Raw genomic sequence first — 55,805 nt, forward strand, 5'->3', positions numbered from 1 at the left:
CAAACTCATAACCAATATGACCAGTCGGCGCATTTGCATTCCAATAATTTGTGTCGATGACGTTATCGAATGCGTTACGGGCCAGATAACAAGTCTTGCATACTAACGTATTGGTAAATTCATCGCTAAAAAGTATCGTTCCGTTCGGAGATCCTTGCGGCCCCGTCAAATCCTCTGTGTACGAACCTGCCGCCATCGTGAAATTTGCCGGAATCAATACGCCTGCCATCACTGCAGCACTTGCAAAAAGCTTGATCGCTTTCATGTCAGTACCTCCTGATCGATCATTTTTAAAACATAAAATCACAGTGCACTAAACAATAAAACCTAACCACACCTTAATGATAGGTCACACCGAGACTTGAATCAAGAATAAATTCACATTTTATGCCAATTACATAAAAACAGGCACCCGCCCTTGGGTGCCTGTTCCACTTTCGTCCACCTATCCAACTCTGCCGGTCAATTCGATCTTCGTTTCCGCCCGCTCGCCCGTGCCGATGATCCAGCCTTTTAGCGTGACGGGGCCGCGGGGGACCGTGCGGCCGCGGAGGTCGGTCTGCTTCCAGTCCGCCTTGAACACCCGCGAGTCGCCCGGCTGGATCACGAGCGTGGTCAGCACTTGGGCGAACAGGCGGTCATGGCTCCACTGCCAGAGCGTCTGTCCGTCCCGTTCTGCCGTCACGTCAAAGCGCTGCGCCGTGTAAAAACGGTACTCGCGCGCCTCTTTGCCGTCGTTTTGCAAGAGCAGGGTGATCAGCACCGTTTCCTCGGGACGATAGGCCGTTTTATCTGTGCGGATGATGAGCATCAAAAGTTCCTCCGTTTCCAAGAGTCCTTTTTAAATCAATACTCATCACCCTGCATCTTTAGCACGTACATGTGTCAGACATGCGCTTCTTCCGGGTTCCAGTCCCGCACATCGTTGTCTTCCAAGATCCCGATCGTCGCGTCGGCGATGTCCGGATCGGCGGTCAGCTTGTATTGGATGCGCAGCTTCACATCGTCCGCGTCGGCCAGCGACATCCCTTTGCGCAGCTCGACATACGCTTCCACGTGGTAGTAGCGCCCTTCCTGCAAAATGCGCATCTTGTTGATGTCGACCGCTTCCGGGTCGCTCAGGATGATCGCGGCGACTTTGTCCTCGACCACCTTCGGCGCGGCGACGCCGATCAAGCCGACCATGTTGTCGTAGCCGACGCGAAACGCCACCAGCAGCAGCAGGCAGGCGATGGCGATCGCCGCATAGCCTTCCAGCGCGTAAAAGCCGGTCAGCGGCGCCAGCACCACCGCCACCATGGCCAAAAATGCGCCCAAGGTCGCCACGCAGTCCTCATAAAAGACCAGCCGGGTCGGCGGCGCGGCCAGGCGCAGATGTTTCACCGCTTTCATCGGCAGAAGGCCCGGCTCCTGCTCCATCCGCGCTTCATAGACGATCTCTTTCATCGCTTTGATTAAGATGAAGCCGTCGACGATGATCGAGACGACCAGCAGCGATGCGTTCAGCCAGATCTCGCCCGACACTTTCGGGTGATGGATGATCTCCCAGCCTTTTTCGATCGTCTCCACCGCCATGATCGTCACCACGATCACCGCGACCATCACAAATACGTTGATCACCCGGCCGAAACCGGTCGGAAAGCGCTTGGTCGGCTTTTTCTCCGCCAGCACGCTGCCGCCGTAGACGAAGCCTTGGTTGACCGCGTCGGCCACCGAGTGCATCGCCGACGCGTACATCGCGCTGCTTCCGCTGTAAGCGGCCGCCGAGCCTTTGAGCAGCGCCAGCAGCGTATTGCCCGTGGCGGCGATCAGCGAAGAGGTGTTGCCCCGCTTCAAGAGTTCTAACATTCGCGTTCGCTCCCTCTCTGTTGCTTGTCCTTATCATAACTAAAAAGAGAGCCGGCTAATCGGCTCTCTTCTTCGGCTTACTCATGTGTGATTTTAAACTTCCCCCGCTCTACCGCACGGTAGACAATCCGTGTGATCAGACAGCCGATCATCCAGAGGATGCCTGCCGTCAAGCCGCCCATCGTTGAGGACAGCGAGTAATTGCCGATCAGTACCGGCGACAACGGGGCGATGATGATCAGCGAGAATGCGACCAAAAGCCCGAGGATGCGTGCCCACCACGATTTCTGCGTTTGCCAGACGATGTAGGCGAGCGACGTGTACAGGACGATCGCCGCCATCACCTGACCGCTTGGCAGGTTCGGCAGCACCGGCAGCGTATCGGTCACTTCCAGCAGCATGTCGACGGTGGTCTCCACCGAAGTCGGGAAGAAGTAGCGGAACGATACCTGGATCAGCAGCATGCCGATCACAAGCCCGGAGAACAGGCGCATCTTCGTCGATTTGCGCAGATGAAACAAGAGGACGAACGAGACGAACAGGTAGCCGAGAATCACGACCGGCACGGAGAACGCCCAGTCGACCACTTTGGCCGGGAACCCCCAGGTCGGATGGAGCGTCTGCTGCACCCACTGGAGTGTGATGTCGTCAAACTTCTGCAGGAAATCGGACACCACATCGCCGGCAAACGTGGCGACGATCAGCGAAGCGAGAATCCCGAGGGCCAGGAACGTCGCGCCGCGGCGCGACCCGCGCTTGAGCGGGGTCAGAAAGTCTTTGCGAAAAAAGGTGACCAGCCCGGCCAGGCGTTCGCGCAGCCAAGTGCCTTTTTTCGACTTGAGGTAGTACCACAGCACGGCCAGTCCGACGAGGACGAGCAGGCCGATCAAAAACTGCATCTCCAAGCCTTCCGGAATCTTGATCACGCCGATCTGGCGCACGAGCAGCACCAGCCCGAAAAAGCGCACGCCGCGCCCGATCAAGGCGCCGATCATCAGCGGAATCCGCTTCATCTGGAACACGCCGGCGGCGATCGTAAACAGCTTGAACGGCAGCGGGATCAGACCGGCGACGACGATCGCCCAGATGCCCCAGTGCTGGAACATGCGTTGGACTTTCTCCAAGCGCTGCTCCGACATGAACTTCCGCAAGATCGGATAGCCTGCCTTAGAGCCGATAAAATGTCCGAACATAGAACCAAACACAGACCCTGCCACCGCGATCGCGCCATACAGAAAGCCCAGATCGGGAGACGCGCCGGTCAGCGGGATCAAAATCAAGTCAGGTGCGACGGGGAGAAACGAAGCTTCAGCGAGTGAGACGATCAACAAACCGATCCAACCGTAGTTCATCAACATATCCATGATCCAGTGGAACATAGTCATTCCCCCTCCTTCACACAGCCGTATAAAATTATCGAAATTTTGCAACTTCGATGAGATTCGACACGTTTCTTTCTTATTGTATCACCTTTTAAGGGGCCAATACATAGCGATTCTTACCTTTTTTTTGTGTTACAATACCCTTGGGAATTAGCCTTCCCAAAAAGGACTGGAAGGATGAACCGCCATGAGCCGAAAAATTAATAAAGTCGATGTGTGCATCGGCAACCTCGACAAGGGAACCGACTGGGTCATCGAGCAGTTGAAGGCCGAACACCCCGATCTCGAAGGTCAGCGCTGGGGCTGCCTCGGCAACTGCGGCGACTGCTACAAGCGCCCGTTTGTCCTCGCCGACGACCGCTGGCTGTATGAAGCCAAGACCAAAGAAGAACTCCTCGACAAAATCCGTCCTGATATGAATATAGAAGACTCTACCAAATAGTATGACAAAAAACCGCCTGTCGTGAGGGACAGGCGGTTTTTTGTGCGTTTGACGCGTGGGCTAGATCGCGATGTCGGCGATCTCCGTCTCGACGATGCGGGCGGACGACTTGCCGATCAGCCGGCCTTGGGCGAATCCGAAGACGCCTTTTTGCAGGATCAGGTCCATCACGGCGCTGACGTTCGCCGAGGTGATACCCGGCTTCGGTTCCGGGATCGCGATTTTGACTTTCTTGTTCATGTCGGTCAGGAAATACAGTTCGAGTTCGCGTTTCATGAGGGTCACCTCCGGAAGTTTTGAGCAGCTGAGCATCTGTTCGGCCGGCTAGATGCGGACGAGGTCTTCGCGGTCGACGCGCTGGATGAAATGCAGGCGCCAGGCCGACAGCGAGGCCAGCGCTTCGCCGATCTGGTACAGGTCGTCCGGTGTAACGGTCGGCAGCACGCGCGGGTAGGACTTGTCTTTGTACACCCCGTTGCCCGCTTCATCTGTGCCCGCCTGCAGGCGGAGCACCATGCTGGAGAAACCTTGGTTGATGTCGATCATGACTGTTGCCCTCCTCTTGGGTGGTGTTGGTTGGTACACCCTTTCTATGCAACGAAGCAGCAACTTCGGGGACAAGCGTATACGAAAAAGCTCCAGCCAGTTGAAGTCTGGCTGGAGCTTGCATCGAGATGAGCGATTAGCAGCCTGCTGCAGCGCCACCGTAGTAGCCCGGAACGAGCAGGAAGAACAGGACGAAGATGATCAGGAACACTACCGCCCAACGAGTGTATGAGCCGAATGCACCGTACATGGAACAGACCCCCCTTCAGAGCTGGGTTTCAACGTTCCCCCAAGGTGTTCCCTTGAGTTAGTACAGTAGATGCTGTTGTCCCGTTTTTTGTACAGGGCATCTGCCTCACATCCGGCCAAAAAGGGCGTTTGCCCAGATCAGCGCGACAGGTACGTCAGCACCCCGGCCGTCAGCAGCTGTACCCCGAGCGGCAACACGCGCTCGTCGATGTCAAACGCCGGATGGTGCACGTTGTAATCGGCGACCAATGGCTCGGGATGCTTGCAGCCGAGGAAGGTGAAGCACCCGGGCACCTTTTGCAGAAAATAGGCAAAATCTTCACCTGACATCTGCGGCGGCACATCGAGCACGCGACCTTCGCCCAACAGCTCGACGCCCACTTCGCGCATCAGGCTGGCCGCTTCCACATGGTTGATCAGCACCGGATACTTGAACTGGTAATCCAGCTCATACTCAGCGCCAAAACCGGCGGTGATGCCGCCGATGATGCTGTCGATGCGCTTGGGCAGCTCTTCGCGCAGCAAGGGGTCGAACGTGCGCACCGTGCCGGTCAGCTCCACGCTGTCGGCGATGACGTTGCTTTTCGTGCCCCCTTGGATCGTGCCGATCGACAGCACCGCCGTCTGCGCCGGATCGACCGCGCGGGAGACGATCTGCTGCAGGGCGATGACGACTTGCGCCGCGATCGGGATCGCGTCGAGCGCCATGTGCGGGTAAGCGGCATGGCCGCCAATGCCACGGATCGTCACGCGGAACTCATCGGCCGACGCCATCACCGGCCCCGGCGAGACGCCGACGATGCCGACCGGCGCGACCGGTGCCATGTGGATGCCAAACGCCATGTCCACACCGTCCAGCACCCCCGCTTCGATCATCGGCGCCGCGCCTCCCGGACCTTCCTCGGCCGGCTGGAAGATGAACAAGACGTCGCCTGCGAGCTGCTCGCGCAGCTCCGACAGCATCGTCGCCGCCCCCAGCACGATCGTCGTGTGCGCATCATGCCCGCAGGCGTGCATCTTCCCCGGCACCTGGCTTGCGTAGTCGCAAGTCTTGAGATCTTGAATCGGCAGCGCATCCAGATCGGCGCGCAGCGCTACCGTCTTGCCCGGACGCCCGCCGCGCAGCCGCCCGACCACGCCGGTCCGGGCGATCCCGGTCTGGACTTCCAGCCCCAGCTCCGTCAGCCAATCGGCGACGATCCGGCTCGTCCGCACCTCTTCATACCCCAGCTCGGGATGCCTGTGCAGATCCCGTCTCGTCTCCACCAATTTCGGGTACAGCTCCTGCGCTTTCTGTGCGATCCACTCTTTCACCTTCGCCCGACCTCCGTTCACTCTTTTACTTTTTCATAATTCTATTATATGTGATTGCAAGAAAAAAGACCTCCCTCAGGAGGTCTCATTTCGGTATCTTTACTTGCAGGCCGCCACAAACGCTTCGAACAGGCGAAGCACCGTCGCGTCTTTGCGCCACATGTTCTCCGGGTGCCATTGCACGCCGAGCAGGAACGGGCCGTGCGGACGCTCGATTGCTTCGATCACCCCGTCGTCGGCGACACCCGACACGATCAGCCCCGGCGCTGCGTCACGCACCGCCTGATGGTGGTAGGTGTTGGTGCGGATGCGGGTCGCGCCAAAGATCTCATGAAGCTTGGTGCCTTCCTTCACGTTGACGTGATGCGCGCCGAACCAACGCGGCGCCTTCTGGCTGTGCTGGAACAGCGCGCCTTCCTTTTGCGACGGGAGATCCTGGTAGATCGTGCCGCCGAGCAGGATGTTGATCACCTGCACACCGCGGCAGATGCCGAGCACCGGCTTGCCCTGCTTTTGCATCTCGTCAAACAGGATCGCTTCCAGCCAGTCGCGCTCCGGGCACATTTCCCCGTTGCCCGGCACCGGCTGTTCCCCGAACAGAGTCGGGTCCATGTCGACCCCGCCGCCGAGCAGCAGGCCGTCTACCTTCTGCGCCAGAGCGCGGACTTGCTCTTCCTTCTCCAAAAACGGAACGGCGAGCGGAACCGCACCGGCTTCAGCCAGGGCATTGGTGTAGCCTTCCCCGACGAAAACACCCGCCACTTCCCGCGAATAAGGGTGCAAATACCCGGTCACCCCGATCAATGGTTGCATGGTTGTTGCTCCTCTCCCTGTTCGACCAGCCTTGTTGGTTGGGATTCGACTCCCGCTTACTCCGCCCAGGAGTCGAGGTATCGCTCCTGCTCTTCGGACAGCTTGTCGATGCCCACGCCCCACGTTTGCAGGCGCAGGTTGGCGACGTATTTGTCCATCTCTTCCGGCACGGAGTAGACGTGCGGGTCGAGGTTCTTGCCTTCTTCGACGATCCAGCGCAGGCCCATCGCCTGCAGCGCAAACGTCATATCCATCACTTCAGCCGGGTGGCCGTCGCCGGCTGCCAGGTTGACGAGGCGGCCTTCTGCCAGCAGGAACACGCGGCGGCCGTCCTTAAAGGTGAACTCTTCGATGTTCTTGCGCACTTCACGCACGCCCGTCGACAGCGCGTGCAGATCCGGTTTGGAGATCTCCACGTCGAAGTGACCGGCGTTGCAGAGGATCGCGCCGTCTTTCATCACTTCGAAAGCGTCTTTCGTAATGCAGTCTTTGTTGCCGGTCACGGTGACGAAGAAGTCGCCGTGCTTCGCCGCTTCGACGATCGGCATCACTTCGTGGCCGTCCATGATCGCTTCCACCGCTTTGATCGGGTCGATCTCGGTGACGATGACGCGGGCGCCGAGGCCTTTCGCGCGCATCGCCACGCCTTTGCCGCACCAGCCGTAGCCGACGACGACTGCCGTTTTGCCTGCCACGACAAGGTTGGTCGTGCGCATGATGCCGTCCCAGACAGACTGGCCGGTGCCGTAGCGGTTGTCGAACAGGTATTTGCAGAACGCATCGTTGACGGCGACCATCGGGAACTGCAGCGCGCCTTCTTTATCGAGCGCTTTCAGGCGCAGGATGCCGGTCGTGGTCTCTTCGCAGCCGCCGATGATGTTTTTCATCAGATCAGCGCGGTTCGGATCGCTGTGCAGGGTGGAGACGAGGTCACCGCCGTCGTCGATGATCGCGTCCGGACCGAAGTCGAGCGCTTTGTTGATGTGATCCATGTACTCTTCATGCGAGCAGCCGTGGATCGCATAGCAGGTGATGCCGCGCTCGACGAGCGCCGCCACCACATCGTCCTGGGTGGAGAGCACGTTCGATGCGCACATCGCCACATCGGCGCCGCCCGCTTTTACCAGCAGGCCGAGGTAAGCGGTCTTCGCTTCCAAGTGCAGGCAGATGACGATCTTTTTGCCTTTGAACGGCAGATCTTTTTCGAACTGTTCCTTCAAAGTATTCAAAAGCGGCATGTGCTGCGCTACCCAGTCGATTTTCAAATGACCGGACGGAGCGAGGTTGATGTCTTTGATGATCGAGTTCTGAAGCGCTGTGGACATGGAAAAATCACCTCTATGTAAATGATTTGTTTTCACAATACACCAATCTTATTGTACTACAAAAAGCCGATTTCTCCCAAACGGGAAAAATCGACCCTGCACTCACCCGGCGCTGACCGTGCGGTTGCGCCCTCGTTGTTTCGCCTGATACAGACGTTCATCCGCTTTCGTCTTCATCCTGTCACCGCGCGACTCCTCGTGCGTCGCCACCCCGATCGAGACGGTGACCCGCACGTGATACCCTTGCGAAGTGACGATCTCCTCCTCTTCGATCGCGATACGCACGCGCTCGGCGATCTCGCTCGCCGCCTGCTTGCCGAGATGCGGGAAGACGATCATAAATTCTTCGCCGCCATAGCGGCCGACCCGGTCGTACGAGCGCACGTTGTTTTGAATCAGTTGGGCGACCTGCTGCAAGACCTCATCGCCCGCTTCGTGCCCGTAGCTGTCGTTGACCTGCTTGAAATGGTCGATGTCGATCAGCGCCACCGACAGCTCGCCGTCGGAGCGCGCCGCGATCGTCAGCTGCTCTTCCATCGTGCGGTCGAGCATGCGCCGGTTCTGCAGGCCGGTCAGGAAATCGGTCTCCGCCGTCTCCCGCAGCTCGGTGTGCACGCGCATCTCGCGGAAGATCACGCGATAGGTGAAGACCATCGCGATCATGGTCACGATGTGCACGATGAACACGGTCGCCGCAAACTGCTGCATGAAGTCGATCATCGGCATCGCGCCGACGAGACCGGCCATGATGATGTTGATCACGCTGCCGACGATGGTGATCGTCCAAGCCCGCGTGCGGAACGGCTGGTCCTTCAGCCACAGCGAGTTGAGGAAGCCGATCACCACCGCGATCGCGAGCAAGTTCAACAGCGAGGCAAACGCGCCGGCGTTGACGGAGATGCCGAAGCGGAGCGCCACGATCAGCGCGGCCGTCGCAAACGGTGCCCACGGCAGGTAGCGCTTGCTCCAGATGAACATCAGCAACAGCGGCACGATCCGCGTGTCGACGATCGCGCCGTTTTCCAATTTATAAGCAAAGAGCATCGATAACAGTCCGGCTAAGCCATGAACGATGATCCCATACACCGTGCGATACCGCTCTGATTTACCTTCGACATACATGATATAGATGTAATGCTGCAAAAAGACGAAAGCAATCATCACGGAAGCATTGGTGACCATAGCTCCAAGAAAAGTACCCGTCAACAAACAAAGTGCCTCCTCACTTCTACAATCCCAATTCCCCTCTTGCAACTCCCCCGCCGCATTTCTTCAACAGCCGTTGCCGACGGTAGCTGAGCTCGTGCAGCTCGTGATCAAGCCGCACGGAACGCAGCGCGGCACGCCTGCTTTGCACGACTTCGAGCGTCTCATTCGTAAGTTGAAGCGCCCGCGCATAATCCCGCGCCTTGTGCTCGTAGTATTTCGCCAGCTCGATGCGCGGCGCGGTCTGCCACATGCCGCTGCCATCCAACAGGTCGTGCCACAGCAAAACGGCCTTGTCATACTGCCCCCGCCTTTTGTAAAACAGCGACAGTTTCCAAAGCGCTTCCGAAGCGTAATCCTGCTCTTCCATCCGGGACACCTTGACCAGACAGGCGACGCTGGAGTCGCTTTTTTCCCATTCGTCATACCAGCGGGAGAGGCCAAACAGCTCCTCCGGATGCGATGCCATCTGCAAAGGCTGTTCCACTAAAAGTCCAATATGCGCAGATAGAGTTGCCAGCGTCAAGATATCATGTACATTGTGCGTAAAGATCCCGGTCAGCGGCCGGGCATCCCCGTCCGTCTGATAGGCAAAATACAATTCCGGCGCCATCTTGCCCGGCGTGTCATCTTCGCGGGCAAACCCGAGCACTTCCTGTTCCAGCGTGATCAGTTTGCAGTTCTTGAGCACCTTTTTCCACAACCGCCGCGCCGGCGGGAGCAGGTCGAGGTGCAGCACCGGTGCCAGCTGCAGCCGGGCCAAGGTAAAGCGGGTCTCCAGCAGCTTCCAGTCGAACCCCTTGCCGTTAAACGACACCATCACTTCGAAGCGCTGCAGCAGTTCGGACAGGGCGTGGAGCACCGCCCGCTCTTCCGCATAATTGCGCAAGAAATACTGACGCACGATCAATTCATCGTCTTCGTAAAAGCCGATCCCGAACAAAAAGATAAAGTTTCCGGCCCCCGAACCGAGCCCGGTCGTCTCCGTGTCAAAAAAGCAGACTTTCCCCCAGTCGGCGGGACCGTCTTTGATCTTGCAGACTCCATATAGCACCGAAAGCGGAAGGTGGCGGGTACGGGCGAGCGGATAATGGCCGTGCAGCGACAGGACATCAAAGCGCACATCGCGGTAGTAGCACATTCCATACGGCGTCGCTTGTTCCACGCCCGGCAGCGCCCGTTCCACCGCCGTCTCCGGCAGTTCATCGGTCAGCGCCTCCGCTTCCTGCACCATCTGTTCCAGCTTGACTTCCGCATCCCCAAGCGCCAGATCCTTCTTGTAGCTCTTCAGCCGGTCTCGCAAACTCCGCATCCCAACCCTCCTTCCGATTCTAAACGCAATTTGACAAACTACAATTCGACACAAATATCAAACGTCCTTTTATTAAATAATTTCCACAATTCCCAGAGATAAATAGTTAATTCCATATTGCGGGTACGTGCCCGGCGTGATGTAGGCGTCTGCGGGCAGTTGGTGCAGTTGCGCGGTAAATTCGCTGCGCAGCCGCTGCATGTCGATGCCTTGGTAGACGTCCGGCAGCCGTTCCAAGACGGGGAAGCAGAAGCCGTACAGTTTGCGAAAGCCGTTCATGTAGCCTTGGTTCAGCTTGAACTGGGCGGTGGCGACCTGCACCAGCGCTTTGTAATACGACTTCAGCGGCTCTTCCGATTCGGCTTTCCACGCTTCCTCGAAGACCTCGTGGCACTCGTAAAAATCGCGTTCTTCATTAAAGAGCCGCACAAACTCGCGGGTGATCTCGTTCATGAGTTGCCCTCCCTTTGACCATACTGAGATGGTAACGATTCCTAAGTAAAGGTGGATTCCAGATGCCCATCACCGTTGTCCATGAATTCCTGCGCGAAAACGAAAACGGCATGGTCCTGACCCTGTACCTCTCCCGCGCCGACCAAGACGTCGAGTTCGCCGCCGAGCTCGGCCGCATGGAAAACCCGGTCGACGACCGCTACCTCTATTCGTATATCAAACGCAACCACCCCAACACCCCGATCAACCACGTCCAGATCGTCAACTGGGATGCCCAAGTGACCACACTTTCGTATATGAGCATCATGGCCGGTGTACGGCCGTAACCCCACAAAACCTGATTATACCAAAAACAAAGACGACCCGCTTCACACGAGCCGCCCTTTTTTCCATAGAATTCTAGATCTTAAACGAACTTTTCAGAGAGACGATCAAATTGAACACTTTATGATCGGCCGTGCTGTGCTTCGGATCGACATTGAAATAGCCATGACGGAAGAATTGGAACTTGTCCTGCGGCTGTGCATCTTTCAGGCCGCTCTCGACATAACCGTTCACCACTTCCAGCGAGTTCGGGTTGATGCGCTCCAGCAAATCGGTGTCGCCGTCTTTCTCGTCGGTCAGCAGCGAATCGTAGAGGCGGAACTCCGCCGGAACTGCGCTTTGTGCATCGACCCAGTGGATCGTGCCTTTGACTTTGCGGCCGGTGAAGCCGCTGCCGCTTTTCGTCTCCGGGTCGTAGGTGCAGTGCAGTTCGACCACGTTGCCGTTGTCATCTTTGATCACGTCGTTGCACTTGATGAAGTAGGCGTTCTTCAAGCGGACTTCATTGCCCGGGTACAGGCGGTGATACTTCGCCGGCGGCACTTCCATAAAGTCGTCCTGCTCGATGTAGATCTCGCGCGAGAACGGAATCTGCTTCGTGCCCATCTCCGGCACTTCCGCGTTCACTTCCGCTTCCAGCATTTCCACGCTGTCTTCCGGGTAGTTGGTGATCACCACTTTCAGCGGGCGGATCACGCCCATCGTGCGCGGTGCCTTCAGCTTGAGGTCTTCGCGGATGTAGTGTTCAAGCATTTTGTAATCGACTTCGCCGCTGCCAACCCCAACGCCCAGATCGCGGACAAAGGTGCGGATCGCTTCCGGCGTGAACCCGCGGCGGCGCACCCCGGAGATCGTCGGCATGCGCGGGTCATCCCAGCCGTCGACCACGCCTTCATCGACCAGGCGCTTCAAGAAGCGTTTGCTCATGATCGTCTGAGACAGGTTCAGGCGGCCGAATTCGTACTGGCGCGAGATGTGCGGCATCTCACATTCGCGGATCACCCAGTCGTACAGCGGGCGCTGGTCCCGGAACTCCAGCGAGCAGAGCGAGTGCGACACGCCTTCGATCGAATCTTCCAGCGGATGGGCGAAGGCGTACATCGGGTAGATGCACCATTTGTCGCCCGTGTTGTGGTGCGTGACGTGCGAGATGCGGTAGATGACCGGGTCGCGCAGGTTGATGTTCGGCGACGCCATGTCGATCTTCGCGCGCAGAACGCGGGAGCCGTCCGGGAATTCGCCTTGGCGCATGCGGTCGAACAGATCGAGGTTCTCTTCGACGGAGCGGTCGCGGAACGGCGAGTTTTGGCCCGGCTCGGTCAGCGTGCCGCGCGTTTGGCGGATCTCGTCGGCCGATTGGTCGTCGACGTAGGCGAGACCTTTTTTGATGAGCAGCACGGCGCGGTTGTACATTTCGTCAAAGTAATCGGACGCGAAAAACAGCCCGTCCCATTGGAAGCCGAGCCAGGCCACGTCTTCCTTGATCGCGTTGACGTACTCGACATCTTCCTTCAGCGGATTCGTGTCGTCAAAGCGCAGGTTGGTCTTGCCTTTGTAGTCCTTGGCGATCTCAAAATTGATGCAGATCGCCTTGGCATGTCCGATATGCAGATAGCCGTTCGGTTCCGGCGGAAAGCGGGTGACGATCGTCTCGACATTGCCCGTCTCCAAGTCTTCCGCGATAATCTCCCTGATAAAGTCGGAAGAGTTCGATGTAGTTTCCATGGTATCACCTTTCCGTATGCACTGAAGTCACCAATAGTTTGCTTCTATCATACAAAAAAAGCGGGGTCAAGGGAAAGTTGTATTTTTTAAACGCTCTATTCAGACAATTCCCTGATGAAATCGGCCCTTGCCAGTGGCTGTTCCGTCTGCAGATAATGGTCTTCAGCCGCCCAGTAGCGTCTTTTGTAGAGATCGATGCGCGCCGGATCGTGCAGGTCCTGCCCGCCGCGCTTCGTGACGCGTGCAAAGCGGACCTCGCGCGGGCAGTCGATGTACACCATGTAGTCGAAGAAGCCCCGCCATTCCTTCCGCTGCAGGTAGACCCCTTCGACGATCAAAATGCCATCCTGCGGCACGGTGAATGTCTGTGGATGCACCGCGTCCCCGGCGGAGTCATACACGTCCAGCTCCAGCTGCCGATCTCCGCGCACCCACGCCCGGAACACGTTTTCCGCGATGCTTTCGGCGTCCCATTGCAAGGTGTAGTGCTCGTACCATTCCGGCTGTCCCGTGTGATAGCGTCGCTCGCGCACCGTGATCAAGTCATCCACATGCAGCACCGCCGTCTCGATGCCGCGCCGTTCCAACTCCGCCGCCAGCCCCTGCACCAGCGTCGTTTTCCCCGCCCCGCTCAAGCCGTCAATGCCCAGCAGGAGGCGCAGGTCGGGGTGTTTTTTGCTGAGGATTTCGTCTATGAAAGTCATTCTTCCCACCGCCTGATTGATAAAATAGTAACTTCCGCCTAAAGAACACCTGTTCCGAATTTGTTTCCGCTGTGATAGAATACAACCAACACAATTGAATATGGCTCCTCAAGGGTGATCGGCTCATCCCCTCAGAAAGGGGGTGAGAGAATGTCGGCACATGAAGTGATTTCGCTCATGCTCCAGTTTGGGTTGTTCCTCGTAGCAGCGCTTTCGCTGGTCGTGACCATCATGAAACACATGTCTGACAGTCAAAATAAAAAGAAATAGATCGCCTCTTGAGTGTTCGGAGCTCTGGCGATCTATTTCGCGTTCCAACTATGAGCCGACACCCTTCGAGGGTATCAGTTGTGTCAATCGACCGTAGGTGTTACAGCACCTATGGTCTTTTCTTATCTTACGCTTGCAGGGTTATTTTAACACAAAGCCATTTTCTTCTTCAACTCTCTCCGCTACATACCTCAGCACTTCTCCTAGATAGCTCTCCAACGCCTGTGACGTATCCACCACCAGGCACTTCACATCTGCCGGTTTCTTGCTTCCTGCAAACGCTTTGCGAAACGCTGCTTCCGACGGGACGCGGTCGTTCTGGCTGATCATGCGCTCCCGGGTCTGCAGGCGGTGGTCCACTTCCCGGATGTCATCGAGGACGCACTCGACATATCGATAGGTAGCGCGGTGCTTCTGTGCGAGCGCCGTGCCCCGTTCGACCATCACGTCATACAAACACGGGCTGTCGAGGATCACGCTCTGCCCCTGGGCGAGGTGAAAATCGATCAGCGCCCACTCGATCTCATAGGACATCTTCCCGGCCAGCCCCGCGTCGAGGTCGGCCGGTCCGGACTGGAGCAGAGCCGATTTGACGAGATCGTGGTCGATCACCACCGCCCCGGCCGCTTGGCCGACCGCCCGGGCCAGCGTTGATTTGCCGGAGCCGGGGACGCCCGACATCTGCAGAAAAAACATGCGCTCAACTCCCTTGTGATGAATCCTTTTATTGTATCAGAAATAAAATAGCAGAGAGCCTCTATAGATCCGTCCGACTAAAAAATGACAACTTTTTCGAATTCCTACTAAAAAGGGGGTTTCTGAATGAGCATACCGGACCTGACTCCAGGAGCTTGGCAGACACTCTCCATTCTCTTGATCGTACTCCTGCTGCTCGTCACCAACAAAGTCCGCATCGACGTGATCGGGATCTTCATCCTCCTCGCGCTCGGCCTCGGCGGACTCGTACAGGAAAAAGACCTCTGGGCCGGCTTCGGCAGCGAAGCGGTGATCGTGATCGCCGCCATGCTGGCGATCGGCGAAGCGCTGGTGCGCACCGGCATCGCCGACCGTTTGGCGGTCTGGATGACGCGCATCGGCGGGCGCAGCGAACGGCGTCTGATGCCGGTGATGATGATCCTCGTCGGCCTGCTCTCGGCCTTCATCTCCGACCTCGCCATCGTCGCCGTCTTCCTGCCGGTCGTGCTCGGCTTCGAACAGCGCTACAAGATCCCGGCCTCGCGCATGCTGCTGCCGCTGGCGCTGTCCTCGACGCTGGGCCTGTTCACCATCGTCGGCTCCTCCTCGATCATCGTCGCCAACCACGCCTTGGTCGAAGCGGGCCAGCCCTCACTGTCCCTGTTTTCGGTCGCGCCGCTCGGGTTCGCCTTGCTGACGCTTGGCACCTTGTATGTCGTGCTCTGCAGACGCTGGGTGCTGCCCACTGTCACCGGGGAAACGGAGCAGTCACGCCCCTCGATCGGCGTCCCTGAATATCTGACCGAACTGCTGGTCACCGAAACGTCCGGCTGGCACGGGCAAAAGCTGAAAGACATCTCGTTCCTCAAAGAAAATGGCCTGAACATCATCCGCATCCTGCGCGAAGACTCGGTCTACCGCGTCCGCGCCGCCACCGTGCTGCACCGCGGCGACATCCTGCTCGTCACCGCCTCCCGCGATGACCTGCTGAAACTGCGCTCCACGCCGGACGTCTCCGTGCAAAAGGAAGTCCAGCGCTCGCTGGAAGAGCAGGACATCCATCTGGCCGGAGAGGTGATCGTCCGCAGCGGGTCCGATTTTGTCGGGCGCACCTTGCAGGAATTGCGCTTCCGGGAAAAATTCGACGTGACAGTCGTCGCCATCTACCGCGACGGGCATGCCATCTCCCGGTCGCTCGCGTCCACCCGGCTGCGCATCGGTGATATGCTGCTCCTGCAAGGGGCGCGGGACAGCATGCACGAGCTGAGCGAAGACACCGGCCTGATCATGATCTCCCAGACCTCGCACAATCCGCAGACGCGGAAAAAAGGGCCCTTCGCGCTGCTCGTCCTCGCGCTGATGCTCCTGCTCTCAGCGACCGAAACCTTGCCGATCTCCATCGCGGCCGTGCTGGCCGTCGGGCTGCTCGTGCTGTTCCAGATCATGAGCATGAACTCGGTGTACCGCTCCATCGAATGGCACATCCTCGTCTTCGTGGCGGCGATGATCCCACTGTCGACGGCGATGAAAGAGACCGGGCTGATCGACTTAATGAGCCAGAGCATCGTCAGCGGCTTCGGCAGCCTCAGCCCGTACGCGCTGCTCGCCGCCACCTTCTGGCTTGGCGCGCTGATCACGCAGGTGCTGTCCAACACCGCGACCGCCCTGCTCCTCGCCCCCGTGGTGATCTCCGCCGCCACGGCGATGGGCATCAGCCCCGTCCCGCTGATCCTCAGCCTGATCACCGGCGTCAACGCCTCCCCGCTCACCTACATCGCGCACAAAGTCTACCTCGTCGTGATGGCGCCGGGTGGCTACCGGTTCCGCGACTATGTGAAATTTGGCGTCCCGATGACCCTGATCACCTTCGCCGTCACCATGCTGCTCGTGCCGCTGGTCTGGCCTTTCTAAATGCATACAAAAAGGCGGCTCGCAACGCTCTGCGAGCCGCCTTTGCTGCTGATTAATGCCCGGCTTCCACCCGATCGACATGTTCAACATGCTTGATGTTCAACGCGATAAACACGACCGAAGCCAGCACAAACGCCCCGCCGACGAGGAATGGCACGTGCGGATTGTACCACTCGGCCAGTTTGCCCGCCAAAAACGGCGCGATCGCCCCGCCGATGAAACGCAAGAAGCTGTACGCCGCCGACGCGGTGGAACGCTCGACCGGCGCGGCGTTCATCACCGCCGTGGTGATCAGGGTGTTGTTGTTGCCGAGCAAAGCCCCGGCAAACACCACACAGGCGATGGTCACCCATTGCAGGTCCGTCCAGATCCCCATCACGACGAGCACGAGGGCAAACAGCGTCAGCATCGCGCCCATCGACTTGACCGTGCCGAAGCGCCGCTGCAGCTTCGGCGCCATGAACACCGAAGTGACGGCCAGCAAGATGCCCCAACCGAGGAACACGAAGCCCAGGCCATGCTCATCCAGCCCGAGCACAAACGGCGCGTAGGCCAGCAGCGTAAAGAAGCCGAAATTGTACAAACAAGCGGTCAGACCAAACACAAAAAGCGAGCGATGCTTCATCGCCCGGAACGGTTCAAGCAGCGAAGTCTTCTTTTGGGACGCCTGGCCCGCCTGTTTAGGCATCATCACCAGCAAAAACACAAACGCGGCCGCCATCAGCACCGCCACGCCCAGAAACGGCCCGCGCCACGACATCGCGCCCAGCCAGCCGCCGAGCAGCGGTCCGACGGAGATGCCAAGCCCAATCGCCGCCTCATATAAAATGATCGCTTGCGCCGTCCCGCTGTTCGACAGCGTCACGATCGCCGTCAGCGCCGTCGCCACAAACAGCGCGTTGCCTAAACCCCAGCCGCCGCGCAGCGCCACCAGCGTCCCGATGTCATTGGAAAAGCCGCCGAGCGCCGAAAACAGGGCGATGGTGATCACCCCTGCCAGCAGCGTGCCTTTGATGCCCCATCGCGACGAGACCACCCCGGTGATCAGCATCGCGACGGCCATCACCGCATTATAACTGGTAAACAATAAGGTCACTTGACTTTGCGAAGCATGCAGCTTGCTCGCAATGGCGGGCAAAATCGGGTCGACCAGCCCAATCCCCATAAACGCGATGATCCCGGCGAAAAACACCGCCCACACCGCTTTTGGCTGTTTCAACAGGCTGTCCTGTGCCATGATGTTACCCTCCTGAAATTTAGTTGTATAATACAAATAGTCTGTTTGCATCATACATCCCTATGCTATAAGATGTCAACAGGAGGTGTGTAGATGAACAAGCAATATCTGGAAATCCTAGAATTGGAACTGGCAAAGCTCGTGCGCAACATCACGTCGCTCGCGACCAACAAGAAAAAATTCGGCAATCTCGACCGATCTGCCTATCTCTTGCTGCACTACATCTCCGACCACGGAGCCGTCGGGGTCAAAACACTCGCCGAAGGCCTCCGCCTCGACATCTCCACCGCCTCCCGCCAAGCGACCGCATTGGAACAAAAAGGCTACGTCACCCGCACCCCTGACCCGCTGGACGGCCGCGCCTTCACTTTCAGCCTGACCGCGTCGGGGGAAGCCGAATACGCCCGCACCAAGCAGGAGCGCATGGAGCGGATCTCCGTTCGTTTGCATGACTGGTCGGATGATGAGCGGGAACAATTCGGTCAGCTCTTGGGCAAGTTCAACGATTCGTTCAAATAAAAACGGCCTCCTCAGGAGGCCGTCAACACTCGCACCGCTTCATGCCGGTACACAAACGCTTTGCCGCCGATCCAGAGCATTTCCAGACCGGATGTATGAAAGAGATCCCGAAGCGCGCGGTAGCTCATCCCGAATTCCTTCGCCAGATCCACAATGCGAGTCACCCCGTCGCTTGCCACACCTTTGAGTCTTGCGTAGAACGATTTCAACACTTCTTCATGAGCCATCTTCGATCCCTCCAGACCAATTTTTGCTGTTGGTATAGAGTATGCCCGGCTCTACTATTTTTATTCCTCCATTTTGCTAGATACATAAGAGAAAAAATTCTGAACACGTGTACAAGTGCCATCTCCCCGTCTTTTTGAATATAGATAAGGCAGGGGGAGGGGTTGTTTTGCCGCAATCATCGGGGAGTTATCTGGTGTATCTGCTGCTCTACACCGTGTTCTGGAATGCGCTGGCCGCCATCGCCTATCGGTTTTTGGTGATCGACGGAGCGCTGGCGGTGCAGGAGGCGCTGTTTTTCTTCATGGCCGGGCTGCTGCTGATCGTCAGCGGCGCGATCCGGTCGTTGTCGCCGCTGATCAAGAGCCGTAACGGCCGCTGCCCGATCGTCGGCTCCTTCTATCTGAGCGGCCTGTTGCTGATCGTGTACGCCAATCTCGCGTAACAAAAAAACTCTCCCCATCACGCCCCGTGACAGGAAGAGTTTTTTTATTTGACCGCCTGCAGGAAACGGCGCGTCGTCGCTTTGCCTTTGTCGCCGACGATCTCAACTGGCCCGACGCAGGACGGGCAGCCGTGCTCGCAGGAGCAGCCTTCCAGCATGTCGAGCGCCGTGGTGATCACGTCGCGGCGCACTTGATAAAACTTGTCGGACAGCCCGATGCCGCCCGGATAGGAGTCATACAAGAACACGGTCGGCGCTTTCGTGTGCATCGCCCGCACCTGCGGCTGCACATGCAGGTCGCCCGGCGCACACATCAGGTAGAGCGGCGCCACCCCTTTTAACAGGTTGGCCGTGCCGACGAGACCGCCTTCGATCTCTTCCTTCGACAGGTCTCGGGTCAGCGGTTCATCAAAGGCCAGCCAATAGGACATCGTGTGCAGCTCCGCCTCCGGGAGGTGGATCTTGCCCCAGCCGAGGTTCTCATGCGTGTCGAACTTGATCTTCTTGTAGATCGTCGGCATCGCATTGACCATCACTTCGCCGTAGCCGTGACGCACCGACTCCTCCGGCTGCTCGCGAAACTCGTCGAGCACCCGCAGGTTCACCGCCAGCTCCGCGTCGGTGTAATAGTCGGAGTCGACCTTGCGCACAAACGCCTTGCCGTATTCCAAGTCCAATTTTTCCACTTGGAACTGCACGCCTTCATGAATGTAGATCGCCTTTTCATGCAGCGTGGTCAAGGCGGAGAACCGATCGGTCTCGCCGATGACGCGGTTCTGCTCGGTCATGTCGATGATCAGCACGTTTTCCTGCGCCGCCGAGCGCAAGGAGATGTCATGGCTTGGCATCGCGTCGTTCATCCAGTAGTAGCGCTCGTCCTGCGCTTTGTTCAGCACGCGCTCTTCGACCAGGTAATCGAGAATCTCCGGCGTCGTCGCCACGCCAAACTGCTCGTCCGGCTCAAACGGCAGCTCAAACGCCGCGCATTTCAAATGGTCGACGAGGATGATCAGATTCTCCGGATGCACCCAGGCATGTTCCGGCGACCCTTCGAAAAAGTATTCCGGGTGCTGGACGATATACTGGTCGAGCGGCGCGGAGGAGGCGACCATCACCGTCACCGACTTGCCGTGGCGGCGCCCCGCCCGGCCGGCCTGCTGCCAGACCGAAGCGATCGTGCCCGGGTAGCCGGTGATGACGCACGCTTCCAAGGAGCCGATGTCGATGCCAAGCTCCAGCGCATTGGTCGACACCACGCCCCGCACGTCGCCGTTTCTCAGCCCGCGCTCGATCTCGCGCCGCTCGTTCGGCAGATAGCCGCCGCGATAGCCGCGCACCGCCTTGCTCGGCACGACGCCGGCGGTCGCTTCCTTCAAATAAGTGAGCATCACTTCGACCTGCGTCCGCGCTTTGGTGAAGACGATCGTCTGCACTTCGCGCTTGAGCAGTTGCGCCGCGACTTTGCGCGCTTCGAGCAGGGAGCTGCGGCGGATGCCGAGCTGCTGATTGACGACCGGCGGGTTGTAGAAGATGAAATGCTTCTCGCCGCGCGGCGCTCCGGACTGATCGATCAGCTGAAACTCTTCGCCGAACAGTTCGACGGCGAGCTCCCGCGGGTTGGCGATCGTCGCCGAGCAGCAAATAAACTGCGGGTTCGACCCGTAGAATTTACAGATCCGCTTCAAGCGGCGGATGACGTTGGCCACGTGCGAGCCGAACACGCCGCGGTACATATGAATCTCGTCGATGACGACATACTTGAGATTTTCAAACAGCTTGACCCACTTTGTATGGTGCGGCAAGATCCCCGAGTGCAGCATGTCCGGATTGGTCACCACGATGTGACCGGCCTGGCGGATCGCCTGCCGGGCCGTGACCGGGGTGTCGCCGTCGTACGTAAACGTTTTGATCTCCTGCTCGAGATGTTCGACCATTTCGTGCAGTTCTTTCATCTGATCCTGGGACAGCGCCTTGGTCGGAAACAGGTACAGCGCCCGCGCCTCCGGGTCCTGCAGCAGGTGGTCCAGCACCGGGAGATTGTAGCACAGCGTCTTGCCCGAAGCGGTCGGGGTGACGACCACGATGTTCCGGCCCGCCTTGACCTGCGTAAAAGCTTCCGCCTGGTGCGAATACAGCTGACGGATGCCCTTTTTCACCAGCCCCTCGCCGATTCGCACATCCATCGCCGCCGGGAAATCGGCATAGACCGCTTCCTGACCCGGGTAGACGCGCCAATGGGTGACATTTTGAATAAAAGAGGGGGTGCGCTTCCACTCATCAAGAAGCATCTCGATCGACAAACTTCATCATCCCTTCAAGAGAACAGATGTTCCATAACAGGTATTTGATTCGGCAAAGCAGCCTGAAATTCCTCTTGGAAACTACTGAATTCGGCGTAAATGGAGGATTTGGCAATTGTACCAAAGAACTCATAATGAGTCGTTCTTGACTAATAGAATTAATACATAGCTCATAAACTGTTTCAAATAAATCCGGCTGGAACAACAACACATAAAATGAGGGAACTTGATGAACCGTAAAGTACTTTACATCTGGAAATACCTGCTGCCCGCCATGGTGATCCTGCTGACCACTTGGTTTCTCGTTCAGGTTGCCATCGATTCCGTTCATGAGGAGAACCGCAACAAACTCGGGCTGATCGCGCAGATCCTGGAGAACGAGATCCGCAACAGTGAAGAGGCGAAAGCGGCGTTTCGCGCCAAGGACAGCGCCAAGCTGGAAGCGTTGCTGCAGCCGCTGCTCGACGCGAAGATCCTCGTACAGGACGGCATCCTCGGCGCTTCGGTCTATCTCCCCGACCAGCAGCGGAACGTCGCCTTCTCCCCGCGGTCGGCGATGTCGGGCAACCTGCAGAATAAGATCTCGATCTCCAAAGAAGCGGTCCAGGCCTATCAGTCTGGCCAGCCCGGCTATTATTCGATACAGAATGAGACCCGCATTCAGCCGATCTATAACTATATCAACGTCTTGGAAGTAGACGGGCAAAAAGTCGCTTTGATCTCTGTCAACCAGACGGTCGCCTCGATGGAAGGCGAGACGCGCACGATCTGGCTATACGGCATCATCATCAGCGTCCTGTCCCTGCTCGTGCTGATCGCCGCCGCCGTCAGCGAGTACCGCCGCGAGCGCACTTTGATGCGCGAACTGGCCAACGTGACACAGTGGCTGAAGGGGCTGACTTGGAGCTACGTGTCGGCCAGCGATGTCGACCGGCAGTTGACCCTGCTCAAGAAACTGCCCACCGAGTTCCAGAAGGCGATCCGCTTCGTCGATTACGCGCGGCTGCAGAAACGCCACGTGCTGGAACACCTGCCGCTTGGGATCATGATTCTCGATACAAACGCGAAGATCACCTACGCCAACCCCTCGCTCCGCCGCCTGCTCGGGCGCACGCATGAGGAACTGCACGCCATGTCGGCCGAGGAATGGCGCTGCTGCTACCAGCTCTCAGACGGCTCTTACGTGTCCGACCTGCTCGAGCGGGGAGAACCGGTCGAAAACTGCCTTGGCGTCATCCGACACAGCACCGGCAAGGAGATCCCGTTTACGTTGACGATGCGCAGCCTCCCTGACGATGACGGCAAAGCGATGGGCTATTTCCTGTACGTGCGCGACCTGTCGGAAGAGATCGCGCTCGACCGGCAGGAGCAGAAGATCCACTACCTGTTTAATGCGATCCCGATGTGCGTGCTCCTGATCAACGAGCAGAAGCAGATCGAATACATCAACCCGTCCGTCTCCCGCCTCTTCTCCTGCACGGAGCACGACCTGCTCGGCAAAGCGCTGTTCGAGGCGCTGCCTTGGCAGTTGGAGGAGTCTGCACGGCTCTTCTACGAACCGCTGCACAAGGCGCTGTCGACCGGTATGCGCATGCACAGCTCGGACATCCAGGCGCTGATCCACGGCCGGGAATACGATCTGGACTGCGACTTCTTCCCGATCTTAAACGCCTACTCGTCGACGGCGGACGGCTGCATGATCCTGATCAAAGACAAGACTTTGTACCGCGAATGGGAAGACCTCTCGCAGCGCGTCGCCCAGCATACCAACTATGTGCAGATGGCGGCGACGATCGCCCATGAAGTGCGCAACCCGATGACGTCGGTGCGCGGCTTCCTGCAGCTGCTCTCCTCGCAGATCAACGGCGACACGCACCGCAAGTACCTCGATGTGATGACGACGGAGATCGACCGGATGAACACGATCCTGAGCGAATACTTGAGCATGGCGCGCACACCGCAGCCAGAGTGGGAGCCGATCCATCTGACCGAGCTCGTCAACGACACCTTCCTGCTCTTGGAAGGCGAAGCGAACTACCGCGGGGTCAACCTGTCGCTGGAACTCGCAGCAGATTGCCGCATCCACGGCATCGCCCGCGAGCTGAAACAGGTGCTGATCAACCTCGTGCGCAACGCCTTTGATGCGCTGGAAGACGGCGAAGGGCTGATCGAGCTGCGTCTGCAAGCCGCCGAGCCGAACGACTACCTCGTCACAGTCACCGACAACGGCGTCGGCATCGCGCCGGAGCAGTTGGCCCGCATCTTCGAGCCCTTTTTCACCACCAAAGCGATGGGCACCGGCCTCGGCCTCCCCGTCTGCAAAAAAATCATCGAATCACACGGCGGCTCGCTTCGCGTCCAAAGCGAACCTGGCGCCGGCACGACCTTTACCATTCAACTGCCCAAATCATTCGACTAAACGAACAAACGAAAGGCATCGGATCAGCTCCGATGCCTTTTGTTGACTACATATAAGACGACCAGCACCCCGACGCCGATCCAGGAGACGACTCCGAGCAGCCAGTAGGTGGTGAAGATGTCATAGCGGTCGGCCAGCACACCGCCGACCATCGTCCAGGTCATCGCGCCGAGGCCATGTCCGACCGCCGAGTAGATGCCGAGCGCCGTGACTTGCATCTCCGGCGGCGACACTTCGCGCACCAGTTGGGCTGCGGCGGGCAGGTAGAGCCCGACCGAGATGCCCTGCATGAACAACAGCCACATCACCAGCACCGCCGACGGTTCCGTGCCGTAAAAGATCCAGCGCATCGACGACACGGTGGCGGCGAGGATCAGCACCGGGATCATGCCGTAGCGCCGGATCAGCTTCCCGGCGAAGCGCATCACCGGCGCTTCCGAGCCGGCTGCGATCAGGAAGGACAGGCCGACCCCGGCGATCGTTCCGCCGATCGCCATATAGAAGAACCCGTACAGCGCGTTGTTCGCTTGGATCACGCCAAACACGAGGAATGTCGACAGCATCAGGAGCAGATAGCGCGGGATGAAAAACAGCCGCTTCACGCCATGCAGCATGCTGCCCGTAAGCGGCGTCTTCTCCTGCGGCAGCCCCCGCGTCATCAACACACAGATAATCATCGCAGATGCATAAATATAAAAAATCGCCGACAGATCGGTCGCCTCGGCGATCACGCCGGCCCCCCATGACGCCACCGCGAAGCCGATCGCGCCCCACAGCCGCAGCGAGCCGTAGTCGCCGCCGTGTTTTTGCGTGTAGGACAGCGAGATCGAGTCGAGGACCGGAACGCCGGACGAATGAAACAGCGCCATCCCGGCAAACAGGATCAGATAGAGCAGATAGGTGTCACCAAACGAGTAGATCAGACCGATCGTCGCAGCGGCGAGCAGCGTGCCGACCAAGACTTTGCGCTGGGCGTTGTAGCGGTCGCAGATCATCCCCCAGATCGGCTGGAAGAGCACGGTGACGACCGGCCCGACCGCCATGATCGAAGACGCCTGCTGCTTGCTCAGCCCCTTGCCTTCCAAGAAGAGCGGCAGCATGGTGTAAAGTGCGCCAAACGCGATAAAAAAGAAGAAATAATAGCTCCCGAGCAGTCGTAGCTTGCCCGGTGCGGCACCGGCCGCACGCAGCTGTTGTTCCACCGGAATCTAACACCCTTTCTGTTGTGCTATAATAGAGTGATGTTGGGAAAGGAGTGTCTCTGCCATGTCGGAAAAAGACCATCCGCAGGCTCACGATCATCGCCACGACCACAGTCAGCAGGCTGCCAAAGAGAAATTTTTGGAGCGTTTGAAAGAGCAAGGCTTCAAGCTGACCGGCAAACGCCAGATGATCGTTGACATCCTGCTGGGAGAAGACCGCTACATCTCGGCCAAAGAACTTTTGGAGCGGATGCAGGAAGTATTCCCGCGCCTCTCTTTCGATACGGTATACCGCAACCTCCGGCTCTTGCAAGAAGAAGGCATCATCGAAGAGTCGACGTTTGGCGATGGCGGCAGCAAATACCGCATCACCTGCGGCACGCACGACCATCACCACCACCATTACATCTGCACGGTCTGCGGCAAGACGGAGCTCGTCGAAGGCTGCCCGATGGATCTGCTCGGCATCACAGCGCCGCGCGGCTTCCAGATCGAGTCGCACCGCTTTGAGATCTTCGGCCAATGCGAAGACTGCCACTAGCGCAGCCTGCGCTCCGCTCTGGCGGCAGCGTCGAGCATGGCATCGACCAGCTCCGGCGCGCCGCCGAGCGGTTTTGCTTCCTGCACGTCAACCTGAGTTCCCCGCAGCGCTTCCCGCACCTGGCGAAGCGCTTTTTTGCATAAATATCCATCAGTTAGAAAATACGGCACAACCAAAAGGTCTGTCAACCCCCGGGCTAGACAGACCTTGACCGCGTCTTGGATGGACGGCGTGGTGTAGTCAAGGTAGCCGATTTCCACAGAGAGCACCCCGGTCGCTTTTTTCAAAAATGCGGCCAACTGCTCCACATCTCCTTCTGCGCCCGGCAGGATGCTGCCGTGTGCGACGAGCAATATTCCTCTCGCGTTCATCTGCCCCGCCTCCTTCTGCCCATCCCTTCCGTCCATCTTACTCTTTTTTCGCTTCCGCTTCCAGCAACCCGTTTTTCAGGGCGTAGATCGCCGCCTGCGTGCGGTCTTCCACGCCGAGTTTGGCGAGGATGTTGCTGACATGCGTCTTCACCGTCTTGATCCCGATGTACAGCGTTTCGCCGATCGCCTGATTGGTCAACCCCTGTGCGAGCAGGCGCAGCACATCCTGCTCGCGCTCGGTCAGCGCGTCGAGCTTCGCGCTCTCCTGCCCTTTCGGCTTCTGCAGCGCGGCCAGCATCTTCGCGGCGACGGCCGGTTCGAGCACCGTCTCGCCGGCGCAGACTTTGCGAATCCCCTGCACCAGTTCGTCGCCGAGCACCGTCTTCAGCAGATACCCGGACGCGCCCGCTTCCAGAGCGGGCAGGACTTTGTCATCCTCCACAAAGGACGTCAACACCAGCACTTTCGTCTCCGGGCGCACGCGCAGCACGTCGCGGGTCGCCGCGACGCCGTCCATGCCGGGCATCACGAGGTCCATCAGCACCAGATCCGGCTCCAGCTCCTGCACCAGCGCGGCTGCCTCACTGCCGGAACTGCCTTCGCCGACCACTTCGATATCCGCTTCGGTCAGCAGGTAGGTCCGAATGCCCTGCCGCACCATGTCGTGGTCATCAACCAATACCAGGCGGATGTGAGTTCCCACCGTTCGATCCCTCCTATCGATTCAAGAGCTGCACGCTGACCCGCACTTCCGTCCCGAGACCTGGCGACGAGCGCACTTCGCAGCGCCCGCCGATCTCCAGCGCCCGCTCGCGGATGCCGTGCAGCCCGAACGAACCGTCTTTTGCCGCCCGTGTGTCAAACCCCGCCCCGTCATCGCGCACGGTCAGCGCAACCACATCGTCTTCCCGCACCAACCGCACCTGCAGCGTGTTCGCTGCGGCATGGCGGATCACGTTCGACACCGCCTCCTGCACGACGCGGAACAGTTGCGATTCCAAGCCTTCGGGCAGCCTCGACTCCTGCTCCACGTCGAGATCGTAGCGAATCCCGTGCCGCGGGCAGACGTCATGCAAAAAGCGCTCCAGCGCCTCCCGCAGCGACCGGCCTTCCAGCTCGACCGGGCGCAGCTGCAGCAGCAAGGCGCGCATCTCCGCCTGCGCCTTGGCGGCCATCTCTTCGGTCTGCGCCACCAGCGGGCGGGCCCGCTCCACGTCCAGCGCCAGCAGCTTGTTGGCCGCCCCCGCCGTCATACCCAGCGCGAACAGCTGCTGCGACACCGAATCGTGCAGATCCCGCGACAGGCGCGCCCGCTCTTCCAGCGCCGCCAGTCCGGCCGCCTGCTGGTAGAGCTGCTCGTTGGTTTCGACGAGGCGCTCCAAGGCGCTTTTTTGCTCTTCCAAGCGCTCCGCCATCCGGTTCAGCGCCCCTGCCAGATCCTCCATCTCATCGTCCGCTTCCTGCACGGCGACGCGATGCCCGAGCCGACCGTTCGCCCAGAGCAGGATCGCTTCGTGAAAGATGATCATCTTGCGCCGGAACGAGCGCGCTTCTACGTATCCGGTCACGCCGCCGATCAGCACGATCGAAAGCAGGGCGGCGATGACGACCACCGTGAACAGGCCGCCCGTCCAGATCGCGTCGGGCAGCAGCGGCCGGTCTGCGAACAGTTCCCACAGCATCGCGCCGAGCATGACCAGCCCGGAGAAAACAGCAAGAGCCGCCGCCGATGCCCGCACATAGGCGAGCAGCATCGACCAGCGGACGCTGCGGAATCTCAACTCACGCTCGTTTGACATTGAGATCACCAATCTTCACTTCGGCGCGAATGCGAACTTTGCGCTCCGCTTCTTCGTAGCCGGGGCTTTGGAAATGGAGCTTGCCGCCGCCGTTGTTCATCTGCTGGAACAGGCTGATCGAGCCGACGCGGCAGATCGCCTGCACCGACACGGCCATTCCTTCCGGCACCAGCACATAGACGTCGCCCATCTTGCATTCCACTTCCAGCACCGTCTCCCCGAGCGGAATGACCGTCTCGGTGAGGTCGACGCGGACCGAGCCGATTTTTTGCTCGATCACCGAATCTTTCAGCTCCCAGTCCGGACCCCCGATGTAGACTTCACCCATCTTGCCGCGAATCTCGGAAATCTCGCCGTCCAGCCCTTCCGTCACCTCGCCCCCGTAGGACTCGGTCTGCCCCCTGCGGATGATCCTGACGCTGCCTTTCGGACGGCGTCCAAACAGCAGCATCACACCAAACAGGATCAGCAGTCCGGGCAGCACCCACGATGTAAAATCCATCACCTGCAGGCGGTCGAGCACCAGCATCGAGCCCAGCACGATCACCGCCAGCGGAATCCACCCCGCCCGACGGCGGCGGCGAAAACTGCCGGCCACGCTGGACAGCGCCCAGACGATCAGATACAGGGGCCAGAATGCCCCAAACGACTGGCTGAGCGTCCGTACCCCCCACCAGTCAAAGTTCGGTACGACAAAAATAAAGCCCGTCACCAGCAGAATGATTCCAAGCATTCGATTCATCACAGACTCACCTCACTCAAACTTTAAGAAAAGTATAAGCCACGCGGGCTGTCCTTTCCATCCGTCTGCAGGCTGAGATGAAGACGGAGAAAAAGGGATTGTATTTTTTATTTTCGGGTGATAAGATTACTGACAACATCGCAAAATACGAAAAAGCAACGAAGGAATTGTCAGTTTCGTTCGTGTTTCAGAGAGCCGGTGGGAGCTGTGAACCGGTACACGGGAAACCAGACGAGCATTCCGGAGCATTTTTTCCGAACACCGCTCGACCTGTATGCAGGCGGGCAGGCTTAGTAGGGGGAAACGGACGGCCCCGTTATCGGCTTGTTTTAGATCGCAATGGTTGCGGGGGATGCCCTGCGTTGCGACCTGCTGAGGCAGCCGTGCGCGAGCCGGCTGCGAAGAAGGGTGGAACCGCGAAGGAGTTTTTCAATCCTCTCGTCCCTTTCTGCACATCATAGACACCCGTGTGTGTATGTGCAGAAAGGGATGAGAGGATTTTTTGCGTTTTTAGGCGTGAGTGAAGAGAAGGAGGAGATGAAGATGTTTCAAGAACAAGTGTTGCTGCGCATTCCCGGACCGACCCCGCTGCCCCCGCAGGTGGAGCGCGCGATGAACCGCCCGATCACCGGGCACCGCAGCGGAGAGTTTTCCCGACTGTTCGCCGAGACGGCCGAACGGCTGAAACTGGTGTTCCAAACGCAGCAAGACGTGCTGATCCTCGCCGGCTCCGGCACGGCCGGGCTGGAAGCGGCAGTATGCAATGTCGTCTCGCCGGGCGACAAAGTGCTGGTGCTGTGCGGAGGCAATTTCGGCGAGCGCTTTGTGAAGATCTGCAAGGCATACGGAGCGAACGTGTTGGAGGTGGAAGCGAGCTGGGGCGACCCGATCGATCCGGAGCTCGTCGCCGCCACCCTCGCCGAGCACCCCGATGTCAAAGCGGTCTTCGCCACCCACTGTGAGACCTCGACCGGCGTGCTGCACCCGATCCGCGAGATCGCCCGCCGCGTGCAGGCGACCGCTGCGCTGCTGATCGTCGATGCCGTCTCCTCGCTTGGCGCCGTCGACCTGCCGATGGACGACTGGGGCTTGGACATCGTCGTGACAGGATCGCAAAAAGCGCTGATGCTGCCGCCGGGCTTGACTTTCCTCGCCTTGAGCGAACGGGCGTGGGACGTCGTGGCGAACAACCGGACGCCGCGTTTTTACTTCGACCTGCGCGCCTACAAGAAGCAGTTGCAGGCCCGCACGACGCCGTACACCCCGGCCGTCTCCTTGCTCTACGGGCTGGACGAAGTGCTGAAGCTGATCGAAGCGGAAGGACTGCCGCGCATCTTCGACCGCCACCTGCTCTTGCAAAAGATGACCCGCCGCGCGGTGCAGGCGCTGGAGCTGCCGTTGTTCACGACAGACGAAGCGGCCTCGCCGACCGTGACGTCGGTCGGCGTGTGCGACTTCGATGTTGAAAAGCTGCGCCAAGCGCTGCGCACCGCGTTCAACTTGTCGGTCGCAGGCGGCCAGCAGCACCTGAAAGGCCAGATCTTCCGCATCGGCCACATGGGGTACTGCTCGCCGGCCGATGTGCTGCAAACGATCGCACTGCTGGAGGTCGGGCTGTTCCAGGCTGGCGCACCCGTCGCGCTCGGCAGGGGCGTGCGGGCAGCGCAGGAAGTGTATCTGACACACAAGGAGGCGGTTACTCATGGTTAAGCATCGCGTATTGGTCAGCGACCCGATCTCGGAGCAAGGTCTGGCCGCCTTGCTGGAAGCGCCGGAAGTGGAGGTGGACATTCGCACCGACCTGACGCCCGAGGGGCTGCTCGAAGTGATCGGCGGCTATGACGCGCTGCTCGTCCGCTCGCAAACGCAAGTGACGGCCGAAGTGCTGCAGGCCGGAGTCAACCTCCGAGCCATCGGGCGGGCCGGGGTCGGCGTCGACAACATCGACGTGGCCGCCGCGACCCGGCAAGGCGTGATCGTGATCAACGCACCGGACGGGAACACGATCTCCACCTGCGAGCACACTTTCGCCATGCTGCTCGCCATGGCGCGCAAGATCCCGCAGGCGCACGGCAAGCTGAAAGGCGGTGCGTGGGACCGCAAATCATTTGTCGGCGTGGAGCTTAGCGGCAAGACGCTCGGCATCTTGGGCTTTGGCCGCATCGGGACGGAAGTGGCCAAGCGGGCCTTGGCGTTCAACATGCGGGTGCTGGCGTTCGACCCGTTTTTAACCCGCGAGCGCGCGGAGAAAGTCGGCGTGGTGATGGCGTCGGTGGACGAGGTCGTCGCAGCGGCAGATTTCATCACCGTGCATACGCCCTTGATCAAAGAGACGAAACACCTGCTCTCCCGCGACCAGTTCGCCCGGATGAAGCCGGGCGTGCGCATCCTCAACTGCGCCCGCGGCGGCATCATCGACGAAGCGGCGCTGATCGAAGCGTTACAGCGCGGCAAGGTGGCAGGCGCCGCCCTGGACGTTTTTGAAACGGAGCCGGCGACTTTGGAGAACCCGCTGCTCTCGTTTGAGAACGTCGTGGTCGCGCCGCATCTGGGCGCTTCGACCGAAGAGGCGCAGATCAACGTGGCGATCGACGTCGGGCGGGAACTGCTCCAGTTGCTCCGGGACCGTCCGTTCAAAAATGCGGTCAACCTGCCGTCCTTGTCGGACGAAGCGATGCGCACGATCTCGCCGTATCTTGAGCTGGCGGAGAAAGCGGGCCGTCTGGCGGCGGCGCTGGCGGAAGGGCCGGTGCAGAAGATCGAGATGACCTACGCGGGCAAGCTGGCCGACAAGCAGACCGACCCGCTGACCCGTTCGATTCTGAAAGGGCTGCTCGGGTACCACCACGGAGAGGAAGTCAACTACGTCAACGCGCCGTATCTGGCCGAGCAGCACCGCATTCGGCTGACCGAGACCAAGACGACGCGCCATGATCTCTACGCCGACCTGCTGCAGGTGACGGTGCAGACCGACCAAGGCGACGTGACGATCGCAGGCACTTTGATCGCCGACCTCGGCCCGCGCATCGTGCAGATCAACGATTTCAAAGTCGACCTCGCCCCGGAAGGCACGCTCCTGATGACCGAGCACCTCGACCAGCCCGGCATGATCGGCAAAGTCGGCACCCTGCTCGGCCGCGCCGACATCAACATCGCTGCCATGCAAGTCGCCCGCCGCTCACAGGGTGGAATGGCGCTGATGATTCTGGCGGTGGATAAGATGTTAGATGCGGAGACGTTTGAGGCGATCCAGTATGTCAACGGGATTCGGAGAGTACGGGAAGTGACGGTGTGAGCTGATTTTCCGTTTTGGTAAGAAAGAACCCCGCCTCTCGGCGGGGTTTCGTATTTCGACTCTCCATTATTTCGCTCGCCAGTCTGCCTTCTTAATAATCAGCACCGTAAACACCAGCGCATACCCTGACAAGATCAGCAGTTGCCAGCCCACCGTCGCATCGTACCCGGTCAAGAGCAGAGTGCGGGCGGCTTCCGCGATGTACGTGGTCGGAAAGACATACGCGATGTTTTGCAGCGCACCCGGCAGTTGCTCCATCGTCACCATGACCGGGGAGAGGAAGGAGAGGAACATCATCAGCACTTGGCTGATCATGTTGGTCAGCTGCTGGTTCTTGCTCCAGAATCCGATCACCGTGCCGAATGCGGAACAGACATACGTCGCCAGGAAAAACAGCGGCAAGAGCCACCAGCTGTACTGGAAGTCTACCTGAAATGCCAGCTTGCCGATCAGCGTCATCACGACCAGTGACGGCACGGTGTTCAACAGTCCGCGGAATAAGACGGCGGTGACAAAAGACAATTTGTGCAATGGAAGTGAGAGATAGTAGGTAAAATGCCCCTGCTCCTTCTGCCAGGAGATGCTTTGCGACATCATGTTCACGCCCGACACGATCACCCCGAAGATCATGTTGCCCGCGATCGTCTGCACGATGTAGGCCGGGGTGGGATTGGGATTCAAGAATTTCATAAACAGCAGGGTCGTCATCGGGAACATGCTGGCCAGCAGCACCACCCAGACCCAGTTTTCACGGAGTTGGAGCAGTTGCATCCAGCAGAGCGTCGCCAGTTCGCTGACTTTGCGCTTCCAGAGCGGGATGCCTTCGCTCTTGAGAATCGATTGCGGCATCGGGGCCGCTCCCATAGCTGTTGCTTTCATCTTAGATCGAACCTTCCTTTCCACCCAGCTTGAAATACACGTCTTCGAGGCTCGGCGGCACCACGCGGTACTCTTCACAGCCTGCGCCCGCCTGACTGACGACCGTTTGCAGCGCTTCGCCAGCCTGCCCTTCTTCCATAAAGAGGCGGATCTTGTTCGCAGCCGGGCGCTGCAAGGTGCCGAAGCTTTGCAGCAGCCGTTCCAGCCGCTCCCCTTCTTCTGGCAACACGGTCAGCTCCAGCCGCAGCCGGCTGTCCACCTGCTGCTTCAGCTTGCCGACCGAGTCGTAGGCGAGCAGCCGGCCGTGGTCGATCACCGCGACTTTGTCGACGACTTGCTCCGCTTCCAGCACGTTGTGCGTGACGAGCAGGATCGTCGTGCCCGCTTGGCGGTTGCGCTCCGCCAAGGTGTCCCAGAGCTGGCGGCGGCGCTCCGGGTCGAGCTCGTTGGTCGGCTCGTCGAGGATCAGCACCGGCAGCTCGCCGATCAGCACGGTGGCGAACCCGACCATGCGCTGCTGCCCGCCCGACATTTTGCGAATCTCGCGCTTGCGGACTTCGCCGAGGTTCAGCAGCTCGATCAGGCGGTCGCTCGCCTGCTTCGCCGCCGCCCGCGACATGCCGCGCAGACGGCCCGTGCAGTAGATCGCTTCATACCCGGTCAAAGCGTCAAGCGCCGCCGGACGCTGGTCGTAATACCCGACATACTGCGGGATCAGGTCGGAGCGCTTGATCACGTCCGCCCCGAACAGCCGGATCTCCCCCGACGTCGGCTTCACATGGCCGACCATCTGCTTGATCAGCGTCGATTTGCCGGCCCCGTTTGGCCCCAGCACGCCGACCACTTCGCCTTGTCGGATCGTGAGCGAGATGTTGTCATTTGCCTTTTTCTGATTCTCATAGATTTTGGTCAGTCCGTTCACTTCGTACACCGTGTTCATGCGCTGTCTCCCTCCACAACTTGTTGATTTCATTGTAGGGAAAATCATCCAAACACGCGCCGCCCCATAGTCGGGATGCCGCTCCGTCCCGAGACGGAGCGGCAGCTAAGACCCTCCTCAGAAAACGGAGCATGTGCTATAGTAGGAAGACTTTGAAGGATCTGCAAAAGGAGATGCGACATGAGGATCTCATTGCGAGGACATCATCTGCTCTGTCTGCTCGGCTACCGGGGGATGGGGTATTCGGACGACTATGTGGACAACATGACCCGGGTCTATCGGCAACTGCTCGACGACCCCAAGACGCCGTGCCAGATCATCAGCGGCAAGGACATGCTCTGCGCCTGCTTTCCGGCGGACGGAGAGTACCACTGCGAGGATCAAAATGTGGCCGAGCGCGACGCGCTGATCCTGCAGCGGCTCGGGCTGAAGGCCGGGGACGTGGTGACGTGGGAGGAGATCTTGTCGCGGGTGGCCCGTTCGCTGCAGCCGGACGATCTGCTGGAGATCTGCTCGACCTGCCCGTGGCTGCCCTACGGAGTCTGTCAGGAAGGCATCGGCAACATTGTCGCCGGCGAACCGCTGCCCGACGTGCGCCCCCGCGTGTACGGGGTGGAGGTCGATGCACAGACGCGGTGCAGGCATTACCGCTCCGAGGTGGACATCATCGCGCTGAAGTTCGGATGCTGCGAGCGCTATTATCCCTGCTATGAGTGCCATCAGGAGGTGGCGGATCATCCGCCACAGCCTTGGCCCCGCGCGCGGTTCGACGAACCGGCCGTGCTGTGCGGCGCCTGCGGAACGGAGCTGACGGTGCAGGCGTACCAAGACTGCGCTTCCCAATGCCCGGCTTGCGGCGCGTCGTTCAATCCGGGCTGTCAGTTGCACCACCATCTGTATTTTGAGACATGAGAAAAAGGCCATCCTGCGCCGAGGATGGCCTTTTTCGATTCCGGTTATTTGAGCAGCGCCAGATCGAATTCCGGTACCAGACCCTCTTGCGCCGCACGGGACAGCAGGACGGTGACCGCTTCATAGCCTTTGTCGCCAAGATCGCGGGTGAACTCGTTGACGTAGAGGCCGATGTGCTGTCGGGCCACGTCGGGCGACATCTCCTGCGCGTGGCACATCACGTAGTCTCGGGACGCTTCCGGGTGTGCCCAGGCGTATTCGACCGACGCGCGCGCCCAGCCGGCGATCGCTTCCAGATCGAGCGAGCGCTTGGCGATGATCGCGCCGAGCGGGATCGGCAGGCCGGTGTCGCCTTCCCACCAGTTGCCCATGTCGGCGAGCAGGGTCAGACCATAATTTTGATAGGTAAACCGCGCTTCGTGAATGACGAGGCCGGCGTCGATTTGGCCGTCTCGTACTGCCGGCATGATCTCATGGAACGGCATGACGACGATCTCGCCAACGCCGCCCGGCACGTTTTGCGCCGCCCAGAGGCGGAACAGCAGGTAGGCGGTGGAGCGCTCGCTCGGCACCGCCACTTTTTTGCCGGTCAAAGCGGCCGGGTTGCCTGCCGCCGCTGCGTTCGCCGTCAGCACGAGCGGGCCGCAACCGCGGCCCAACGCGCCGCCGCAAGGGAGCAAAGCGTAGTCTTGCAGCACCCATGGCAGGGCTGCGTAGGAAATCTTCAGCACTTCCGGCCCTTCGCCACTGGCAGCGAGACCGTTGGTGATGTCGATGTCGGCGTACATCACGTCCAGCTCAGGGGCTCCTTCGATTAATCCATGCGCCCAGGCGTGGAATACAAACGTGTCGTTCGGACACGGAGAGTAAGCGATTTTCATTTACAGCACCTCCACCAAAACTGCGCCTGCCGCTTGCAGGGCATCAAAAGCATCTTTCATCCGCCATGCCGCCCGGTCGCGCGGACCGACAGCGTTGGAGATCGCACGAATTTCCAAAACGGGCAGCCCCGCATCCTGTGCGGCAAACGCCACCCCGTAGCCTTCCATCGCTTCTGCCGCCGCGCCCGGCACGCGTGCGGCCAGTCTCTGCGCGGTCTCGGCCGTCCCGGTCACCGTTGCCAAAGTTAACACCGGCCCGGAGGTCGCGGTCAGCCCGGCCGCTTGCAGTGCTGCCGTGACTTGGGCAGCCCGTTTTGCGTCAGCCTCCACGCGAGAAGCGCCAAAGCCCAGCTCGTCCACGCTGGCGAACCCTTCTCCCGTCTCCGCGCCCAGATCGGCGGCGAGGATCTCTGTCGCCACGACGAGCGACCCGACCGGCGCCCGCTCCACAAAGCCGCCGCCGATCCCTGCGCTGATCACCAGCCCGTAGTCCCCGGCAGCAATCGCCTTCGCGGTCCTGACCCCGGCCGCCACCGGCCCGACGCCGCCAACCTGCACGTCAAACCGTTCCGAGCTGCCAATCCCCCGCAAGATCGCGTCCCGTTCCGCTTCGACCGCGGTGATGACCAGCACGCGTTTTGTCTGATCTTGATTCATTTCTTCACCTTCATCCCGTATGTATCCCTTTTATTGTAGCGAACCAGTCGCTGTTTCTCAATTTGCTTCCTCGCGTTGCAGGCAAAATGACGGACATAAAAATAGACCTGCCATTCTACTAGTCCCCGTAAAAACTCCACTTCGCTTTTGTTTATACTAATATTGCTAATAGAGCGTTGTTGCATAAGGTGGTCCCCGTTAAGTACCCTGCTGTTAAACAACACTTTGATTGCCTTCCGTAACACAGTACGCCATCCTTTTTAACATTTGCCTCTTTTCTTCTTATTTTATAACAAAAGACTCACACACCGCGTTCTTCTATGATAGAATACAACCAACACAATTGAATAATCTCCTCAAGGGCGGTCGGCTCATCCCCTGTGGAAAGGGGGTGAGAAGAGTATGACGGAATTCCAGACGCTCACTGTGATGATTGCATTCGGTTCGTTGATTGTCGCGATCATTTTCGGTTTGCTTTCTGTGACCATCAGCATACTAAACCTGATAAAAAAGAAATAGACCTCCCTTGAGCTTGACGGCATGGAGGTCTATTTCTCAACATAAGAGCCGACACCCGTTTGGGGTATCAGTTGTGTAACGACCGTAGGTGTGTCCAGCACCTATGGTCTTTTTTAGTTTATGCAAGTTCTATAGGACAATTCTAACATATACAGGAGCGCAACTTCAACTTTTAGAACATGAGCTGTTCGAGAGAGTTATTCGATACGCCGCTGCCACCTAGATCTACTCCCACACTGTCCCTGCCTAGATATGCAGACACAACAAAAAGGTACTGTCCGCCTCATTCGCGGTCAGCACCGATTCGTTCCATGACGTACAAGAGATCATGGCGCTGAAGCCCGCGCTGATCTTGCACCAGCGAAATTTTGGCCAGGCCCAGCTTTTCAAAAAAAATACCGGTTTCCTCCGGTGCAAAAAGAAACAAGCGGCGCAGTTCCGCATCTCGCTCCCGGTAATACGCTTCCATATCTTCCACGACCGCTTGAAACAACAGTTTCCCGAGCCCACAGCGGCGACGCGTCGTGATGATGCGCAAGCCGGTGATTTGCGCGAGTCCGGTGCGGATGCCGTCGCGGGCGCCCCAGGTGGCAAGGCCGAGGATGAAGCCCTGTTCCTCCAAGAGCAGCGCGCGGTCGACCTGCAGGTGCTGTCTGGCATACCGCTCCGCTTCCCCCATGTGCGGGCTGAAGTGCTGCAAATATTCACGGATCAAAAACGGCTGGTCCTGCTCTTGTGCCAATCGTATCACCATTAAGGATTCCTCCTGTTGCCACAGCTGCGATTCTTCAAACAGAGAATACCTTACCGAGTATAGCTTATTTTACATTCGTGAAATAGCACGGAGCATTTGTTACCGAGTATAACTTATTCTACAGGTGTACAATAGAAGGAAATGAAAATAGAGTAAGATTGATAAAATAAGACAATATCATTAACGAACAACAACCTCCCATTTCATAAAAAAAGCCCCGTCTCATAGCAGACGGGGCTTTCCATCGTTCAGTTCAAAGCCATTGTTACAGCATGCTTGCAAGGATCGCGGAAGCCTGATCCAGCGCTTCCTGCAGCTTGGAGACGTCCTTGCCGCCCGCTTGCGCCAGCTCCGGACGACCGCCGCCGCCGCCGCCGGTGATGGCTGCGACTTCTTTGACGATCTTGCCCGCCTGGATGCCGCGGCCGTTCAGGTCTTTCGTCACGGCGACGACGAAGGAGACTTTGTCTTCGCCTTGCGCCGCGCCGAGGACGATGACGCCCGACTCGATGCGGTTCTTCATGTCGTCAGCGATGCCCCGCAGGCCGTCCATGTCCACGCCGTCCAGCTTCGCCGCGAGGAACGGCACGCCGGACACATCGGTCATCTTGCCGAGCAGGTTGCCGACTTCGCCGGCCGCCAGCTTGCCTTTCAGGCCATCGATCTCTTTGCTGAGGTCTTTGATGTTCGCCTGCAGATGGTCGATGCGGTTCGGCAGGTCGTTGACGTTAGCGCGCAGCTTGCCGGCCGCCTCTTGGAGCAGGCGCTCCTGGCTGACCACAAACTCATATGCGCCTTTGCCGGTCACCGCTTCCAAGCGGCGGACGCCTGCGCCGATCGAAGACTCGGAGAGGAGCTTGAACAGGCCGATCTCGCCCGTGGAGCGGACATGGCAGCCGCCGCAGAGCTCGGTGGAGTAGTCGCCCGCTTTGACCACGCGCACAACATCGCCGTATTTTTCGCCGAACAGCGCCATCGCGCCGAGCTTCTTCGCGTCGTCGATGTTCATCTCGCGGATCTCGACCCCTTCGTTCGCCCAGATCTGCTCGTTGACTTTGCGCTCGACGGTCGCCATCTCTTCCGGCGTCATGCCGGCCAGATGCGAGAAGTCAAAGCGCAGGCGGTCCGGACCGACCAGCGAGCCTGCTTGCGCCACATGGTCGCCGAGCACTTCGCGCAGCGCTTTGTGCAGCAAGTGTGTCGCGGTGTGGTTGCGGGTGATCGAAACGCGGCGCTCATGGTCGATCGACGCTTCGACAGTCGCCAGCGCCGCCACGGTGCCGGAGAGAACTTTTGCTCGGTGCAGGTTGTGGCCGTTCGGCGCTTTTTGCACGTCGGTGACTTGGACGATCGCCGATTCGCCGACGGTGATCAGGCCGATGTCGGCCACCTGGCCGCCCGACTCCGCGTAGAACGGGGTGCGGTCGAGGAACAGTTCGATCTCGTCGCCTTCGTGCGCTTCGGTGACGATCTCACCGTCTTTGATCAAGGCGAGCACAGTTGCCGGTGCGGCCATTTCGTCATAGCCGACGAAGTCGGAGTTGATGTTGATCTCATCGTACAGGTTGGTCTGCACCGCCATCGACGCCACGTCCTTGCGGGCTGCGCGCGCGCGTTCGCGCTGTTCGTTCAGCGCCCGCTCAAATCCTTCGCGGTCGATCGCGATGCCTTGCTCCGCGCAGATGTCTTCCGTCAGGTCGATCGGGAAGCCGTAGGTGTCATAGAGGCGGAACGCCTGATCGCCCGGCAATACATGGTTGCCTTCACCTTTGACGCGCTCCAGCACTTCGGCGAGCAAGTTTTCGCCGTCCGCCAGCGTCACGTGGAAGCGCTCTTCCTCCGCTTTGACGACGCGCTCGATGAACTCGCGCTTTTGCACCAGTTCCGGGTAGTGCTCGCCCATGATCTCGCCGACGACGCTGACCAGCGTGTACATGAACGGCTTCTCGATGCCGAGCACCTTGCCGCAGCGCACGGCGCGGCGCAGCAGGCGGCGGATGACGTAGCCGCGGCCTTCATTGGACGGCAGCGCGCCGTCCCCGATCGAGAAAGCGACGGTGCGGATGTGGTCGGCGATGACTTTGAACGCCACGTCCCACTCCGCTTTTTCATGGTAGGCTTTGCCGGCGAGGCGGGCCGTCTCCTGGATGATCGGCTGGAACAGGTCGGTGTCGAAGTTGGTTTCCACGCCTTGCAGGATCAGGCAGAGGCGTTCGAGACCGGAACCGGTATCGATGTTTTTCTTCGGCAGCTCGTTGTAGGAGCCGTCCGCGTTGTGGTTGAACTGCGTGAAGACGAGGTTCCAGAACTCGAGGTAGCGGTTGCCGTCATGGTTGTCCGGGTGGAACACGTCGTCTTTGCCCATTTCCGGCTTCAGGTCGTAGAACAGCTCGGAACAGGGGCCGCACGGGCCTTCGCCGATATCCCAGAAGTTGTCTTCTTCGGTGCGGGCGATGCGCTCTGCCGGCAGACCGATGTCGTTCGTCCAGTAGCCAAACGCTTCCTCGTCTTCGGTGTGGATCGTCACGTAGATGCGCTCTTTGTCAAAGCCGAGCTCTGCGGTCGCAAATTCCCACGCCCAGTGGATCGCTTCTTTTTTGAAATAATCGCCGATCGAGAAGTTGCCGAGCATCTCAAACATGGTCTGGTGACGCGCCGTCTTGCCGACGTTTTCGATGTCGTTGGTGCGGATGCACTTCTGCGAGTTGGTCATGCGTGGGTTGCGCGGAATCTCGCTGCCGTCAAAGAATTTTTTCAGCGGGGCCATCCCGGCGTTGATCCAGAGCAGCGACGGGTCGTTGTACGGCACGAGAGACGCGCTCGGCACGATCTCATGCCCTTTCGATTCGAAAAATTTCAGCCAGCGGTTGCGAATTTCGGATGACTTCATCAAAATACCCTCCTAATTGAATCTTGCAATGATCCTGCAAATGGAAACCTGCAAAAAACAGGCAAATAAAAAAGCCCTTCATCCCCAAAAACAGGGACGAAAGGCGTTGTGCACACTCTCGCGGTACCACCCTGATTACCGCGCCGAAAGACAGGCGGGTCACCTCAGATGTGCGGTAACGGGCACGAGCCGGCAGGTTTTGCCTGCACTCGGAAAGCAGCGTTCGGGCACTCCTGACTGAAGAATCCTCACAGCCTCGGGATTCTCTCTCTGACAGCGGAATTTGCCGTACTATTCTTTCGTCATGGCGTTTAAAGGTTTTCTAAGCTTTGGGTTCTATTATAGAAGCAGGGAACGAATTCGTAAAGAGTCCCGCCCTATCGATTTTGCTCTGGATATTTTATCCTCAAACTGTAACTTTTATAACCCTATATACGTCTATAAGAGTAGTGGTGTTTTACATAAGACGTTCCTGAAAGGGCGACTGTAGAACTTTCAAATCACTATATCTTTATAGTAATTGCAGTATTTAGACTTCTTTAAAGTAGTCGCGGTTCTCCTTTACCGAAACACCTTGTCAGTCCTACTATCCTATGCTATATTTTTGTTGATGACTCTATTATTTTTGCTATTTCAATTCGTTGAAGTAGTTAAAAATTCTACGTCTCTTGTCCCACTGAGGACAACAAGGAGGAGTTCATACATGAAGAAAACACTCGCAATCCTCAGCTTCGCAATCGCTGCAGTAGCAGTGGTTGGCTTCCAAAACGTCATCATCCGCGGCGACGTTGAACAGGAAGCAGTCATCATCCGCGGCGACTCCCTGGATTCGGTTGATCAGCTTGCGGTCATCATCCGCGGCGATTCCCCGCGCTCTTTAAACAACGATCACGTTCCGAACGAGCACAGCGCGATCGTACGCGGCAAAGTTCTCCCGAGCGGCAACTCCGTGATCATCCGCGGCGGCTTCACTGCTTAATGCAGATTGAAGTTTGAAGATTCACACACAAAAACCACCTGACTTCGGTCAGGTGGTTTTTTTCCAACACCCTTTTCCCAAACAAAAAGAGCCGTCTCTGCTGCACATCTGTTTGCTCGCAGGATCAGCTCTTTTACTTAGAACTCGATGAGCCCCAAGGAGATCATCAGAGATTCGTTTACCCTCGCCATCAGCTCATCATCGAGATGAGTGATCTTATCGGTTAACCGCTGTTTATCGATCGTGCGGACCTGTTCCAACAGAATGACGGAATCACGATCCAAACCGTACGTTTTTGCGTCTATTTCCACATGGGTCGGCAGTTTCGCCTTCTGAATCTGCGCGGTAATCGCCGCGACAATCACCGTTGGACTAAATCGATTGCCGATGTCGTTCTGTATGATGAGGACCGGTCGAAACCCGCCCTGCTCGGACCCTACGACGGGCGATAAATCGGCAAAATAGATGTCGCCGCGCTTTACATTCACCGACTACACCCCGCTAACTAAACGGTCTAGAGTTGTCTCCGCCTCTTCCTCCGCCAAAAACGCTTCTGATGCGATGTTAAGGTTAATCTTCGCCATTTCCAGATAGCCTTTTTGCAGCGACTCCCGGATATAGCGCTTCTTTCTCTCTTGCAGATACAGGTTCATCGCCTCACGGATGAACTCGCTGCGGTTCAGGTTTTCCTTCTCCACAATGCCGTCCACTTCCTGCAAAAGATGATTCGGTACACTAACCATAATGCGTTTGGTATTGGACAAAACGCGGCACCTCCAAGCAACAATACAATCCCTTTTCACTAGACATCCAACGAGTATTATACCCATCATAGCCTAAGTATGTCAAAGCATCTGAGGTTTCATACCAGTTTCGACCAGAAACGCAGGCTGGCTACATCGTTTGAATCTGGATGGTTTTGCCCATCTGCAGATATTTTCGCGGGACGCGTCGCCCCAAGACACAGCAGACTTCATAGGTGATCGTGCCGATCTTCTCCGCCACTTCTTCCAGCCGGATGCGGTCATCGCCCTGCTGGCCGTACAGCACCACTTCGTCGCCGTTTTCGACGCCGGGCACTGCGCTTACATCGAGCATCAACTGGTCCATGCAGACCCGTCCGACCACCGGCACGCGCACGCCGCGCACCAGCGCTTCGCCTTTGCTGGACAAGAGCCGCGAATAGCCGTCCGCGTAGCCGACAGGGATCGTCGCGATCTTGGCCGACGCCGTTGTTTCATAGGTCGCACCGTAGGAGATCTTCGTGCCGGCGGGCACTTCTTTCAAGTGCACGATGTGCGACACAAACCGCATGGCCGGCCGCAATTCGAGCCTTTGCGGCACTTCGTCTGACGGGTAATAGCCGTACATGGAGATGCCGAGCCGGACCATGTTGCCGGGGCATTCTGTGTATTGGAGGATGCCCGCACTATTGGATATATGCTGGAGCGGGATATTCAGACCTGCATCTTGCAAGCGCTGCCTGAGCGCTCCCCAGCGGCGCATCTGCTCTTGTGCATACGGTGAATCGTGCTCGTCCGACGTGGCAAAATGGGTAAAGATGCCTTCGACCACAATGCCTTCCAGCGCCTGCGCTTCTTTGGCAAATTCGACCGCCTCCTCGAGGCCGGTGAAGCCGAGCCGGCCCATGCCGGTGTCGACTTTGATATGGATGGCAGCCGGACGGTTCGCGGCGACCGCCGCTTCGTGCAACGCATAGAGCAGTTCGCGGCTGTAGACGGTCTGGGCCAGACCATGGCTGACGATCAGATCGACACAGTCGGTCGGAGTATGGCCGAGGATGAGGATCGGCGCGGTGATGCCCCCCTCGCGCAGGTCGATGCCTTCGTCAGCTGCTGCCACGCCGAGGCAGCTCGCTCCGTTTTGCAGCGCGGTCTCCGCGATCTGCAGGGCGCCGTGTCCGTACCCGTTCGCCTTGACGACCGCCATGATGCCGGTGCCCGGCGGCAGGATCTTGCTGACTTCACGCACGTTGTGCGCGATGCTGTCGAGGTTGATTTCCGCCCATGTCGGGCGTATAAACTTCCCTTCCACTTCCTTCACCTTCCGATCCGTGATTCGTAATCCGTTATTTTGATCTGTAAGAGTTCGACAGGAGGATGAATTGTCCTGCTGCAAAAAGGAGTGCCTGAATATCAGCACTCCCAACCTGTTCGTACGCGTTGTCTATTTTCCTACCGTCCCGATCATCGATTGGGCCACCTTGATCATCTCCTCGACCGGAAGTTTGCCGGTCAGCGAGAACTCGACGTTGTTGTGGAACCAATGCATGGAGCGGGTCTGGCCGCCGTCGACCTGCGCGAGCACGGCGGTGGTGCCCCAGAGATCGACGATCTCACCGCTCTTCATCGCTGAGCTGACCGCCGCCGGACGCTGTTCGATGATCGTGAACGGATCACTGCCGTTAAAGCGCAGCATAACGCTGGACTGGGTTTCCTGCGGCGCGAGTTTGGTCACGCCTTCCGGAAGGTAGCGCGGTTCGATGATGCCAAAATCTTTCGCCCCGGCCATGACCGGCTGCGCTTCGGTCGGCGCCAGCGCCATCGCCGCTTCCGGCGAGAAGCTTTCTTTTTTGTAGTCGACACCGGTCTTAAAGGAGGTGAAATCGACGGAGACGATCGATTTGGCGTCTTTGTCGAGCAGAGCGACTTGCACCGGATGCAGGTTGGTTTCGTTCAGCACGATGCGCTGCTCGGCGACGAGCGGGTTTTCCGGCTCCATCTTCAGCGTGAAGCTGAGCTTGCCTTCCGCTACGCCATATTTCAAGTCTTTGCTTTTCAGGATGCGGTCAACCGCCGCATGGTACAGATAGACGTGGCCTTGGTTCTCCGCCCAGTCGCCTTTGAAGCGGAACGATTTCTTCAGCTGTGGCGATACGACGAAGATGCCGGAGTCGTTTTTGACGATCACTTGTGTGATGTCTTTGGCATCATTGCCCAAAGCGATGCGATAGTAGTTTGGCGCCAAGTACCAGGTTTCGATGTAATACTTCTGCTGACTGTTATGAGCCGTAACGGTCATCGTCGCCTTGGATTCGTAGCTTTTCAGCCCCTGCTTGAAGCTCGTCAGGTCTTTCATCACCGTCTCTTGATTCTTGCTCCCGCAGCCCACCATCGCGAGACTGAGCACCAGCACAGTGATGAGAACGAGGTAAATGGATCTTTTGTTGCGCACGTTCGCTCTCCCCCTTACCTTATTCGACAGGAATTGTGTGCCCCTGTCGCAATTACCCGGGAAATATCACACGAGGGACGTTGTCCCTGCACTGGTACATGTCTATTCTCGTCCGAAGTCGATTATGTACGCGCTGCGGTGCAAGTTTTTTCGAGGATGACGTGGGCGACGGCGTAGTGGTCGGAGTGCGAAAGGGTCAGGTGAATCCTGTCCACTCCTTTTTGGGCGGCGAGCTCGGCAGCATGTCCCTGCAAGGTGAGCACCGGGGCGCCCAGCTCGTCGTTGTCGATGATCAGATCGTGCAACCCGACCTTGCCGAGGCCGGTGCCAAGCGCTTTCGATGCAGCTTCTTTGGCGGCAAACCGGCCGGCGAGGTATTGGAGGCGGCGCTTTTCGTTGCTGATCGGGCGGCGCTCGGCAGGGGCGAGGATGCGCTCCCAGACTTTGTCGCCGAGGCGCCGGCAGAGCCGCTCGAGGCGGGCGATTTCGGTGATGTCAATTCCGCTGCCGATGATCATGCCTCTTTTTGCGGCACGACTGCGACGGTGCAGCGGGAGACGCAGATCAGTCTGTCTCCTTCGTCGGTGATATTGATGTCCCAGACCATCGTGGTGCGGCCTTTGTGCAGCGGCGTCGCCGTGGCGGTGACGATGCCGTCGCGCTTGGCGCGGATGTGGTTGGCGTTGATTTCGAGGCCGAAGCAGGCTTGGGTCGTCTGGTCGATCAGGTTCCAGGTGCCGACGCTGGCCACCGTCTCGGCGAGGGCGACCGAGGCGCCCCCGTGGAGATAGCCGAACGGCTGGTGCGTCGGCGGATGCACAGGCATGGTGGCGATGACTTTTTCAGGTGTGAGCTCGATCAGTTGGATGCCGAGCGCTTCGGCGAGCGTGTTTTGGTTCGGTGCGATATTGATCGACATGGTGTGTGCCTCCTATTTCTTATAAAATACGCGCGAGATGGCGAGCCCGATCAAGCCGAGGCCGATGAAGAGCAGGGCCCGGATCAGGACCGAGACGGTCGGCAGGTCGAAAACGAGCAGCTTGAGCAGCGTGATGAACAAGAGCACCATGCCGGCGATGCGGGCCAAAGCGGAGCGGCGGACGGTGCCAAGCAGAATCACGGCGACGGCATACAAGGCCCAGACGGCGGAGACGGCAAAATGCTGGATGTCGTTGGACAAGCTGTCGGTCAGCAGGCCGGTGATCCGGGTGAGGAAGACGAGCAGCAGCATGGCATTGGCGACCCATAATGCTCGGACGACCGACCACTCGAAGCCGATCTCTTCCCCGTCCGCTTCCCGGCTGCGCAGGACTTTGGCGGTGAACGTCAGCACGGCGGCGAGCGACAGGATCATCACGATCCACGCCAACGTCTGGCCGGATGCGACCTGCGGGATGCGGTCAAAGATCGTGACGGACGCCCCCAAAGTAAAGATGGCGACCGACATGATGCTCTGCACGCGCGCCCGCAGATGAAGCGCCAAAGCGAACAGACAGGCGCCTTCGAGCAGGAGTGCGATCGCTTCGTTCGGACCGGCCAAGATGCGCAGCAGGTAGAACATCAGCGCGAAAGACGAGATCGTCAGCGACACGGCGAAGCGGGCGCTGCCCTGCTGTCTGCGGTAGTAGTAGGCCAGCGCCGCATAGAGCACCGTCAACAAGAGCAAAAGCCAGGTGTACAGAGCTCCTTTGACCGGATCGTGCGCGAACAGGACGTACCACCAGCCCATCGTGAACGCCGCCGACGTGAACAAGGTCAGGAAGCGGCTGTCCTGCGCTTTCCGCACGATCATCCCCGCCAGCAGGGCGAGATGGTGGATCAGCACGCCATAGCCGATCGTCTGGGTGGCCTCAGAGCCGGTCGCGATGCCGAAAAAGAGCAGCGCCGCGTGGAAGAAGAGGAAATTGAACACATACAGCGCCCGAAAATTGTGGCGCAGCGCGAGCCCCAGATAAATCAGGGAGGAGAAGACCTCGAAGCTGACGAACAACAGCGTGTTCGGCGTTTCGCTTTTCAACAGGAATGGCACAAGCATACCGGCCAAAGCTGTCAGGATGCCCAGCGTCTGCGAGCGGTACCGCTCGGTGCAGGCGATGCCTGCGAGGACGATCAGCACGTTCAGGCTGAACGCGGCGCCGGAGCTGAGCAAGCCGTAGAGCATGTGTGCGGCGAAGACGGTGAGCAGCCAGACTGCCAGCGCCCCGCCGAGCAGAACGTTGCCGAGCGCCGTGCGCTGCGCCCGCGCCTGGCGGTCGCCCAGCCACAGGAACAACCCTCCGGCCAGCGCGCCGAGGAGGCACCGCACAGGCTCGGTCAACACCCCCGCCGCCACCGCGGTTTGGAAGCCCCAGATCACGCCGAGCAGCAGCACCAGCACGAAAATGCGCGGCAGCCAGACCCGACCGAGCAGATGCTCCCAGTCGGTCGGCGGCGGATGCTCTTGCACCTGTTGCGGCTGCGCACCGGGAGTCTTCGATTCTTGCCCGACCGGGCCGGCAGCAGGTGCCGTTGCACCAGCCAGGTCAGCCGCTGCTTGCGTGCCAATCGGCAGCAGGTCCGGCTCGGCGGCCGACCCCGGCGCGGACGCGTGCGGACCGGGGTGACCTGCGCCCGCTTGCAGATCCTCAATTCGCCCGCTCAAGAGATGAATCTGCTTCTGCAGAGACTGGATTTCCTGTTTTTGGAGCTGGAGTTCGGCCTCCAGCCGTTTGAGTTTATCATCTTGGCTCAACGGAATTCCTCCTTTTGTAAGGATGGAACTTTTTGTTATTCAGTACGTATGATTCATTGTAAGCGATTGAAATCATCTTGCAAATACCACCTGCTCAGGAGGGAACGACATGGAAATCATTTTTTTCATCGTGATCATCGGCGTCGTGGTGTTGCTGGCCACTTTACGGGGCGGCGGAAAATATGCGCACAAGAAGAGCGGCAGTCACAATCTCCATTCATCAGACAGCTCCTCCTCTTCCTCCGATGGCGGCTGGTTTGATTATGGCGGTGGCGGCGACTCCGGCGGAAGCGGAGACGGCGGCGGAGGGGGCGGCGATTGATGAACTGGACCGCAGCCTATCTGCAGCATCTCGGCCTGCCTGCCGAAGCGCCGGGGTTCGCGGCGCTGGAACGCCTGTGCACGGCGCATTTGACCCGCAACGCGTTTGAGAACATCACCAAACTGTATTACTTTAAGCGATATGAACAAACGGGCTGGTTCATCCCCCCGATCGATGTATTTGTAGAAAAGATGCAGTCCCTCGACGCCGGCGGCACCTGTTTCACGCACAACACATCGTTCCACCGGCTGCTCACCGCCCTCGGCTACGACGCGTGGCTGGTCGGCTTCAACGAAAACCATATGGGCATCGCCGTCGATCTGCCCGAAGGTCTGCACTACGTCGATGTCGGCGTCGGCGCGCCGGTCTTCTCCCCGATCCCCCTCCCCGCCGGCGGCGAGCGAGTTTCCTGCGGGGTCGGCGTGCGCATTCAGGATGGCAAATTCCAGCACCTCGCAAAAGGCAACGTCACCTTGGAATGGGAGATGTACCCTGAAAAAAAGCTGAGCTTCGCAGATTTTGCCGACATCATTGAAAAGCAAAACACGCCCGGCCAGACTTTTTTCATGAAAACGCTGCGCTGCCAGCTCTGGCAGCCGGAACAAGGCCGCTCGATCTCGCTGGTCAACAACACGTTGACCCTGCGCTTCGAGGACGGCTCCGACCGGCAGGAAAAATTAGCTTCGTTACAAGAGATCAAACAGGTGCTGGCCGAAGAGTTCCGGCTGCCTTTACTTCCCGTCGAAGAGGCGGCGGAAGTGCTGGCACGCCTTGGCATCGACATCTTCGCCCCGCCGGAAACGTAAAAAGACCAACGGACAGCAATCCGTTGGTCTTTTCTTATGCTGCGACGTCGCGCTTCGTAAACAGCGTCCACGCCAAGACATGCATGATCACAAAGTAGATCGCCAGCATCAGCACCGAGAAGCCTAAGGTCATGCCTTCGACGAGCGGCATGCCCATGAAGTACATCGAAAGGTCGAGGTTGGCGAACAGGATGTATTTGATCCACTCATAGCGCGAGAGGATCTGCACGACGATCGAGCCTGCGAACATCACGAAAATCGACAGGGAGATCGACAGGGACGACGAGCGGAACGCCGCCGAGATCATGAAGGCGATCGTCACGATCATCAGCAAGGTCACCGCTTCCAAGCCAAACGACAGCAGCACTTTGCTCGCCATGTTCATCTGATGCAAAACGCCATCCCCATCGACATAGATGAACGGCTGATCGACTCCGCTGAAGCCGAAGACCAGTCCGCCGAGGACAAACGAGATGACGAGCAGCACGACCGCCATCAACAGTGCGTACAGCAATGTCGAGATGTATTTGGAATACAAGATCTTCGTCCGACTCACCGGACGGATCAACAGCAATTTGATCGTGCCCCAGGTAAACTCGGTCGCCACGATGTCACCGGCGACGATGACGGTGAACAACGTGACCAGGAAGATCATGCCCGACGCCGACTCGGCAAATTTCCAAGCGGTATATTCATAAGGCGCGATATTGTGCTCAATCGCATACTCGTTCATTTTAATCTGCGCTTCCAACTGTTTGCGCGACGCTTCCGGCATCATATTGTTCGTATCGTGCAGCGCCTGGCGCATGCCATCGGTCTGCTGCGTGATCTCCTGCTTCCAGTCGACGCCTTCGGGCGGCTTGGCGAGGAAGCGGTCGGTGATCACCAGTTGGACGATGATCGCCAGAATCAGCACGGCAAACATCGCCCAAGTGCGCGGGCGTCCGTAGATTTTCATGTTTTCATTGCGGATCAGGTTAAACAATTTGTCCACCGCCTGTCATTTCAAGGAATCGGTCTTCCAGCGACTTGTTCTGCGTGCGGATGCCGTACACGTTTACACCCGCCTGCACGAGGTGGCGGTTGACGTCGGCGATCTGCTCGCGGGTCAAAGCCAGCTCCAGCCCGTCCGCCTGCACGGTGATCGCCGCCTCGCTGACGACCAGCTCCAGCGTTTTCGCCGCCTCTTCCGGACGGTCGACCTCGAAGCGGACGAGCGTCTGCTCCGCGGCGCCGACCATCTCGCGCACCGGCTTCACGTCGATCAGCTTGCCGTTCTGAATGACGGCGATGCGGTCGCACATCAGCTCCATCTCCGCCAGCAGGTGCGAGGAGACGATGACCGACAATCCTTCCTGCTTGGCGAGCATCCGCAGATGGTCGCGCAGCTCGCGGATGCCGGCCGGGTCGAGCCCGTTGGTCGGCTCGTCGAGGATCAGCACGGTCGGCTTGTGCAGCAGCGCCTGTGCCAGCCCGAGGCGTTGGCGCATCCCCAGCGAATAGGTCTTCACTTTGTCGTTGATGCGGTTTTCAAGGCCGACGAGCTTGATCACTTCGTCGATCCGCCCTGGCGCCACATTTTTGTTCATCCGCGCAAAATGCACGAGGTTGTCATAGCCGGAGAGAAACTTGTACATCTCCGGGTTCTCGACGATCGCGCCGACTTCGGTCATCGCCGCTTCGAACTCTTTTTCCACGTCCTTGCCGTTGATCAGCACTTGGCCTTCGGTGATTTTCATCAGACCGACGATCATCCGGATCGTCGTCGTTTTGCCGGCCCCGTTCGGTCCGAGGAATCCGAACACTTCGCCGCGCGGAATGTCAAACGTCAGCCCTTCGACGAGCGTTTTCTTGCCGATCTTCTTCGTTAAGTTGCGAATCTGCACAACTGGTGTCTGTGACATAACGGCCCTCCGATTCTTAAAACTAGCATCTTGCTACTATTTTAGTCAAAAATAAGACCCATCCATACAGCATAGACGAGTCTTTTGACAAGATTACTTCACGCAGGTAACAATTTCCTCACTTTTACATCCGAACGCTCATCATGTTGCCGGAACCGTACCGTCTCAGCCCCCGGTAAAAGAACCATGTGCCGCCCACCGTCAGCAGGATCGCCACGCCTAGCGCCGTCAAGGTGAACGTCCAGTTCAGATCGCGCAGGAACCCGACCGGCAGATAGGAGATGAACCCGGCCGGAATCACCGTGAACAGCACCATCCGCCCGAGGCCCCGGAAGATGTCGGTCGGGTAGGTGGCAAACGTGATGAAGGTGATGAAGAACTGGTTCGCCAAGCCTTCCGCATTGCCGATGTAAAAGGCCAGCGACTGTGCGATCACCATAAAAAAGGTGAAGATCAGCATCGCGACGAGCAGCGCCACTGCAAATTTCACGAGGCCTACGAAACTCAGCTCCCCAAACAGCCCATACAAGATCAGCCCGAACAAAATGTCCCCGATCGCCGCGATCTGCATCCGCGAGATCAACACGTGCAGGAGCACCGGCTTCGGCTGGGCCAGATAGGTGTCGAGCTGCCCGGTGGCGATGATGTTGGCCAGGCGGTACACGTTGCCGAACAGCGTCGCCGACAGCCCGTATCCGGCCGCCGAGACGGCCCACATCATCATCACGTCCTGGAAGCTCCAGCCGTTCATGATCGGGAAGGAGGTGAAATAAACGCCCCAGAAGAAGATCCAGACCGTGTTGTTGATCATCATCATCCCGACCTGCATCAGAAAGGACGTGCGAAACTCCATCGCCCCCGCCAGGTTCAGCTTCCAGCAGGTGAGCATAAAACGCCAATACTTAGCCGCCGTTGACATTGAGCTTTTTCACTCCTTTCGCATACATTACCGTCAGGATCAGGGCGATCAGCAGCGCCCACAGCGCCTGAATGCCGATCATGTTCAGCATCGCCCACGCGTCAAACTGCACCGCCGTCTTCGCCGCAAAATAGACGATCGCCTGAAAGGGCAGGAACTCGCAGACTCTCTGCAGCGTGTCGGGCATCATCTCCAGCGGTATCATCATCCCGCCGATCGTAAACAGCAGCTTGTTGTAGACAAAATCGATGCCGCGCACCTCTTCCACCCACAGCGCGCAGAGCCCGACCAGCATCGTGATCAGGTAATGCAGCGTGTACGAGCCGATCATCATGATCAAAAAGCCCAGCCAGCCCAATCCAAAATCGGGCCAGCCGAACAGCAGGAGCCCGAGCAGCCCGCCGATGACGAGGTTGATCGCCACCCGCACCAGCGCTTCACCCATGTAAGAGGCATAATGGAACAGCAGGTAGTTCATCGGCCGGGTCAGCTGGTAGCCGATGTCGCCTTTCAATACTTCTTCTTCGACTTTCAAGGACACTTTCGGCGCGGCGAGCACAAACGCTTCGGCGAAGATCAGGTACCAGATGATCTGTTCAAACGTGTACCCGGCGATGCGTGTGGTGCCAACGCTGTCATAGGTGACGCTCCAGAGCTGGATAAACACATATAAGATGACGATCAGAAACAGCGAGCGAATCATAAAATCGTAGATGTACGCCAGATTGTTGCGAATGGTGATCGAGCCGACCGCCGTGTACTTGGCCAGCTTCAAGGCCAGAGAGGACACGCGGGGCTCACGCGTGAGATGATGCTGCATCGCTCCTCGCCTCCTCTTGGCCCGTGCGGGCATAGATATGGGTGATGATCTCTTCCATCGGCGGGTCTTCGATCGTCACGTCGACCAGGCGGTGGTTGTTGACGATGTAGGCGAGCACCGCTTCGATCGTCGTCTGCGCCGTATCGACCGACAGACGCAACCCGCTGCCCTTTTGCTTGACGATCTCCACGCCTTGCACGTGGAACTGCTCCGGCGCTTCGGCCAGCTTCAGCTTGATCGTTTTATAAGTTAAGAAGTCCCGTTTCATGTTCGAGACGGTGTCGTCGAGAATGATCTGGCCGTGGTTGATCACGATCGCCCGCTTGCAGAGCTGCTCGATGTCGCCGGCGTCATGCGAGGTGAGGAACAAGGTGGTGCCTTCCTCTTTGTTCATCTCGCGGATCAGTTCGCGGATCTTGTGTTTGACGACGACGTCGAGCCCGATCGTCGGCTCGTCGAGAAAAACGATCTGCGGGCGGTGCAGGAGCGCGGCGGCGATCTCGCAGCGCATGCGCTCGCCAAGCGACAGTTTGCGCACGGCGGTGTGCAGGTACGGCCCGAGCTCGAAGCACTCGATCAGGTCGTCGCGGCGCTTTTTGAAATCGTGTAGCCCGACTTCGTAGATCCGCCCCATCAGCTCAAACGTGTCGAGCGGCGGCAGGTGATACCAGAGCTGCGATTTTTGCCCGAAGACGGAGCCGATGTGAAACGCCAGCTTGTGCCGCTCCGTCCACGGACAGAAGCCGAGCACCGCCGCCTCGCCGGCGGACGGATGCAAGATGCCGGTCAGCATTTTGATCGTCGTCGATTTGCCGGCTCCGTTCGGCCCGAGAAAAGCCAGCACTTCGCCTTGCTCCACCGTAAAGTCGATCGGTTTGACCGCCACCTTTTCACTGACGGTCGGGTTGAACAACCCTTTGACACTGCCCATAAATCCTGCCTGCTTGTGTTTCATCGTGAATGATTTCGTCAATCCTTGTACACGTATCGCGGACATCTGCACGTTCCCCCTTTACAGTCAATCTTCGGAATCCCGCTCGGAAAAACAGAAAAGACCCGCAGCAAGTTCCCGTGTTGCTGGAACTTGCCGCAGGTCTTTTATCCCCACGGTGTAACGCATCTCCGATGCGCTCGGCCCCGCTTGGTTCGATCCGGTCTCCCGTCGGCTCCCTAGAGGCCCTTCCACTTGTTCCCTGTATCTTAGCATGTGGACATGTCCTTTGACAAGAGACATTTTCACAAAATTTGGGTGAGATCGTATTGTTTGCATCTTTTCTCCTTTATAATGGAAAGAAAGTGAATCGGGAGGGATGGCATGAAACCGGAATTGCAGAGCGCGACCGGAAATGGCACGTTGTGGCTGCGCGCCGCACTGTTTGCGATCGCCTTTGAGGCGGTTGGCATGTTGATCAGCTGGTGGATTTTTGGCGGTCCGCTGTCGATGGAGCCGATCACCTCGCTGAAGGTGACGGCCAACGTCGGGCTGCCCGGGCTGCAGTCACTGCTGGAGGCAGCCCACCAGCCGGGCTATCAGGTGACGCTGAGTCAGGGCAACAGCGCCCTGACACTCGTGCTGATGATCGGCTCCATGTTCTTCTACTGTCTGGGTCAGGCGCTGTATCTCGCGCTGCTGATCCGCAGCCAGCGCGATCTGCCGGGCACGACGGGGCAGGATGTGCGCCGCTCGTACGGCAAACTGCTGCTCTGGATGTTTACACAGGCCTTGTTTATGGGCATCATGGTGCCGATCATCGGTATTTTTGGTGTGATCGGCGGCCTGCTGGCCATCGCGCTGATGCTGTGGTTCCGCTATCATTTTCTCTTCTTTGAATTCACGGTGGTCGTGGAGCGGACGAGATTTTGGGAGACGTTCCGGCGCTCTGTGGAATTGCGGAACCGGGTGCAGGGGCGGGCTTTGTCAATGTTTCTCGTCATCGCCGGCGTGAACACGGTGCTGGCCTTTCTGATCAACGCCTTTTTCTCGGTGGGGATGATCGTGCTGATGCTGCCGCTCAATGCGATCCTGCTGACGGCGATCCAGAACGGGCTGTTGGAAGTCTTTTTTGACGCGCGCGACCAAGAATCGCTATACTAAAAGGGATTCTCTGTGGAATTCCATCAATTTGAACTGAGGTGCTTTCCTTTGACAACGACGATCGAAATGAACTCGCTCGCGGCGAAGAAAATCCGCGAAGCTTTGGCGCAAGAGAACAACCCGGAACTGAAATGCCGCGTCTACGTCGACCATGTGCACGGCGACCATGCCCATTACGGCCTGGCGTTTGACACGCAAAAGCCGGAAGACGAAGTGGTGACCGTGCAAGACATGGAACTGCTCGTCGGCCCGGATAACAAAGACTTCCTCAACGGCCTGTCGATCAAATACCTGCTCTACCCGAGCGAAGGCTTCAAGATCACCAACCCGAGCAAAAACAACCACGGCGACCACTAATCGTCATGAGCACGCAGGTGCTGAGCGTTGAGGTCGACGGCGGGACTTTATATGTAGAACAGCGCGGAGCAGGCGAGCCGGTGTTATTGGTGCACGGGCTGTTTGCCTCGTCCTATTGCTGGCGTCTGGTGGCGGAACGGCTCGCGAAGCGCTATGCCGTCTATGCGGTCGATCTGCTCGGCTTTGGCAAAAGCGACATGCCGGACGACGGCGATTATTCGCAATCTGCACAGGCCCGGCGCGTGCTGGAAGTGATCCGGCGCTTGGAGCTCTCCGAGGTGCGGCTCGTCGGTCATTCGATGGGCGGCGAGATCTCCGCGCTCGCCGCCTCCTTCGATCCGACGCCGTTCCGGCAACTGGTGCTGGTCTCCGCCGACGGGTTCCGCCCGGCGTTTAAGCGGTGGCAGCGGCGCTTGCTGTCCGGATCGTGGATGGGCTGGTTCGTCAAACGCAGGTTCGATGTCAAAGGCTTTCGGCGCTCGATCTCCTACATCGTCGCCGATCCGGCGGTGTATGGGTCGGACGTGATCGCCGAGTATGTCGCGCCCTATCGGCGGGAAGAGTTCCCGCTGGCGATGCGGCAGTTGGCCCGCGACCGCGAGGCGGGCATCGGGCCGGAGCTCTGCCGCACGATTCAGATCCCGACGCTGCTGCTCTGGGGCGATCAGGACCGCATCGTACCGCCGCGCATCGGCGACCGCTACCGGGATGTGCTGCCCAATGTCGTCCGCTATCGGCGGCTCGACAACTGCGGCCACATGCCGATGGAAGAGCATCCGGAGTGGCTGACCCGGGAGTTGCTCACCTTTTTTACCGCAGCATCTGCAGCTAAATAAAAACACCGCAGAGTTCACTGCGGTGTTTTTTTGCTGGATCGCCCCTGTTTCAGCTCGTAGAGCGGCACAGGGCCCCGCTCCTGTCTCGTGACGCGCAGCTCGATCAACTTTCGGATCAAGGCGCGTTCGCGCTCTCGCAGATGACCGGCGGGAACACGGGTGAGAGCGTTTTGACACATCGCGCTCCCCTCCTTTTCCTGCTCTATCCTATGCGGGCGTGTACAGGGCGGTGCGCCCAACTCTTAGGCTTCCGCTTCCAACTGCGGCTTGTGGCGGGAGGTCCACCATTTGCCGAAGCCGACGACGAGCAAGGTCGTGAACGCCGGGATCAGGTAGTGCAGGAAATCGGCCGTGAAGATCGGTGCGAGCAGCTTGTCATCGATCAGCATGTTGCCGGCCGTCCAGCCCAGCACCCCGGCCCCGAGGTAGATCAGGATCGGGAAGCGGTTGATCAGCTTGAGGATGACGGTCGAGCCCCAGACGATGATCGGGATCGAGATCGCCAGGCCGATCAGGACGAGCGAGATATGTTCTTTCCCCGCAGCTGCCACAGCGAAGATGTTGTCGAGCGACAGCACGAGGTCCGCCATGATGATCGTGCGGATCGCCGCGCCAAAGGTGTTGCCTTCTTTGATGTTGGCCTCTTCATCGGTGTTGTCGATGAGCAGCTTGATCGCCACCCAGAGCAGGAACACGCCGCCGATCGCTTGCAAGAGCGGCACTTTCAAGAGATACACCGCCACGACGGTCAGCGACACGCGCAGCCCGACCGCACCGAAGGTGCCCCAGAAGAT

General features: G+C 58.7%; 60 protein-coding genes (1 of these 60 only partly in view). 18 read left to right on the plus strand and 42 right to left on the minus strand.

Annotated features, from left to right (window positions below; translation table 11 throughout):
* Positions 1–445: 445 nt before the first annotated feature.
* The 3 genes from EV586_RS11255 to EV586_RS11265 form a co-directional block, all read right to left on the minus strand.
* Positions 446–811, minus strand: a complete 366-nt coding sequence (locus EV586_RS11255) for a BsuPI-related putative proteinase inhibitor (RefSeq protein ID WP_132945187.1) — start codon at positions 809–811, stop codon at positions 446–448.
* 74 nt (positions 812–885) lie between these two features.
* Entirely contained in the window at positions 886–1,848 is a 963-nt protein-coding gene (locus EV586_RS11260) for a cation diffusion facilitator family transporter (RefSeq protein ID WP_132945188.1), read from the minus strand.
* A gap of 77 nt (positions 1,849–1,925) precedes the next feature.
* Positions 1,926–3,227 carry a YqaA family protein gene (locus tag EV586_RS11265; protein WP_165898542.1) on the minus strand — a complete coding sequence of 434 codons (1,302 nt, stop codon included), beginning with the start codon at positions 3,225–3,227 and terminating at the stop codon, positions 1,926–1,928.
* A gap of 190 nt (positions 3,228–3,417) precedes the next feature.
* Between EV586_RS11265 and EV586_RS11270 the strand changes: the two genes are divergently transcribed.
* On the plus strand, positions 3,418–3,672 hold the full coding sequence (locus tag EV586_RS11270) for a YuzB family protein (RefSeq protein WP_132945190.1): 255 nt from the start codon (positions 3,418–3,420) through the stop codon (positions 3,670–3,672).
* A gap of 60 nt (positions 3,673–3,732) precedes the next feature.
* On the opposite strand, the gene EV586_RS11275 is transcribed toward EV586_RS11270, so the two are convergent.
* From EV586_RS11275 to EV586_RS11310, 8 genes are all read right to left on the minus strand, one after another.
* Positions 3,733–3,948, minus strand: a complete 216-nt coding sequence (locus tag EV586_RS11275; RefSeq protein WP_165898543.1) for a DUF2922 domain-containing protein — start codon at positions 3,946–3,948, stop codon at positions 3,733–3,735.
* 48 nt (positions 3,949–3,996) lie between these two features.
* Complete coding sequence (locus tag EV586_RS11280) at positions 3,997–4,218, minus strand: DUF1659 domain-containing protein (RefSeq protein ID WP_243653014.1); 222 nt, start codon at positions 4,216–4,218, stop codon at positions 3,997–3,999.
* A 387-nt stretch (positions 4,219–4,605) separates the two neighbouring features.
* Positions 4,606–5,781, minus strand: a complete 1,176-nt coding sequence (locus EV586_RS11285) for a M20 metallopeptidase family protein (RefSeq protein ID WP_132945192.1) — start codon at positions 5,779–5,781, stop codon at positions 4,606–4,608.
* 99 nt (positions 5,782–5,880) lie between these two features.
* The gene (locus EV586_RS11290) at positions 5,881–6,594 is read right to left on the minus strand and encodes a gamma-glutamyl-gamma-aminobutyrate hydrolase family protein (RefSeq protein ID WP_132945193.1); all 714 of its coding nucleotides are present in this window, start codon (positions 6,592–6,594) and stop codon (positions 5,881–5,883) included.
* 56 nt (positions 6,595–6,650) lie between these two features.
* The gene (locus tag EV586_RS11295; protein WP_132945194.1) at positions 6,651–7,919 is read right to left on the minus strand and encodes an adenosylhomocysteinase; all 1,269 of its coding nucleotides are present in this window, start codon (positions 7,917–7,919) and stop codon (positions 6,651–6,653) included.
* 102 nt (positions 7,920–8,021) lie between these two features.
* Complete coding sequence (locus EV586_RS11300; RefSeq protein ID WP_132945195.1) at positions 8,022–9,125, minus strand: GGDEF domain-containing protein; 1,104 nt, start codon at positions 9,123–9,125, stop codon at positions 8,022–8,024.
* A gap of 22 nt (positions 9,126–9,147) precedes the next feature.
* Positions 9,148–10,437: a ribonuclease H-like domain-containing protein gene (locus EV586_RS11305; protein WP_132945196.1), complete on the minus strand. Its 1,290-nt coding sequence runs from the start codon at positions 10,435–10,437 to the stop codon at positions 9,148–9,150.
* Between the two features lie 72 nt (positions 10,438–10,509).
* On the minus strand, positions 10,510–10,890 hold the full coding sequence (locus EV586_RS11310; RefSeq protein ID WP_132945197.1) for a DUF309 domain-containing protein: 381 nt from the start codon (positions 10,888–10,890) through the stop codon (positions 10,510–10,512).
* A gap of 62 nt (positions 10,891–10,952) precedes the next feature.
* Between EV586_RS11310 and EV586_RS11315 the strand changes: the two genes are divergently transcribed.
* The gene (locus tag EV586_RS11315) at positions 10,953–11,216 is read left to right on the plus strand and encodes a hypothetical protein (RefSeq protein ID WP_132945198.1); all 264 of its coding nucleotides are present in this window, start codon (positions 10,953–10,955) and stop codon (positions 11,214–11,216) included.
* 73 nt (positions 11,217–11,289) lie between these two features.
* Here the strand turns inward: EV586_RS11315 and EV586_RS11320 are convergent, their stop codons facing one another.
* Together EV586_RS11320 and EV586_RS11325 are read right to left on the minus strand one after the other, a co-directional pair.
* Complete coding sequence (locus tag EV586_RS11320; RefSeq protein WP_132945199.1) at positions 11,290–12,939, minus strand: glutamine--tRNA ligase/YqeY domain fusion protein; 1,650 nt, start codon at positions 12,937–12,939, stop codon at positions 11,290–11,292.
* Positions 12,940–13,034: 95 nt separating this feature from the next.
* Positions 13,035–13,643, minus strand: a complete 609-nt coding sequence (locus EV586_RS11325) for a kinase (RefSeq protein ID WP_132945200.1) — start codon at positions 13,641–13,643, stop codon at positions 13,035–13,037.
* Between the two features lie 150 nt (positions 13,644–13,793).
* Between EV586_RS11325 and EV586_RS11330 the strand changes: the two genes are divergently transcribed.
* Positions 13,794–13,913, plus strand: a complete 120-nt coding sequence (locus EV586_RS11330; RefSeq protein WP_132945201.1) for a putative holin-like toxin — start codon at positions 13,794–13,796, stop codon at positions 13,911–13,913.
* Positions 13,914–14,054: 141 nt separating this feature from the next.
* Here the strand turns inward: EV586_RS11330 and EV586_RS11335 are convergent, their stop codons facing one another.
* Positions 14,055–14,609 (minus strand): P-loop nucleotide/nucleoside kinase family protein, encoded by a 555-nt coding sequence (locus tag EV586_RS11335; RefSeq protein WP_132945202.1) that lies wholly within the window; start codon positions 14,607–14,609, stop codon positions 14,055–14,057.
* 126 nt (positions 14,610–14,735) lie between these two features.
* Between EV586_RS11335 and EV586_RS11340 the strand changes: the two genes are divergently transcribed.
* Positions 14,736–16,520 carry an SLC13 family permease gene (locus EV586_RS11340; RefSeq protein WP_132945203.1) on the plus strand — a complete coding sequence of 595 codons (1,785 nt, stop codon included), beginning with the start codon at positions 14,736–14,738 and terminating at the stop codon, positions 16,518–16,520.
* Between the two features lie 52 nt (positions 16,521–16,572).
* Here the strand turns inward: EV586_RS11340 and EV586_RS11345 are convergent, their stop codons facing one another.
* On the minus strand, positions 16,573–17,757 hold the full coding sequence (locus EV586_RS11345; RefSeq protein ID WP_243653015.1) for an MFS transporter: 1,185 nt from the start codon (positions 17,755–17,757) through the stop codon (positions 16,573–16,575).
* 93 nt (positions 17,758–17,850) lie between these two features.
* Between EV586_RS11345 and EV586_RS11350 the strand changes: the two genes are divergently transcribed.
* Positions 17,851–18,276 carry a MarR family winged helix-turn-helix transcriptional regulator gene (locus EV586_RS11350; protein ID WP_132945205.1) on the plus strand — a complete coding sequence of 142 codons (426 nt, stop codon included), beginning with the start codon at positions 17,851–17,853 and terminating at the stop codon, positions 18,274–18,276.
* An 11-nt stretch (positions 18,277–18,287) separates the two neighbouring features.
* Here the strand turns inward: EV586_RS11350 and EV586_RS11355 are convergent, their stop codons facing one another.
* Positions 18,288–18,503, minus strand: a complete 216-nt coding sequence (locus tag EV586_RS11355; protein ID WP_132945206.1) for a hypothetical protein — start codon at positions 18,501–18,503, stop codon at positions 18,288–18,290.
* 167 nt (positions 18,504–18,670) lie between these two features.
* Here EV586_RS11355 and EV586_RS11360 point away from each other — a divergent pair, with 167 nt between their 5' ends.
* The gene (locus EV586_RS11360) at positions 18,671–18,946 is read left to right on the plus strand and encodes a hypothetical protein (RefSeq protein WP_132945207.1); all 276 of its coding nucleotides are present in this window, start codon (positions 18,671–18,673) and stop codon (positions 18,944–18,946) included.
* A gap of 44 nt (positions 18,947–18,990) precedes the next feature.
* Here EV586_RS11360 and EV586_RS11365 read toward each other — a convergent pair whose 3' ends face one another.
* Positions 18,991–21,234, minus strand: a complete 2,244-nt coding sequence (locus EV586_RS11365) for a DEAD/DEAH box helicase (RefSeq protein ID WP_132945300.1) — start codon at positions 21,232–21,234, stop codon at positions 18,991–18,993.
* 241 nt (positions 21,235–21,475) lie between these two features.
* Here EV586_RS11365 and EV586_RS11370 point away from each other — a divergent pair, with 241 nt between their 5' ends.
* Positions 21,476–23,665: an ATP-binding protein gene (locus EV586_RS11370; protein WP_132945208.1), complete on the plus strand. Its 2,190-nt coding sequence runs from the start codon at positions 21,476–21,478 to the stop codon at positions 23,663–23,665.
* Positions 23,666–23,688: 23 nt separating this feature from the next.
* On the opposite strand, the gene EV586_RS11375 is transcribed toward EV586_RS11370, so the two are convergent.
* Positions 23,689–24,867, minus strand: coding sequence for an MFS transporter (locus tag EV586_RS11375; RefSeq protein ID WP_165898544.1), 1,179 nt, complete (start codon positions 24,865–24,867; stop codon positions 23,689–23,691).
* Between the two features lie 64 nt (positions 24,868–24,931).
* Between EV586_RS11375 and EV586_RS11380 the strand changes: the two genes are divergently transcribed.
* Positions 24,932–25,408, plus strand: coding sequence for a Fur family transcriptional regulator (locus EV586_RS11380; protein WP_132945210.1), 477 nt, complete (start codon positions 24,932–24,934; stop codon positions 25,406–25,408).
* On the opposite strand, the gene EV586_RS11385 is transcribed toward EV586_RS11380, so the two are convergent.
* The 4 genes from EV586_RS11385 to liaF are packed head-to-tail and all read right to left on the minus strand — an operon-like array spanning position 25,405 to position 28,320.
* On the minus strand, positions 25,405–25,779 hold the full coding sequence (locus tag EV586_RS11385) for a sirohydrochlorin chelatase (RefSeq protein WP_165898545.1): 375 nt from the start codon (positions 25,777–25,779) through the stop codon (positions 25,405–25,407). The two genes, EV586_RS11380 and EV586_RS11385, sit on opposite strands and share 4 nt — an antisense overlap.
* 37 nt (positions 25,780–25,816) lie before the next feature.
* The gene (locus EV586_RS11390) at positions 25,817–26,482 is read right to left on the minus strand and encodes a response regulator (protein ID WP_279388289.1); all 666 of its coding nucleotides are present in this window, start codon (positions 26,480–26,482) and stop codon (positions 25,817–25,819) included.
* A gap of 13 nt (positions 26,483–26,495) precedes the next feature.
* Complete coding sequence (locus tag EV586_RS11395) at positions 26,496–27,578, minus strand: sensor histidine kinase (protein WP_132945212.1); 1,083 nt, start codon at positions 27,576–27,578, stop codon at positions 26,496–26,498.
* The gene (liaF, locus tag EV586_RS11400; RefSeq protein ID WP_132945213.1) at positions 27,562–28,320 is read right to left on the minus strand and encodes a cell wall-active antibiotics response protein LiaF; all 759 of its coding nucleotides are present in this window, start codon (positions 28,318–28,320) and stop codon (positions 27,562–27,564) included. The genes EV586_RS11395 and liaF overlap by 17 nt, the downstream gene beginning before the upstream one ends.
* A gap of 543 nt (positions 28,321–28,863) precedes the next feature.
* On the opposite strand from liaF, the gene EV586_RS11405 reads away from it, so the two are divergent.
* A complete protein-coding gene (locus EV586_RS11405; RefSeq protein WP_132945214.1) occupies positions 28,864–30,030 on the plus strand; it encodes a pyridoxal-phosphate-dependent aminotransferase family protein in 1,167 nt (388 codons plus the stop codon).
* Entirely contained in the window at positions 30,023–31,615 is a 1,593-nt protein-coding gene (serA, locus tag EV586_RS11410; protein ID WP_132945215.1) for a phosphoglycerate dehydrogenase, read from the plus strand. The genes EV586_RS11405 and serA overlap by 8 nt, the downstream gene beginning before the upstream one ends.
* Before the next feature lie 66 nt (positions 31,616–31,681).
* On the opposite strand, the gene EV586_RS11415 is transcribed toward serA, so the two are convergent.
* Both EV586_RS11415 and EV586_RS11420 read right to left on the minus strand, forming a co-directional pair.
* Positions 31,682–32,494 (minus strand): ABC transporter permease, encoded by an 813-nt coding sequence (locus EV586_RS11415; protein WP_132945216.1) that lies wholly within the window; start codon positions 32,492–32,494, stop codon positions 31,682–31,684.
* 1 nt (position 32,495) lies between these two features.
* Complete coding sequence (locus EV586_RS11420) at positions 32,496–33,434, minus strand: ABC transporter ATP-binding protein (protein ID WP_132945217.1); 939 nt, start codon at positions 33,432–33,434, stop codon at positions 32,496–32,498.
* A 180-nt stretch (positions 33,435–33,614) separates the two neighbouring features.
* Between EV586_RS11420 and EV586_RS21715 the strand changes: the two genes are divergently transcribed.
* Positions 33,615–34,346: a DUF1284 domain-containing protein gene (locus EV586_RS21715; RefSeq protein WP_165898546.1), complete on the plus strand. Its 732-nt coding sequence runs from the start codon at positions 33,615–33,617 to the stop codon at positions 34,344–34,346.
* 44 nt (positions 34,347–34,390) lie between these two features.
* On the opposite strand, the gene EV586_RS11430 is transcribed toward EV586_RS21715, so the two are convergent.
* Both EV586_RS11430 and EV586_RS11435 read right to left on the minus strand, forming a co-directional pair.
* Positions 34,391–35,227, minus strand: a complete 837-nt coding sequence (locus EV586_RS11430) for a 1,4-dihydroxy-6-naphtoate synthase (protein ID WP_132945218.1) — start codon at positions 35,225–35,227, stop codon at positions 34,391–34,393.
* Positions 35,228–35,884: a futalosine hydrolase gene (locus EV586_RS11435; protein WP_132945219.1), complete on the minus strand. Its 657-nt coding sequence runs from the start codon at positions 35,882–35,884 to the stop codon at positions 35,228–35,230. It abuts the gene before it with no gap.
* 402 nt (positions 35,885–36,286) lie between these two features.
* On the opposite strand from EV586_RS11435, the gene EV586_RS21850 reads away from it, so the two are divergent.
* Positions 36,287–36,403, plus strand: a complete 117-nt coding sequence (locus tag EV586_RS21850; protein ID WP_481937760.1) for a putative holin-like toxin — start codon at positions 36,287–36,289, stop codon at positions 36,401–36,403.
* A gap of 283 nt (positions 36,404–36,686) precedes the next feature.
* Here EV586_RS21850 and EV586_RS11440 read toward each other — a convergent pair whose 3' ends face one another.
* Together EV586_RS11440 and alaS are read right to left on the minus strand one after the other, a co-directional pair.
* A complete protein-coding gene (locus EV586_RS11440; protein ID WP_132945220.1) occupies positions 36,687–37,157 on the minus strand; it encodes a GNAT family N-acetyltransferase in 471 nt (156 codons plus the stop codon).
* 265 nt (positions 37,158–37,422) lie between these two features.
* Positions 37,423–40,047 carry an alanine--tRNA ligase gene (alaS, locus tag EV586_RS11445; protein WP_132945221.1) on the minus strand — a complete coding sequence of 875 codons (2,625 nt, stop codon included), beginning with the start codon at positions 40,045–40,047 and terminating at the stop codon, positions 37,423–37,425.
* A 703-nt stretch (positions 40,048–40,750) separates the two neighbouring features.
* Here alaS and EV586_RS11450 point away from each other — a divergent pair.
* Positions 40,751–41,026: a hypothetical protein gene (locus EV586_RS11450; RefSeq protein ID WP_132945222.1), complete on the plus strand. Its 276-nt coding sequence runs from the start codon at positions 40,751–40,753 to the stop codon at positions 41,024–41,026.
* A gap of 137 nt (positions 41,027–41,163) precedes the next feature.
* Here EV586_RS11450 and EV586_RS11455 read toward each other — a convergent pair whose 3' ends face one another.
* The 7 genes from EV586_RS11455 to EV586_RS11485 form a co-directional block, all read right to left on the minus strand.
* On the minus strand, positions 41,164–41,514 hold the full coding sequence (locus EV586_RS11455; RefSeq protein ID WP_087456648.1) for a type II toxin-antitoxin system PemK/MazF family toxin: 351 nt from the start codon (positions 41,512–41,514) through the stop codon (positions 41,164–41,166).
* Between the two features lie 3 nt (positions 41,515–41,517).
* Positions 41,518–41,769 carry a CopG family ribbon-helix-helix protein gene (locus tag EV586_RS11460; RefSeq protein WP_087459185.1) on the minus strand — a complete coding sequence of 84 codons (252 nt, stop codon included), beginning with the start codon at positions 41,767–41,769 and terminating at the stop codon, positions 41,518–41,520.
* A gap of 151 nt (positions 41,770–41,920) precedes the next feature.
* Positions 41,921–43,081 (minus strand): alanine racemase, encoded by a 1,161-nt coding sequence (gene alr, locus EV586_RS11465; protein ID WP_132945223.1) that lies wholly within the window; start codon positions 43,079–43,081, stop codon positions 41,921–41,923.
* A 132-nt stretch (positions 43,082–43,213) separates the two neighbouring features.
* Entirely contained in the window at positions 43,214–44,221 is a 1,008-nt protein-coding gene (locus EV586_RS11470) for an outer membrane lipoprotein-sorting protein (protein ID WP_132945224.1), read from the minus strand.
* A gap of 122 nt (positions 44,222–44,343) precedes the next feature.
* A complete protein-coding gene (gene acpS / locus EV586_RS11475; RefSeq protein WP_132945225.1) occupies positions 44,344–44,739 on the minus strand; it encodes a holo-ACP synthase in 396 nt (131 codons plus the stop codon).
* A complete protein-coding gene (locus EV586_RS11480) occupies positions 44,736–45,140 on the minus strand; it encodes a hotdog fold thioesterase (RefSeq protein WP_132945226.1) in 405 nt (134 codons plus the stop codon). The genes acpS and EV586_RS11480 overlap by 4 nt, the downstream gene beginning before the upstream one ends.
* Before the next feature lie 12 nt (positions 45,141–45,152).
* Positions 45,153–46,952 (minus strand): DUF2339 domain-containing protein, encoded by a 1,800-nt coding sequence (locus tag EV586_RS11485; RefSeq protein WP_165898547.1) that lies wholly within the window; start codon positions 46,950–46,952, stop codon positions 45,153–45,155.
* Between the two features lie 109 nt (positions 46,953–47,061).
* Between EV586_RS11485 and EV586_RS11490 the strand changes: the two genes are divergently transcribed.
* Together EV586_RS11490 and EV586_RS11495 are read left to right on the plus strand one after the other, a co-directional pair.
* Complete coding sequence (locus tag EV586_RS11490; RefSeq protein ID WP_132945228.1) at positions 47,062–47,274, plus strand: hypothetical protein; 213 nt, start codon at positions 47,062–47,064, stop codon at positions 47,272–47,274.
* Complete coding sequence (locus tag EV586_RS11495; RefSeq protein WP_132945229.1) at positions 47,274–48,080, plus strand: arylamine N-acetyltransferase; 807 nt, start codon at positions 47,274–47,276, stop codon at positions 48,078–48,080. Before EV586_RS11490 ends, EV586_RS11495 begins: the two co-directional genes overlap by 1 nt.
* Positions 48,081–48,114: 34 nt before the next feature.
* On the opposite strand, the gene EV586_RS11500 is transcribed toward EV586_RS11495, so the two are convergent.
* The 5 genes from EV586_RS11500 to EV586_RS11520 all read right to left on the minus strand — a co-directional run bounded on the left by EV586_RS11500 (position 48,115) and on the right by EV586_RS11520 (position 52,720).
* Positions 48,115–49,065: an ABC transporter permease gene (locus tag EV586_RS11500; protein WP_132945230.1), complete on the minus strand. Its 951-nt coding sequence runs from the start codon at positions 49,063–49,065 to the stop codon at positions 48,115–48,117.
* On the minus strand, positions 49,058–49,984 hold the full coding sequence (locus EV586_RS11505; RefSeq protein ID WP_132945231.1) for an ABC transporter ATP-binding protein: 927 nt from the start codon (positions 49,982–49,984) through the stop codon (positions 49,058–49,060). The genes EV586_RS11500 and EV586_RS11505 overlap by 8 nt, the downstream gene beginning before the upstream one ends.
* A 124-nt stretch (positions 49,985–50,108) precedes the next feature.
* On the minus strand, positions 50,109–50,903 hold the full coding sequence (locus EV586_RS11510) for an ABC transporter permease (RefSeq protein WP_132945232.1): 795 nt from the start codon (positions 50,901–50,903) through the stop codon (positions 50,109–50,111).
* On the minus strand, positions 50,887–51,723 hold the full coding sequence (locus tag EV586_RS11515; protein WP_243653016.1) for an ABC transporter permease: 837 nt from the start codon (positions 51,721–51,723) through the stop codon (positions 50,887–50,889). The genes EV586_RS11510 and EV586_RS11515 overlap by 17 nt, the downstream gene beginning before the upstream one ends.
* A complete protein-coding gene (locus tag EV586_RS11520; RefSeq protein ID WP_132945233.1) occupies positions 51,701–52,720 on the minus strand; it encodes an ABC transporter ATP-binding protein in 1,020 nt (339 codons plus the stop codon). Before EV586_RS11520 ends, EV586_RS11515 begins: the two co-directional genes overlap by 23 nt.
* 318 nt (positions 52,721–53,038) lie before the next feature.
* On the opposite strand from EV586_RS11520, the gene EV586_RS11525 reads away from it, so the two are divergent.
* The 3 genes from EV586_RS11525 to EV586_RS11535 are packed head-to-tail and all read left to right on the plus strand — an operon-like array spanning position 53,039 to position 55,011.
* A complete protein-coding gene (locus EV586_RS11525) occupies positions 53,039–53,818 on the plus strand; it encodes a hypothetical protein (protein ID WP_132945234.1) in 780 nt (259 codons plus the stop codon).
* 48 nt (positions 53,819–53,866) lie between these two features.
* Positions 53,867–54,175, plus strand: coding sequence for a HesB/IscA family protein (locus EV586_RS11530; protein ID WP_243653017.1), 309 nt, complete (start codon positions 53,867–53,869; stop codon positions 54,173–54,175).
* A 5-nt stretch (positions 54,176–54,180) separates the two neighbouring features.
* Positions 54,181–55,011 carry an alpha/beta fold hydrolase gene (locus tag EV586_RS11535; protein ID WP_132945235.1) on the plus strand — a complete coding sequence of 277 codons (831 nt, stop codon included), beginning with the start codon at positions 54,181–54,183 and terminating at the stop codon, positions 55,009–55,011.
* 14 nt (positions 55,012–55,025) lie between these two features.
* On the opposite strand, the gene EV586_RS21120 is transcribed toward EV586_RS11535, so the two are convergent.
* On the minus strand, positions 55,026–55,190 hold the full coding sequence (locus EV586_RS21120; RefSeq protein WP_165898548.1) for a hypothetical protein: 165 nt from the start codon (positions 55,188–55,190) through the stop codon (positions 55,026–55,028).
* Positions 55,191–55,253: 63 nt separating this feature from the next.
* A protein-coding gene (locus EV586_RS11540) for a TerC family protein (RefSeq protein ID WP_132945236.1) crosses the window boundary here: on the minus strand, positions 55,254–55,805 show its 3' portion. 123 nt of this gene lie beyond the right edge of the window; 552 of the gene's 675 nt are visible here — the last part of the coding sequence; the start codon falls outside the window, past its right edge; it ends in the stop codon at positions 55,254–55,256.

Source organism: Tumebacillus sp. BK434 (genome assembly GCF_004340785.1).
Classification (GTDB): Bacteria; Bacillota; Bacilli; order Tumebacillales; family Tumebacillaceae; genus Tumebacillus_A.

Excerpts from the sequence above, each read along its gene's own strand:
- EV586_RS11255 (WP_132945187.1), bottom strand. The coding sequence starts at position 811 with ATGCTCATCATCCGCACAGATAAAACGGCCTATCGTCCCGAGGAAACG.
- EV586_RS11260 (WP_132945188.1), bottom strand. The coding sequence starts at position 1,848 with ATGTTAGAACTCTTGAAGCGGGGCAACACCTCTTCGCTGATCGCCGCC.
- EV586_RS11265 (WP_165898542.1), bottom strand. The coding sequence starts at position 3,227 with ATGTTCCACTGGATCATGGATATGTTGATGAACTACGGTTGGATCGGT.
- EV586_RS11270 (WP_132945190.1), top strand. The coding sequence starts at position 3,418 with ATGAGCCGAAAAATTAATAAAGTCGATGTGTGCATCGGCAACCTCGAC.
- EV586_RS11275 (WP_165898543.1), bottom strand. The coding sequence starts at position 3,948 with ATGAAACGCGAACTCGAACTGTATTTCCTGACCGACATGAACAAGAAA.
- EV586_RS11280 (WP_243653014.1), bottom strand. The coding sequence starts at position 4,218 with ATGATCGACATCAACCAAGGTTTCTCCAGCATGGTGCTCCGCCTGCAG.
- EV586_RS11290 (WP_132945193.1), bottom strand. The coding sequence starts at position 6,594 with ATGCAACCATTGATCGGGGTGACCGGGTATTTGCACCCTTATTCGCGG.
- EV586_RS11295 (WP_132945194.1), bottom strand. The coding sequence starts at position 7,919 with ATGTCCACAGCGCTTCAGAACTCGATCATCAAAGACATCAACCTCGCT.
- EV586_RS11305 (WP_132945196.1), bottom strand. The coding sequence starts at position 10,437 with ATGCGGAGTTTGCGAGACCGGCTGAAGAGCTACAAGAAGGATCTGGCG.
- EV586_RS11310 (WP_132945197.1), bottom strand. The coding sequence starts at position 10,890 with ATGAACGAGATCACCCGCGAGTTTGTGCGGCTCTTTAATGAAGAACGC.
- EV586_RS11315 (WP_132945198.1), top strand. The coding sequence starts at position 10,953 with ATGCCCATCACCGTTGTCCATGAATTCCTGCGCGAAAACGAAAACGGC.
- EV586_RS11320 (WP_132945199.1), bottom strand. The coding sequence starts at position 12,939 with ATGGAAACTACATCGAACTCTTCCGACTTTATCAGGGAGATTATCGCG.
- EV586_RS11325 (WP_132945200.1), bottom strand. The coding sequence starts at position 13,643 with ATGACTTTCATAGACGAAATCCTCAGCAAAAAACACCCCGACCTGCGC.
- EV586_RS11330 (WP_132945201.1), top strand. The coding sequence starts at position 13,794 with ATGTCGGCACATGAAGTGATTTCGCTCATGCTCCAGTTTGGGTTGTTC.
- EV586_RS11335 (WP_132945202.1), bottom strand. The coding sequence starts at position 14,609 with ATGTTTTTTCTGCAGATGTCGGGCGTCCCCGGCTCCGGCAAATCAACG.
- EV586_RS11340 (WP_132945203.1), top strand. The coding sequence starts at position 14,736 with ATGAGCATACCGGACCTGACTCCAGGAGCTTGGCAGACACTCTCCATT.
- EV586_RS11345 (WP_243653015.1), bottom strand. The coding sequence starts at position 17,757 with ATGGCACAGGACAGCCTGTTGAAACAGCCAAAAGCGGTGTGGGCGGTG.
- EV586_RS11350 (WP_132945205.1), top strand. The coding sequence starts at position 17,851 with ATGAACAAGCAATATCTGGAAATCCTAGAATTGGAACTGGCAAAGCTC.
- EV586_RS11355 (WP_132945206.1), bottom strand. The coding sequence starts at position 18,503 with ATGGCTCATGAAGAAGTGTTGAAATCGTTCTACGCAAGACTCAAAGGT.
- EV586_RS11365 (WP_132945300.1), bottom strand. The coding sequence starts at position 21,234 with ATGCTTCTTGATGAGTGGAAGCGCACCCCCTCTTTTATTCAAAATGTC.
- EV586_RS11370 (WP_132945208.1), top strand. The coding sequence starts at position 21,476 with ATGAACCGTAAAGTACTTTACATCTGGAAATACCTGCTGCCCGCCATG.
- EV586_RS11380 (WP_132945210.1), top strand. The coding sequence starts at position 24,932 with ATGTCGGAAAAAGACCATCCGCAGGCTCACGATCATCGCCACGACCAC.
- EV586_RS11385 (WP_165898545.1), bottom strand. The coding sequence starts at position 25,779 with ATGAACGCGAGAGGAATATTGCTCGTCGCACACGGCAGCATCCTGCCG.
- EV586_RS11395 (WP_132945212.1), bottom strand. The coding sequence starts at position 27,578 with ATGTCAAACGAGCGTGAGTTGAGATTCCGCAGCGTCCGCTGGTCGATG.
- liaF (WP_132945213.1), bottom strand. The coding sequence starts at position 28,320 with ATGAATCGAATGCTTGGAATCATTCTGCTGGTGACGGGCTTTATTTTT.
- EV586_RS11405 (WP_132945214.1), top strand. The coding sequence starts at position 28,864 with ATGTTTCAAGAACAAGTGTTGCTGCGCATTCCCGGACCGACCCCGCTG.
- serA (WP_132945215.1), top strand. The coding sequence starts at position 30,023 with ATGGTTAAGCATCGCGTATTGGTCAGCGACCCGATCTCGGAGCAAGGT.
- EV586_RS11415 (WP_132945216.1), bottom strand. The coding sequence starts at position 32,494 with ATGAAAGCAACAGCTATGGGAGCGGCCCCGATGCCGCAATCGATTCTC.
- EV586_RS11420 (WP_132945217.1), bottom strand. The coding sequence starts at position 33,434 with ATGAACACGGTGTACGAAGTGAACGGACTGACCAAAATCTATGAGAAT.
- EV586_RS21715 (WP_165898546.1), top strand. The coding sequence starts at position 33,615 with ATGAGGATCTCATTGCGAGGACATCATCTGCTCTGTCTGCTCGGCTAC.
- EV586_RS11430 (WP_132945218.1), bottom strand. The coding sequence starts at position 35,227 with ATGAAAATCGCTTACTCTCCGTGTCCGAACGACACGTTTGTATTCCAC.
- EV586_RS11435 (WP_132945219.1), bottom strand. The coding sequence starts at position 35,884 with ATGAATCAAGATCAGACAAAACGCGTGCTGGTCATCACCGCGGTCGAA.
- EV586_RS21850 (WP_481937760.1), top strand. The coding sequence starts at position 36,287 with ATGACGGAATTCCAGACGCTCACTGTGATGATTGCATTCGGTTCGTTG.
- EV586_RS11440 (WP_132945220.1), bottom strand. The coding sequence starts at position 37,157 with ATGGTGATACGATTGGCACAAGAGCAGGACCAGCCGTTTTTGATCCGT.
- alaS (WP_132945221.1), bottom strand. The coding sequence starts at position 40,047 with ATGAAGTCATCCGAAATTCGCAACCGCTGGCTGAAATTTTTCGAATCG.
- EV586_RS11450 (WP_132945222.1), top strand. The coding sequence starts at position 40,751 with ATGAAGAAAACACTCGCAATCCTCAGCTTCGCAATCGCTGCAGTAGCA.
- EV586_RS11460 (WP_087459185.1), bottom strand. The coding sequence starts at position 41,769 with ATGGTTAGTGTACCGAATCATCTTTTGCAGGAAGTGGACGGCATTGTG.
- acpS (WP_132945225.1), bottom strand. The coding sequence starts at position 44,739 with ATGATCATCGGCAGCGGAATTGACATCACCGAAATCGCCCGCCTCGAG.
- EV586_RS11480 (WP_132945226.1), bottom strand. The coding sequence starts at position 45,140 with ATGTCGATCAATATCGCACCGAACCAAAACACGCTCGCCGAAGCGCTC.
- EV586_RS11490 (WP_132945228.1), top strand. The coding sequence starts at position 47,062 with ATGGAAATCATTTTTTTCATCGTGATCATCGGCGTCGTGGTGTTGCTG.
- EV586_RS11495 (WP_132945229.1), top strand. The coding sequence starts at position 47,274 with ATGAACTGGACCGCAGCCTATCTGCAGCATCTCGGCCTGCCTGCCGAA.
- EV586_RS11505 (WP_132945231.1), bottom strand. The coding sequence starts at position 49,984 with ATGTCACAGACACCAGTTGTGCAGATTCGCAACTTAACGAAGAAGATC.
- EV586_RS11510 (WP_132945232.1), bottom strand. The coding sequence starts at position 50,903 with ATGTCAACGGCGGCTAAGTATTGGCGTTTTATGCTCACCTGCTGGAAG.
- EV586_RS11515 (WP_243653016.1), bottom strand. The coding sequence starts at position 51,723 with ATGCAGCATCATCTCACGCGTGAGCCCCGCGTGTCCTCTCTGGCCTTG.
- EV586_RS11520 (WP_132945233.1), bottom strand. The coding sequence starts at position 52,720 with ATGTCCGCGATACGTGTACAAGGATTGACGAAATCATTCACGATGAAA.
- EV586_RS11525 (WP_132945234.1), top strand. The coding sequence starts at position 53,039 with ATGAAACCGGAATTGCAGAGCGCGACCGGAAATGGCACGTTGTGGCTG.
- EV586_RS11535 (WP_132945235.1), top strand. The coding sequence starts at position 54,181 with ATGAGCACGCAGGTGCTGAGCGTTGAGGTCGACGGCGGGACTTTATAT.
- EV586_RS21120 (WP_165898548.1), bottom strand. The coding sequence starts at position 55,190 with ATGTGTCAAAACGCTCTCACCCGTGTTCCCGCCGGTCATCTGCGAGAG.